The 57,671-nt window shown below is 42.4% G+C and carries 50 protein-coding genes, 6 tRNA genes and 9 pseudogenes (1 of these 65 running past the window's edge); 54 read left to right on the forward strand and 11 right to left on the reverse strand.

From position 1 onward, the window contains the following. The first annotated feature begins 15 nt into the window (after positions 1-15). The 7 genes from JCM16418_RS03235 to JCM16418_RS03265 all read left to right on the forward strand — a co-directional run bounded on the left by JCM16418_RS03235 (position 16) and on the right by JCM16418_RS03265 (position 1,345). Positions 16-91, forward strand: a tRNA-Lys gene (locus JCM16418_RS03235). Between the two features lie 38 nt (positions 92-129). Further along, positions 130-213 (forward strand) — tRNA-Leu (locus JCM16418_RS03240). A gap of 6 nt (positions 214-219) precedes the next feature. Further along, positions 220-294 (forward strand) — tRNA-Gly (locus JCM16418_RS03245). Between the two features lie 14 nt (positions 295-308). Further along, a tRNA-Arg gene (locus JCM16418_RS03250) sits at positions 309-385 on the forward strand. A gap of 17 nt (positions 386-402) precedes the next feature. Further along, positions 403-482 (forward strand) — tRNA-Leu (locus JCM16418_RS03255). Between the two features lie 22 nt (positions 483-504). Continuing rightward, a tRNA-Pro gene (locus JCM16418_RS03260) sits at positions 505-578 on the forward strand. 98 nt (positions 579-676) lie between these two features. Next, positions 677-1,345: a BofC C-terminal domain-containing protein gene (locus tag JCM16418_RS03265; protein WP_036646201.1), complete on the forward strand. Its 669-nt coding sequence runs from the start codon at positions 677-679 to the stop codon at positions 1,343-1,345. A gap of 70 nt (positions 1,346-1,415) precedes the next feature. Here JCM16418_RS03265 and JCM16418_RS03270 read toward each other — a convergent pair. Continuing rightward, positions 1,416-2,482, reverse strand: a pseudogene (locus JCM16418_RS03270) (branched-chain amino acid aminotransferase). A 119-nt stretch (positions 2,483-2,601) separates the two neighbouring features. On the opposite strand from JCM16418_RS03270, the gene JCM16418_RS03275 reads away from it, so the two are divergent. The 8 genes and pseudogenes from JCM16418_RS03275 to yajC all read left to right on the forward strand — a co-directional run bounded on the left by JCM16418_RS03275 (position 2,602) and on the right by yajC (position 10,530). After that, positions 2,602-3,501, forward strand: coding sequence for a LysR family transcriptional regulator (locus tag JCM16418_RS03275; RefSeq protein ID WP_036646204.1), 900 nt, complete (start codon positions 2,602-2,604; stop codon positions 3,499-3,501). A 137-nt stretch (positions 3,502-3,638) separates the two neighbouring features. Next, a complete protein-coding gene (gene ruvC / locus JCM16418_RS03280; protein ID WP_036646207.1) occupies positions 3,639-4,142 on the forward strand; it encodes a crossover junction endodeoxyribonuclease RuvC in 504 nt (167 codons plus the stop codon). Next, positions 4,139-4,753, forward strand: a complete 615-nt coding sequence (gene ruvA / locus JCM16418_RS03285) for a Holliday junction branch migration protein RuvA (RefSeq protein ID WP_036646210.1) — start codon at positions 4,139-4,141, stop codon at positions 4,751-4,753. The genes ruvC and ruvA overlap by 4 nt, the downstream gene beginning before the upstream one ends. A 38-nt stretch (positions 4,754-4,791) precedes the next feature. After that, positions 4,792-5,798 (forward strand): annotated as a pseudogene (gene ruvB / locus JCM16418_RS03290) (Holliday junction branch migration DNA helicase RuvB). Positions 5,799-5,850: 52 nt separating this feature from the next. After that, a complete protein-coding gene (locus JCM16418_RS03295; RefSeq protein ID WP_036646213.1) occupies positions 5,851-7,935 on the forward strand; it encodes a SpoIID/LytB domain-containing protein in 2,085 nt (694 codons plus the stop codon). A 7-nt stretch (positions 7,936-7,942) separates the two neighbouring features. Next, positions 7,943-8,970 (forward strand): annotated as a pseudogene (gene queA, locus JCM16418_RS03300) (tRNA preQ1(34) S-adenosylmethionine ribosyltransferase-isomerase QueA). Positions 8,971-9,007: 37 nt separating this feature from the next. Beyond that, complete coding sequence (gene tgt, locus JCM16418_RS03305; protein WP_036646216.1) at positions 9,008-10,147, forward strand: tRNA guanosine(34) transglycosylase Tgt; 1,140 nt, start codon at positions 9,008-9,010, stop codon at positions 10,145-10,147. A 62-nt stretch (positions 10,148-10,209) separates the two neighbouring features. After that, positions 10,210-10,530 (forward strand): preprotein translocase subunit YajC, encoded by a 321-nt coding sequence (gene yajC, locus JCM16418_RS03310; protein ID WP_036646888.1) that lies wholly within the window; start codon positions 10,210-10,212, stop codon positions 10,528-10,530. A 59-nt stretch (positions 10,531-10,589) separates the two neighbouring features. Here yajC and JCM16418_RS03315 read toward each other — a convergent pair whose 3' ends face one another. Beyond that, entirely contained in the window at positions 10,590-11,411 is an 822-nt protein-coding gene (locus JCM16418_RS03315; protein WP_036646889.1) for a phosphatase PAP2 family protein, read from the reverse strand. Between the two features lie 87 nt (positions 11,412-11,498). Next, complete coding sequence (locus tag JCM16418_RS03320) at positions 11,499-11,891, reverse strand: TIGR04086 family membrane protein (protein WP_036646219.1); 393 nt, start codon at positions 11,889-11,891, stop codon at positions 11,499-11,501. Positions 11,892-12,061: 170 nt separating this feature from the next. On the opposite strand from JCM16418_RS03320, the gene JCM16418_RS03325 reads away from it, so the two are divergent. Next, positions 12,062-12,874, forward strand: coding sequence for a DUF421 domain-containing protein (locus JCM16418_RS03325; protein WP_036646220.1), 813 nt, complete (start codon positions 12,062-12,064; stop codon positions 12,872-12,874). Here the strand turns inward: JCM16418_RS03325 and spoVB are convergent, their stop codons facing one another. After that, a complete protein-coding gene (gene spoVB, locus JCM16418_RS03330) occupies positions 12,875-14,449 on the reverse strand; it encodes a stage V sporulation protein B (protein ID WP_036646890.1) in 1,575 nt (524 codons plus the stop codon). Between the two features lie 227 nt (positions 14,450-14,676). On the opposite strand from spoVB, the gene JCM16418_RS03335 reads away from it, so the two are divergent. The 11 genes and pseudogenes from JCM16418_RS03335 to JCM16418_RS03390 all read left to right on the forward strand — a co-directional run bounded on the left by JCM16418_RS03335 (position 14,677) and on the right by JCM16418_RS03390 (position 28,024). Then, the gene (locus tag JCM16418_RS03335) at positions 14,677-14,931 is read left to right on the forward strand and encodes a post-transcriptional regulator (protein WP_036646223.1); all 255 of its coding nucleotides are present in this window, start codon (positions 14,677-14,679) and stop codon (positions 14,929-14,931) included. A gap of 157 nt (positions 14,932-15,088) precedes the next feature. Further along, a pseudogene (secD, locus tag JCM16418_RS24150) lies at positions 15,089-16,359 on the forward strand (protein translocase subunit SecD). Beyond that, on the forward strand, positions 16,349-17,254 hold the full coding sequence (gene secF / locus JCM16418_RS24155; RefSeq protein ID WP_036646225.1) for a protein translocase subunit SecF: 906 nt from the start codon (positions 16,349-16,351) through the stop codon (positions 17,252-17,254). Before secD ends, secF begins: the two are co-directional and overlap by 11 nt. A gap of 193 nt (positions 17,255-17,447) precedes the next feature. Next, positions 17,448-18,404, forward strand: coding sequence for a cation diffusion facilitator family transporter (locus JCM16418_RS03350; RefSeq protein ID WP_036646226.1), 957 nt, complete (start codon positions 17,448-17,450; stop codon positions 18,402-18,404). 54 nt (positions 18,405-18,458) lie between these two features. After that, a pseudogene (gene recJ, locus JCM16418_RS03355) lies at positions 18,459-20,869 on the forward strand (single-stranded-DNA-specific exonuclease RecJ). A gap of 139 nt (positions 20,870-21,008) precedes the next feature. After that, positions 21,009-21,527, forward strand: coding sequence for an adenine phosphoribosyltransferase (locus JCM16418_RS03365; protein WP_036646231.1), 519 nt, complete (start codon positions 21,009-21,011; stop codon positions 21,525-21,527). 268 nt (positions 21,528-21,795) lie between these two features. Then, entirely contained in the window at positions 21,796-23,085 is a 1,290-nt protein-coding gene (locus JCM16418_RS03370) for an ABC transporter substrate-binding protein (protein WP_036646233.1), read from the forward strand. 22 nt (positions 23,086-23,107) lie between these two features. Then, a complete protein-coding gene (locus JCM16418_RS03375) occupies positions 23,108-23,989 on the forward strand; it encodes a carbohydrate ABC transporter permease (protein WP_036646236.1) in 882 nt (293 codons plus the stop codon). Continuing rightward, complete coding sequence (locus tag JCM16418_RS03380; RefSeq protein ID WP_036646240.1) at positions 23,989-24,834, forward strand: carbohydrate ABC transporter permease; 846 nt, start codon at positions 23,989-23,991, stop codon at positions 24,832-24,834. The genes JCM16418_RS03375 and JCM16418_RS03380 overlap by 1 nt, the downstream gene beginning before the upstream one ends. Before the next feature lie 56 nt (positions 24,835-24,890). Then, the gene (locus JCM16418_RS03385) at positions 24,891-26,429 is read left to right on the forward strand and encodes a DUF4127 family protein (protein ID WP_036646242.1); all 1,539 of its coding nucleotides are present in this window, start codon (positions 24,891-24,893) and stop codon (positions 26,427-26,429) included. Positions 26,430-26,440: 11 nt separating this feature from the next. After that, a complete protein-coding gene (locus JCM16418_RS03390; RefSeq protein ID WP_036646245.1) occupies positions 26,441-28,024 on the forward strand; it encodes an FAD-dependent oxidoreductase in 1,584 nt (527 codons plus the stop codon). 67 nt (positions 28,025-28,091) lie between these two features. On the opposite strand, the gene uraA is transcribed toward JCM16418_RS03390, so the two are convergent. Continuing rightward, positions 28,092-29,402 (reverse strand): uracil permease, encoded by a 1,311-nt coding sequence (gene uraA / locus JCM16418_RS03395; protein ID WP_036646247.1) that lies wholly within the window; start codon positions 29,400-29,402, stop codon positions 28,092-28,094. 277 nt (positions 29,403-29,679) lie between these two features. Between uraA and JCM16418_RS03400 the strand changes: the two are divergent. The 10 genes and pseudogenes from JCM16418_RS03400 to JCM16418_RS03440 all read left to right on the forward strand — a co-directional run bounded on the left by JCM16418_RS03400 (position 29,680) and on the right by JCM16418_RS03440 (position 40,819). After that, positions 29,680-31,856: pseudogene (locus JCM16418_RS03400) on the forward strand (RelA/SpoT family protein). A gap of 88 nt (positions 31,857-31,944) precedes the next feature. After that, positions 31,945-32,394 (forward strand): D-aminoacyl-tRNA deacylase, encoded by a 450-nt coding sequence (gene dtd, locus JCM16418_RS03405; RefSeq protein ID WP_036646249.1) that lies wholly within the window; start codon positions 31,945-31,947, stop codon positions 32,392-32,394. A gap of 67 nt (positions 32,395-32,461) precedes the next feature. After that, positions 32,462-32,626 (forward strand): hypothetical protein, encoded by a 165-nt coding sequence (locus JCM16418_RS24860; protein ID WP_156327205.1) that lies wholly within the window; start codon positions 32,462-32,464, stop codon positions 32,624-32,626. 167 nt (positions 32,627-32,793) lie between these two features. Further along, positions 32,794-33,300: a type 1 glutamine amidotransferase domain-containing protein gene (locus JCM16418_RS03410; protein WP_036646251.1), complete on the forward strand. Its 507-nt coding sequence runs from the start codon at positions 32,794-32,796 to the stop codon at positions 33,298-33,300. 67 nt (positions 33,301-33,367) lie between these two features. Continuing rightward, positions 33,368-33,805: a hypothetical protein gene (locus tag JCM16418_RS03415; protein WP_036646253.1), complete on the forward strand. Its 438-nt coding sequence runs from the start codon at positions 33,368-33,370 to the stop codon at positions 33,803-33,805. A 663-nt stretch (positions 33,806-34,468) separates the two neighbouring features. After that, entirely contained in the window at positions 34,469-35,713 is a 1,245-nt protein-coding gene (hisS, locus tag JCM16418_RS03420) for a histidine--tRNA ligase (protein ID WP_036646255.1), read from the forward strand. 57 nt (positions 35,714-35,770) lie between these two features. Then, positions 35,771-37,564 carry an aspartate--tRNA ligase gene (gene aspS, locus JCM16418_RS03425; RefSeq protein ID WP_036646256.1) on the forward strand — a complete coding sequence of 598 codons (1,794 nt, stop codon included), beginning with the start codon at positions 35,771-35,773 and terminating at the stop codon, positions 37,562-37,564. Positions 37,565-37,580: 16 nt separating this feature from the next. Beyond that, positions 37,581-38,335: pseudogene (locus JCM16418_RS03430) on the forward strand (tRNA threonylcarbamoyladenosine dehydratase). A 123-nt stretch (positions 38,336-38,458) separates the two neighbouring features. Continuing rightward, positions 38,459-39,757 carry an NCS2 family permease gene (locus JCM16418_RS03435; protein ID WP_036646257.1) on the forward strand — a complete coding sequence of 433 codons (1,299 nt, stop codon included), beginning with the start codon at positions 38,459-38,461 and terminating at the stop codon, positions 39,755-39,757. 102 nt (positions 39,758-39,859) lie between these two features. Then, positions 39,860-40,819 (forward strand): 3'-5' exoribonuclease YhaM family protein, encoded by a 960-nt coding sequence (locus tag JCM16418_RS03440; RefSeq protein WP_036646258.1) that lies wholly within the window; start codon positions 39,860-39,862, stop codon positions 40,817-40,819. A gap of 59 nt (positions 40,820-40,878) precedes the next feature. On the opposite strand, the gene JCM16418_RS26235 is transcribed toward JCM16418_RS03440, so the two are convergent. Then, positions 40,879-41,001 (reverse strand): hypothetical protein, encoded by a 123-nt coding sequence (locus JCM16418_RS26235; RefSeq protein WP_256203029.1) that lies wholly within the window; start codon positions 40,999-41,001, stop codon positions 40,879-40,881. Positions 41,002-41,290: 289 nt separating this feature from the next. Here JCM16418_RS26235 and JCM16418_RS03445 point away from each other — a divergent pair. Continuing rightward, positions 41,291-43,458 (forward strand): annotated as a pseudogene (locus JCM16418_RS03445) (HelD family protein). A gap of 84 nt (positions 43,459-43,542) precedes the next feature. Here JCM16418_RS03445 and JCM16418_RS03450 read toward each other — a convergent pair. Continuing rightward, positions 43,543-44,649, reverse strand: coding sequence for a DUF1648 domain-containing protein (locus JCM16418_RS03450; protein WP_036646259.1), 1,107 nt, complete (start codon positions 44,647-44,649; stop codon positions 43,543-43,545). 548 nt (positions 44,650-45,197) lie between these two features. Between JCM16418_RS03450 and JCM16418_RS03455 the strand changes: the two genes are divergently transcribed. Continuing rightward, positions 45,198-45,512, forward strand: coding sequence for a CD3324 family protein (locus JCM16418_RS03455; RefSeq protein WP_036646262.1), 315 nt, complete (start codon positions 45,198-45,200; stop codon positions 45,510-45,512). 193 nt (positions 45,513-45,705) lie between these two features. Further along, positions 45,706-47,012 (forward strand): annotated as a pseudogene (locus JCM16418_RS03460) (replication-associated recombination protein A). Positions 47,013-47,168: 156 nt separating this feature from the next. On the opposite strand, the gene mnmA reads toward JCM16418_RS03460, so the two are convergent. Then, positions 47,169-48,296 (reverse strand): tRNA 2-thiouridine(34) synthase MnmA, encoded by a 1,128-nt coding sequence (mnmA, locus tag JCM16418_RS03465; protein ID WP_036646264.1) that lies wholly within the window; start codon positions 48,294-48,296, stop codon positions 47,169-47,171. 253 nt (positions 48,297-48,549) lie between these two features. On the opposite strand from mnmA, the gene cymR reads away from it, so the two are divergent. Then, a complete protein-coding gene (gene cymR / locus JCM16418_RS03470) occupies positions 48,550-48,969 on the forward strand; it encodes a cysteine metabolism transcriptional regulator CymR (RefSeq protein WP_036646267.1) in 420 nt (139 codons plus the stop codon). Between the two features lie 94 nt (positions 48,970-49,063). On the opposite strand, the gene JCM16418_RS03475 is transcribed toward cymR, so the two are convergent. Next, positions 49,064-50,278 carry a tyrosine-type recombinase/integrase gene (locus JCM16418_RS03475; protein ID WP_036646269.1) on the reverse strand — a complete coding sequence of 405 codons (1,215 nt, stop codon included), beginning with the start codon at positions 50,276-50,278 and terminating at the stop codon, positions 49,064-49,066. Between the two features lie 104 nt (positions 50,279-50,382). Here JCM16418_RS03475 and JCM16418_RS03480 point away from each other — a divergent pair, with 104 nt between their 5' ends. Beyond that, entirely contained in the window at positions 50,383-50,721 is a 339-nt protein-coding gene (locus tag JCM16418_RS03480; protein ID WP_036646270.1) for a LytTR family transcriptional regulator DNA-binding domain-containing protein, read from the forward strand. 163 nt (positions 50,722-50,884) lie between these two features. Here the strand turns inward: JCM16418_RS03480 and JCM16418_RS03485 are convergent, their stop codons facing one another. Then, positions 50,885-51,109 carry a helix-turn-helix domain-containing protein gene (locus JCM16418_RS03485; protein WP_036646272.1) on the reverse strand — a complete coding sequence of 75 codons (225 nt, stop codon included), beginning with the start codon at positions 51,107-51,109 and terminating at the stop codon, positions 50,885-50,887. A 215-nt stretch (positions 51,110-51,324) separates the two neighbouring features. Then, entirely contained in the window at positions 51,325-52,290 is a 966-nt protein-coding gene (locus tag JCM16418_RS23505) for a helix-turn-helix domain-containing protein (RefSeq protein WP_052020025.1), read from the reverse strand. Between the two features lie 157 nt (positions 52,291-52,447). Between JCM16418_RS23505 and JCM16418_RS03495 the strand changes: the two genes are divergently transcribed. The 12 genes from JCM16418_RS03495 to JCM16418_RS03550 form a co-directional block, all read left to right on the forward strand. After that, positions 52,448-52,663 (forward strand): helix-turn-helix domain-containing protein, encoded by a 216-nt coding sequence (locus JCM16418_RS03495; RefSeq protein WP_036646893.1) that lies wholly within the window; start codon positions 52,448-52,450, stop codon positions 52,661-52,663. A 45-nt stretch (positions 52,664-52,708) separates the two neighbouring features. Further along, on the forward strand, positions 52,709-53,128 hold the full coding sequence (locus JCM16418_RS03500; protein ID WP_242403702.1) for a hypothetical protein: 420 nt from the start codon (positions 52,709-52,711) through the stop codon (positions 53,126-53,128). Between the two features lie 53 nt (positions 53,129-53,181). After that, positions 53,182-53,511, forward strand: coding sequence for a hypothetical protein (locus JCM16418_RS03505; RefSeq protein ID WP_052020026.1), 330 nt, complete (start codon positions 53,182-53,184; stop codon positions 53,509-53,511). Beyond that, complete coding sequence (locus JCM16418_RS03510) at positions 53,512-53,760, forward strand: hypothetical protein (protein WP_036646275.1); 249 nt, start codon at positions 53,512-53,514, stop codon at positions 53,758-53,760. It begins immediately after the preceding gene. A gap of 107 nt (positions 53,761-53,867) precedes the next feature. Then, the gene (locus JCM16418_RS03515; RefSeq protein WP_306304743.1) at positions 53,868-54,122 is read left to right on the forward strand and encodes a helix-turn-helix domain-containing protein; all 255 of its coding nucleotides are present in this window, start codon (positions 53,868-53,870) and stop codon (positions 54,120-54,122) included. 5 nt (positions 54,123-54,127) lie between these two features. Continuing rightward, a complete protein-coding gene (locus JCM16418_RS03520) occupies positions 54,128-54,409 on the forward strand; it encodes a hypothetical protein (RefSeq protein WP_036646278.1) in 282 nt (93 codons plus the stop codon). Continuing rightward, positions 54,406-54,708: a hypothetical protein gene (locus JCM16418_RS03525; protein ID WP_036646280.1), complete on the forward strand. Its 303-nt coding sequence runs from the start codon at positions 54,406-54,408 to the stop codon at positions 54,706-54,708. Before JCM16418_RS03520 ends, JCM16418_RS03525 begins: the two co-directional genes overlap by 4 nt. 33 nt (positions 54,709-54,741) lie before the next feature. Next, a complete protein-coding gene (locus tag JCM16418_RS03530; RefSeq protein ID WP_052020027.1) occupies positions 54,742-55,659 on the forward strand; it encodes a hypothetical protein in 918 nt (305 codons plus the stop codon). Further along, a complete protein-coding gene (locus tag JCM16418_RS03535) occupies positions 55,637-55,981 on the forward strand; it encodes a replicative helicase loader/inhibitor (RefSeq protein ID WP_036646283.1) in 345 nt (114 codons plus the stop codon). The genes JCM16418_RS03530 and JCM16418_RS03535 overlap by 23 nt, the downstream gene beginning before the upstream one ends. Further along, entirely contained in the window at positions 55,950-57,350 is a 1,401-nt protein-coding gene (gene dnaB, locus JCM16418_RS03540; RefSeq protein WP_036646287.1) for a replicative DNA helicase, read from the forward strand. The genes JCM16418_RS03535 and dnaB overlap by 32 nt, the downstream gene beginning before the upstream one ends. 14 nt (positions 57,351-57,364) lie before the next feature. Beyond that, positions 57,365-57,559 (forward strand): hypothetical protein, encoded by a 195-nt coding sequence (locus JCM16418_RS03545; protein WP_036646291.1) that lies wholly within the window; start codon positions 57,365-57,367, stop codon positions 57,557-57,559. A 54-nt stretch (positions 57,560-57,613) separates the two neighbouring features. Beyond that, positions 57,614-57,671, forward strand: the 5' end (the start) of a protein-coding gene (locus tag JCM16418_RS03550) for a hypothetical protein (RefSeq protein ID WP_036646296.1). It continues 338 nt past the right edge of the window; only the first 58 of its 396 coding nucleotides appear in the window; the start codon lies at positions 57,614-57,616; its stop codon lies beyond the right edge, outside the window.

Below are 57,671 nucleotides of genomic sequence, written 5' to 3' on the forward strand. Positions count from 1 at the left end.
TTTTTATCAAATTAAGAGCCATTAGCTCAGTTGGTAGAGCACCTGACTTTTAATCAGGGTGTCGTAGGTTCGAATCCTACATGGCTCACCATTTTACTCCTTGTTTTATAAGGAACTGCCTTCAAATGTGCGCGTGTGGCGGAATTGGCAGACGCACTAGACTTAGGATCTAGCGTCTATGACGTGGGGGTTCAAGTCCCTCCACGCGCACCACTATTTGCGGACGTGGCTCAGCGGTAGAGCATCGCCTTGCCAAGGCGAGGGTCGCGGGTTCGATTCCCGTCGTCCGCTCCATTACAAATGTATATGCGCCCTTAGCTCAGCTGGATAGAGCGTTTGACTACGAATCAAAAGGCCAGGAGTTCGAATCTCTTAGGGCGCGCCATTTTATATTTTATCTAAGCCGGTGTGGCGGAATTGGCAGACGCGCGCGACTCAAAATCGTGAGGGAAACCGTGGGGGTTCAAGTCCCTCCATCGGCACTTTATTATTACAGTATTTTATCGGGACGTAGCTCAGCTTGGTAGAGCACCTGGTTTGGGTCCAGGGGGTCGCATGTTCGAATCGTGTCGTCCCGATTCTAAAGAAACCATCGAATTATTTCGGTGGTTTTTTTGCTGTATAAATTTGTAATCCCGAGGTCACAATAAAGAAAAAGAGGGAACGAAGGATTACCGTGAAAGCTGCTCAATTCAAGAAAAAGCTGCAAAAACAATTAAGACGTTGGAAGCGTCGTTCTTTAACACTTGGCATAGGTTTATTAGCTATTGTAATGATATGGATGGGTATTTATTTGCCGGGTAAGGTACAATCGTTGCTCAGTAAAGAGGATCCTCTTGCTATGGAGACGCTGCAATATATGCAGGATAATCGTACTCTAAACACAGATAGAGATAACTCTAAGCTATGGAATCAGCTTAATAGCTCTACTAAGAAGCATGAAGTGATGATCCGGAAGATGTATGTTTGTGGCTTGGAAGAGCAACACTTGGGGCTACTCCGATCAGATGAAATATATGCTTTAATAAACGAACATCCCTCTTGGAACGGACATATGGATACAAAGGAAAAAGTATGGTTTGACGAAAGTATTTCTGATTTATCACCTACATGTAAGCAGCAAGCGTATATGAGTCTTGATAAAGAAGGTAATCTTTCTTTATTTGATGGGCCACCTAAAGATGAAAAAGTAATTAAAACCTTTTTTCAACTTGATATTAATTCTATGGAATCAACGCTACCCGATGGAGCACTAAAGCATCTCTATAATGGGATTCGTATTCAGGATATGGACGAGTACAATAGCGTACTATCCACATTCAGTGATTATGCGCGCGAAGGGTAACGTGTGGTTTATCATAAAAGACACCTAAGTTCATTTGAACTTAGGTGTCTTTGCTTTGAAATGATTGATATTAGAAGGAAATGGTCCAGTTGAATTCGTCAGGGAGACGTCCAGTCTGAATACCAGTTAGGCTATCATATAAACGCTGTGAGATCTCACCGATGTTGCCTTGATTAATATGGATCTCCTGATCATTCCAGTGAAGCTCACCGACAGGAGAAATAACTGCAGCAGTACCTGTACCAAATGCTTCGTCTAGTTGTCCGCTAATGGACGCTTGGAGTACTTCCTCCATCGAAATTTTACGTTCTTCTACAGGAACACCCCAGCTTTGAAGCAGTGCAATGACAGAGCGTCGTGTTACGCCCTCAAGGATACTTCCATTGATAGCAGGGGTAATCACCTGTCCATTAATTTTGAAAAAGATATTCATGCTACCGACTTCTTCAATATATTTCTTCTCAATGGCATCAAGCATAAAACTTGAGAGAAACCTTCTTTTTTAGCATCATTTTGAGCTTTGATGCTGGCAGCATAGTTACCGGCAGCTTTTGCGAAACCGATACCGCCTTGAACGGCGCGAGTATAAGAGCTTTCAACATTAATTTTAACAGGCTGCAGACCCTCTGAATAATAGGCACCTACTGGCGATAAGATGATAAGCAGCTGATAGGTGTAGGATGAGCGAACGCCCAGACAAGGCTCTGTCGCGATGATAAAAGGGCGGATATATAGTGATGTTCCTGGAGCTTGTGGAATCCAGCTACGATCCGTGTCCACTAGTTTTTGAATAGCTTTAATCACAAAAGGTCCAGAAACTTCAGGAATTCCGAGACGATCGTTAGAAATGTTCAGACGCTGCATGTTTTGATCAGGACGGAACAACAGCACTTTTCCGGATTCATGAGGGAAGGCTTTCATTCCTTCAAACACAGCTTGACCGTAATGAAATACCATGGCGGCAGGATCTAAAGAGATAGGCGCATATGGGACAATACGAGGATCATGCCATCCTTGGCCATCGGTATAATCCATGACAAACATATGATCTGTAAAATATTGACCAAAGCCTAGATGTTGTTCATCTGGCTTTTCTTTGGGTTGTGAAGTTAGTTGTACTGCGATTTCCTCATTCATGTGTACCGTTCTCCCATCGTTTAAGTAGATTATATTTATCATAAGGAACAAAAAACGATTGGTCAATTCAATGTTATCAATTAAAATAATAGTCATTACCAATAATTGGAGGAGTATTGATGGAATTTCGCTTGCTTGAATATTTTATGGCGGTGTGCGAAGAGCTTCATTTTACGAAGGCAGCCACAAAGTTAGGTATTAGTCAGCCAACCCTTAGTCAACAGATCCAATTGCTTGAAGGCCGCATGGGCACCATGTTATTTCGTCGAGTTGGGAAAAAAAACTATTTAACTGAAGCAGGCCAGACGTTAAAGGAGCATACCCTTCGAATATTCCATGAATTGGAACAAGCGCAAACTGAAATCAATGAACTCAAAGGAATGCAACGTGGCAAGCTCCGAATTGGATGCTCGGGAAATCATTTACTGACAAGGACACTGTTATCTTTTCATATGAAAGTTCCTGGAGTCTCATTGTCTATTCTTGAATTGACGACAGAGGAGACTAAGCAGGGGCTACTGGCTAATAAATTAGATTTAGGCATTGTATTCTTACCACTGAATGATGATCAGATTATTAGCAAGGAGCTATATACAGAGGAGCTCAGCCTTGCGGTAGGTCTGGAACATCCCCTTGCGGGGAATTTAGCAATTAGACTTCAACAGCTAGACACAACATCATTAATTCTGTTCCCAGAGAAATTTCTAGTGCGGCAGATGATTGATACATATAGTTTGGAAGCCGGTTTAATGATGCAACCAATTATTGAGTTATCGACGATGGATTCGATAATGGAGTTAGTCCGTTTAGGGGTAGGAGCTACGATTCTTCCTAAATCATATTTGATCCATCTGAATGATCCCCAAATTCATGTCATTCCAATTGTTGACCCTGCGCCGAGAAAAGAGGTTGGAATTGTGTATCGTAAAGAAAAGTTTATAAATACGGCTCTTGAAGCCTTTATACGTGAATTAATTCTGACCTATAAACCGCTGTCAGATGAAGTGGGCAATGAATAAATCTGAAACTTTAATGTTATCTGAGCTTCTCTATGACTAGTAGTCTTTTAGGGCAGTCATAGACTTGTCTGGAAGTTTTACATATAATGAAGAGAACGAATACATATGTTCGCTTATGGATAAGGGAGAGATTAGTTTTGCGGATTTTAGGAATTGACCCGGGTATCGCCATTGTCGGCTTTGGATTTGTGGATAAGGTCGGAAGTAAGATCACTCCGGTCCAATACGGATGTATTCAGACAGAGGCTCATACGCCGGATGAAGAACGACTGCTACATGTATATGAAGCGCTGGTGCAACTCATTGATCAATATAAACCGGAGGCTGTTGCTTTCGAGAAACTATTTTTTAATAGAAATGTTACAACTGCGATGTCGGTAAGTCAGGCCAGAGGAGTGCTTATTCTTGCAGCGATACAGAAAGGTCTACCTGTAGCTGAATACACTCCAATGCAGGTTAAACAAGCGATCGTGGGATATGGCAAGGCGGAGAAGAAGCAGGTGCAAGAAATGGTACGCATGTATTTGCGATTACAACAAATTCCTAAGCCGGATGATGTCGCGGATGCCCTTGCGGTAGCCATTTGCCATGCTCATTCCTATACGCTAAATTCCAAAATAAATGAGGTACTGAGAACATGATTGATTTTTTAAGAGGAACAGTTGCTCATCTGGAAAATGAATATGTAGTGCTGGATGTACAGGGGGTGGGTTACCGTGTATTTTGCCCCAATCCGTTTGCTATCGCCAAGACAGAAGGTTCTGTGACAGTTTACATTCACCATCATGTACGTGAAGATGCTATCCTATTGTTTGGATTTGCTACTCGTGAGGAACAGAAGTTATTTCGCAAGCTAATTGATGTGTCAGGCATTGGACCTAAGGTTGCTCTAGGCGTTCTTGCTGGAGGTACTCCGGATCAAGTCGTGAGTGCAATCTATCAAGAGAATCTTACTTTTCTGACTAAACTGCCGGGGATCGGAAAGAAGACAGCGCAACGTATGGTTCTCGACTTGAAGGACAAGCTTGATGGCCTAGGTAACGTTACGATTGCTTCTGGATTGTTTGCAGTACCAGAACCTGTTCAGGGGGATGGTTCAGCTTGGTCTGAAGCTCGTGAAGGTTTGCAGGCACTTGGTTATACGGACGCGGAGCTAGACCACGTATGGCAGAAAATTAAAGAAGACACAGCATTCGGGGAAACGGTAGACGTTCTTATGAAACGGGCTCTGAAACAGCTCTATGCGGGTTGAGTTAGAGTGCAGAAGCTGTTAGGGAAGGAGCGATAGGAATGGAAGACCGGATTATATCAGCAAACTTGATGATGGAAGAACAGGCGGTGGAGCTAAGCTTCGTCCTCGCTATCTGGCGGAATACATTGGACAGAATCAAGCCAAGGAAAACTTGAAAATTTATATAGAAGCTGCGAAAATGCGCAATGAAGCTTTGGACCATGTACTTTTGTACGGACCCCCAGGGCTCGGTAAAACGACGCTAGCTAACATTATAGCCAATGAACTTGGTGTTAATCTAAGAACGACTTCTGGACCGGCTATAGAGCGTCCGGGAGATCTAGCGGCCCTACTGACTAATTTACAGGAAGGCGATGTGCTCTTTATTGATGAGATCCACCGACTTCATCGCACAGTAGAGGAAGTGTTGTATCCTGCAATGGAGGATTTTGCACTCGATATTATGATTGGAAAAGGTCCAAGTGCCCGTTCTGTGCGTCTGGACCTGCCTCCATTTACATTAATTGGTGCTACAACCCGTGCAGGTCTACTGTCTGCGCCACTTCGTGACCGTTTCGGTGTAGTTAGTCGATTAGAGTTCTATACAGTAGATGAGCTGAGCTATATAGTGTCTCGTGCTGCTGATATATTTGGCATCGAGATGATTGGTAATGCCGCAGATGAAATTGCACTGCGTTCACGGGGGACTCCACGGATCGCCAATAGGCTTCTTAAACGGGTTCGTGACTATGCACAGGTTAAGGGTGATGGCATGATTACGCAAGAAATTGCCGAAAACTCACTTAAGCTATTGCAGGTCGATCCTAGAGGACTTGATGCTATCGATTATAAAATGCTTCATTCTATGATTTCTAGTTTCCGCGGTGGCCCAGTGGGGCTGGATACGATTGCAGCGACGATAGGTGAAGAAAGTCAGACCATCGAAGATGTCTATGAACCTTACCTTCTGCAAATTGGATTTCTCCAGCGTACGCCTCGTGGACGAATGGTAACGGCTGCTGCGTATCAGCACCTAGGATTACCCTTTCCAACTGATCGTTCTTAAATCGTAGATTGGAATGGAATAAACGCCAACAGCATAAGGGGGAGAATAATGAATGATCAACTTAGGGGAAACGAGAGCCAAAGCGCTAGCATGGTGTGGTAAAGGGATTTTGGCAGCTGTACTTGCCGCAGGGATATGGCCGACAAGTGCTGGAGCTGTAGGAACGACTGCAGATACGATCCGAGTTGGTATGTTTATGGATCTGGGGAGTACCTATAAATCTACGACTGCTTCTGTAACACTGTCATCGGGACAGGCGTGGGGAGCAGGATTTAGCACAGGTGCATTGGTTTCATTTTCACCAAATGAACAAGTTAAATTCAGTGTGGATGGATACCGAGTGAAGGTGCTTGAAACCACAGATCTTAAAGCAGCGAATGATGCTTATAAGAAACTGACAGCAACCAGTGATAAACCTTTCTTGTTTAGTGTAAGCAGCGCAGGTAAGCTTACATATCAACTGTACGCAGGTAACTATGCGACGGAACAAGCGGCAAAAGATGCTGCATCCCGTACAGCCAAGACAGCTTCAGCCCAGCTAAATGGACAAACTCCCGTCGTTAAAGGGAGCAAGCATCTGTCGGCTGGAATATATGCGTCACAGGCTCAGGCGGAGGCAGCTATGGCAAATATAACAGCTACAGGTATAGATGCTATGGTGGCCATTCAGCAAACAACGGATGGCAGCTCACAGTATGCAGTTTGGGTTGGTGAAGCAGCAAACGACGCAGATCTTGCAACTGTACAGAATAGCATGAATAAACAGATGCCTCAGGTGACACTGTCTGCTGTCGATAGCAGCTTGTCGGCAATCATTTTGCGGCAGGATGTAAGTTTAGGTCAAACGGTTAGACATCTTCAGGTAAGCGGTAGTAATGCCAAGTGCCTAATATCAGCCGATTCAAGTGGAATTAAGGTCACAGAGAGATCTAATCGAACATACCGCGGTAGCATCGAAATCAGCTCGCTTAATGGACAGTTGGCTTTGGTTAACGAGGTTCCGGTAGAACAATATTTATACGCAGTGGTTGGTGGAGAAGTACCTTCATCTTGGCCAATAGAGTCTCTTAAAGCACAGGCGGTTTCAGCACGTAGTTATGCTACCTTTACGAACAATAAATTTAAAATTGCCGATGTGGTGGATACAACGTTAAGTCAAGTTTATAATGGTATTTCCGCTGAGGCAGCAAGTATAATAGAGGCTGTTAACGCAACAAAAGGCGAAGTTCTGATGAAAGACGGTAAGGTGGTTGAAGCCGTATTCTCATCGAATGCTGGGGGATACACTGCGGACACCACGGAAGTATGGAACAGTGGCGGAGATGCTTTTGCAGCAGTACCAAGTGCGGAAGACAATGCATCGCAGAAGGGTCTGAAATCGTGGTACCACGTTCTTCTTAGCAATGGTATTACAGGCTATGTAAGAGAGGATAATGTCAAGGCAACAAGCACTACGGCAGCAGGACTGACTAAACTTACTGCGACAGCTAAGGATACGAATATCCGACCGATTCCTCAAATCCAGTCTAATGTGAACGCTGTGGCTAAGCTGAATCCTGGTGATACGGCGATTGTGCTTGAGAAAGTAGACGAGTCCAGCAGTTATGCATGGCTGCGTGGACCCTATACTTCTGCCGAATTGGTTAAAAGCTTGAAAGGGAAGACCTCTACACCAGCACCAACGTCCATTACTACGCTCGAAGTGACCAAACGGGGACCTTCAGGTCGTGTTCTTCAAATTAAGGCTAATGGGCAAATTTTAGATGTGAAATATCCGGATATGTTCCGTTCAGCTATGAATGGACTTCCTAGCACTTTGTTTGATATTGTACCGACGGGAAGCTATACTGTACAAGGCGCGGATGGAAGTACCGCTAAGGTTAACGGATCAACAACAGTGTCTGTCATTTCGGCATCAGGGGTCTCTTCCGCAACAGGTGCTGGAACTGTTGTTATGAATGGAGATAAGAATGCAAGAGTGGTAGACAACGCTCAAGGCTTTATGTTTACTGGCTATGGTAACGGCCACGGACTTGGACTCTCGCAATGGGGAGCGAAAGGTATGGCAGATGCAGGGTATGGTTACCAAGATATTTTGAAACACTATTATCAAAATGTGACTATTGTTAAGGACTGAATACAACATGAATGTAGAATTATATGATTTTGAATTACCAGAGGAATTAATTGCTCAGACTCCACTTCAAGACCGCACCTCTTCACGTCTACTGACACTGAATAAAGAGAGCGGTGCTATGGCTCACCATACGTTCAAAGATATTGTGAACGAGCTTCATGCAGGTGATACTTTAGTGTTGAATGATACACGTGTTATTCCAGCACGGTTGTTTGGTTTGAAAGAAGATACTGGTGCAAAGGCTGAGGTTCTCCTCCTTAAAAATTTGGGAGAGGACCGCTGGGAAGCGCTCGTAAAACCAGGCAAGAAGCTAAAGGTGGGCAGCGTCATTCACTTCGGAGACGAACTTAAAGCAGTCATTGAAGAAGAAAGTGATATGGGTGGAAGAGTGCTCTCCTTCACATATGAAGGCATTTTTCAAGAAATTCTAGATCGCCTGGGGCAGATGCCGCTTCCTCCTTATATTAAGGAGAAGCTGATGATAAAGAACGTTACCAGACGGTATATTCTCGTCATGAAGGCTCTGCTGCGGCACCGACAGCAGGTTTACATTTCACGGAAGAATTGCTCGATGAAATTCGTGCCAAAGGCGTAACGGTAACCTTTATTACGTTACATGTGGGTTTAGGAACGTTTCGTCCGATGTCTGTAGATCGAGTAGAAGATCATGTGATGCATGCTGAATATTACTCGATATCGCAAGAGACAGTAGAGGTATTGAATAATGCGCGAGATAAAGGAGGACGCATTATTGCAGTCGGTACGACTTCCTGTCGTACATTAGAGACTGTAGGTAATCGTTTCCCTGAGGGACCACTTGAAGCTTGTAACGGATGGACGGATATATTCATGTACCCTGGATATTCGTTTAAGGTTGTTAATGCTTTGATTACGAATTTTCATCTCCCTAAATCTACGCTGGTCATGCTCGTCAGCGCTTTAGCTGGACGTGAACATATTTTAGAAGCATATCAAGAAGCGATTGATATGGAATATCGATTTTTTAGTTTTGGAGACGCAATGTTTATCTACTAAGCCCGGATGATCGGCTCATAAGAGGAAGGTATATGAAATGGCAGCAGCAGTATGGTACGAACATATTAAGACTTGTAAGCAGTCCGGCGCACGTTTAGGACGTGTGCACACGCCCCACGGAATTATTGAGACACCTACCTTTATGCCTGTAGGTACTTTGGCTACGGTTAAGACCATGAGTCCGGAAGAGCTTAAGGCAATGGATGCTCAAATTATTCTAAGTAACACCTATCACCTTTTCCTGCGTCCGGGTCACGATATTATTCGTGAAGCGGGTGGACTTCACAAATTTATGAACTGGGATCGTCCGATTCTTACAGACAGTGGCGGTTTTCAAGTATTCAGCTTGAGTGATATGCGAAAGATTACAGAGGAAGGTGTTCATTTCCGTTCTCACCTTAATGGAGATAAGCTATTCATTTCGCCAGAAGTAGCTATGGAAATTCAGAATGCACTGGGCTCAGATATTATGATGGCATTCGATGAATGTCCACCCTATCCAGCGGAATATGATTATGTTAAAAAATCATTGGAACGTACGACTCGCTGGGCAGAACGTTGCCTTAATAGCCATGCTCGTTCGCATGATCAAGGACTGTTTGCTATCGTTCAAGGTGGTATGTATGAAGATTTGCGTAAGCAGAGTGCGCGTGATTTGACTTCCATGGATTTCCCGGGGTATGCTATTGGTGGACTCAGCGTGGGAGAGTCTAAGCAGATCATGTATGACGTGTTGGATTACACTGTTCCCTTACTCCCTCAGGACAAACCTCGTTATTTGATGGGGGTAGGATCACCAGATGCTTTATTAGAAGGATCGATTCGGGGAGTGGACATGTTTGATTGCGTTCTACCTACACGGATTGCTCGCAACGGAACAACGATGACAAGCCAGGGACGACTGGTAGTACGCAATGCCAAATTTGCTAGAGATTTTGGCCCTCTTGATCCAGAGTGTGACTGCTATACTTGTCAGAACTATTCAAGAGCCTATCTACGGCATTTAATTAAAGCCGATGAGACATTCGGTCTAAGGCTGACGACTTACCACAATCTGCACTTCCTTCTGAACTTAATGAAGCAGGTGCGTCAAAGTATCATGGATGACAGACTGCTTGATTTTCGCGATGAGTTTTTTGAGAAGTACGGGCTTTATGAGAATAAAAGTGGTTTTTAATGAAATGTAAGTGGCAACAATGGGAATGTTCATGAAAGGGGGGAAAGAATATGGTAAATAGTATGTTGGAAGCAGCAGCTCCAACCGCTAGTGCTGGATCAGGTCTAACGGGCATGATTTTGCCACTAGTCTTAATGTTCGCGATTTTCTATTTCCTGTTAATCCGTCCACAGCAGAAGAAATCGAAGACTCGTAATTCCATGCTTAGTGCACTTAAAAAAGGGGACAAGGTAGTCACCATTGGTGGGTTGCACGGAACAATCTTGGAAATTTCAGACGATATTGTAATTCTGCGAGTGAATGATGTAACGAAACTTACGTTTGACCGAGGTTCAATCAGTCATGCGGTTAATTCTTCCGAGGTAGAAACAAAGGAAGCATAAGAAGAGGATATACACAAAAAGGCTTCTCCATTCGTCTGATGATGAATGGAGGAGCCTTTTTATGAATACATTTTTTGATTTTTGTTGAGACGGTAGGGTTGGTTATTCTTAAGCGATAGTTTCGCAAAATAAATACCTAAGTTAGAAGCAAGTAAGCCTAGCATCGTACCTGCTACCATATCAGTTAACCAGTGAATGCCAAGATAGAATATGCTGAAAATAATAACAGTGGCACTAATTGCCGTCATTACAGCAAATCTACGATTGCCCGAACGTATACCGAGTACAAGCATGGTCACGGAAATGGAAGTATGCAAACTTGGAAAACAGTTGTTCAGACCAGATAGTGGACGATAGGCCTCCTCAAATCTCGGGAATACATCGAGCATAAGAAATGATACTCCGGCAGGTGGATACGACCATACTTCATTAACAGGAAAAAAGAGATAAAATGGAATAGCGACAGAGTAGTTAATGATGATTGCAAAGCAGGTCGCGATCACAAACACTTTGTTCTGGTCGGAAATATACACACCGATTGAAGCAATTAAGAGCGATTGAAAGATAATGACATAGAAAAAAACAGAGATCGGGGTAATATAGCTGCTATGGAAAAAATTCTGGAGATTTTGGACAAAATCTCCCTCTAACCCATAGACCCAAGGGGTAAAGTCAGTATTAAAATGTAGGCGTTCCTCGATCTTTAATTCATATTTGTTAAACAATAAAATGCATACCATAATACAGAAAAGTAACAAAAATTTACGCGAGGTTAGCAGCTCTCTTATGAATAAGTAGGCCGCTCTGAATGGATTACGCAACGTACCCAGCCATATTAATAAGAATACAGCTATAGTTGAGGCAATGGATACTACCTGCATGTTTTGGTATAGCAAAGCGAAAAAAGCCCCCTCTTAAAAAATAATCACGTGAAAACAGTGTACCATATTTTAAGAGAAGAAATGCTACTAATTATTTCTACTATTGACACCAATCATGCCACCAATTGAACCCGAAGCAAAGGCAAGAGATGCGAGAATTAAATCACCAGTCTTTATGGAACTATCCAGTGCAAGAAATCCGATCATGATGACAAGGAATCCGTATATAAGCCCCGTCATTCCGCCTTGATACCACCCTCTTTTGCCGGAACGTTTACCAGACACTAAACCGCCAGCAAACGCGGAGAGGGCATGGACTACATAGGTGTAGTGTGAAAGACTTTGTTCCCGCATGCCACTCATCCACAAGATCAGTGAAAGTAATAGTGCGCCCATCATCATCCAGACAAAGGCGTAATACAATCCCGATAGAGTCGGATTAGTAATCCGATAAGAGAACAAGCGCCGAACTATATGCATAAAAGTACCCCTTCCATGACCATAAGTTATTGTAAATCTATGAGCAGGCTTGCCCCATTAGTACAAGTAATTTTCCAATAATTAATTACCGGAGTTCTGTATGTGTGAAATAATGTAAGGCCAAAATATCACCATGGATTCAATGATTGCTGGAGGGAGCAGGTGGATACATGGCATCTGATATTTGGAGTTATATTTTCCGTACGATTCTAATGTATTTCGTGATCTATTTAACGTTGCGCATTATGGGAAAAAGAGAAATCGGAAAGCTGTCGATATTTGATTTGGTTATCTCCATTATGATTGCAGAAATCGCGGTGTTTGTACTCGAAGATATACATCGCCCTATATATGAGGGAATCATTCCAATGGCCACGCTGGTCTTGATTCAGTTGCTTATAGCTTTTGTCAGTTTGAAGAATCGCGGCCTTCGTTTGTTATTTGAAGGGAAGCCAAGTATTCTGGTGTCCGGTGGCAAATTACATCGCGAAGAAATGAAGAAGCAGCGATACAATTTAGATGATCTATTACTACAACTACGAGGACAAAAGATTGAAAATGTATCGGATGTCGAGTTTGCCATTCTGGAAACCTCGGGTCAATTAACGGTTATTCCTAAAAAATCGTCATCCAATCATCCGAATTCTTCTTTACGACAAGAAGTGATAAGGAAAAAAAGTTTCCAGAACACACCATTAGAACCATCGTCTTCATCAGAAGATCAAAGCATTCCGATTTTTGGTCAATCCCGTAGATCTAGAAAAAGAAGAAAGATACTGATTCCAGCGGGACAGTTCAGTTATGGTGTATTGCCAGTTCCACTAATTATGGATGGAAAAGTGCAGGATGATAATTTGCATCGACTTAACAAAACGAGATTTTGGCTGAAAAATCAAATTGAACAAAAAGGAGTCCGAGATTTCAAAGATGTATTTCTGTGTTCGATTGACCATAAAGGACAAATTTATGTCGATCGGAAATAATTAAGCGGGTCGAAACCATTTTCCAATCCATGGAACCCTTCCTAAATCCCTTAGTGAAACCAGTTTAGAAGAGAAAATGATGATGATAAAGACGAGCATCCCGATGATTATCGAAACAGTGAACTGCATCCAAGTAACATGTTGGTAGGGAAGATGTAGATAGCTGTACCTAGTGCTACCAGCCATAATAATCATTGCAGCGGTAAGTTTTAAGAAATCTAGAAGTTTAAATCTGTAAGCAAGTAGACGGCTTACGCTATAACCATGCAGTAAGGTGACTACGATGCTGTTAATAATGATGGCAATAATCGCACCATAGATACCGTATTGTGGCTGGGAAGCTAAATATAATATTAATATTAATTTGATCCCTGCGCCTACTAAGGTGTTGACTAAAGCTCTGCCTGGTCTATCGAGTGCTTGTAGGGTAGCTTGAAGTGGTGCTTGGACATACAGGAATAGCCCAAATGGAGCCATTAATCGCAGCATGTCGGAAATGTCTGAATTATTATAAAGTAACAAACATAATGGTTCTGCAAGCACATACATCATGACTGCAAACGGCGCTCCACTCACTAGGGACAATCGAATAGTCTGATTCAGTCTCTTATGAATTGTTACTACATCTCGTCTGGCTGCTGCTTCGGATAGCGATGGAATTAATGAAACAGCAAGTGAAGAGGTCAAAGCACCTGGCAGCAGTAAAATGGGGATAATCATACCCTGTAGCGCCCCATATTGTGCGGTTGCTGCTGAGGTGGCGAATCCCGCAAGAGCCAGACTTTGGGCGATAATAATGGACTCAAGTAAGTAAGAAAAGGAACCAATGAGCTTACCCCCTGTAACAGGAACCGTAATCCGCAATAGAAGTGCAAACATCCTTTTTCCAGTGATTGAACTGTTGTCGGCGGTTTTATGTTGATCTCCTATGCTAAATGTAACCTTAGGTTCACGGTAATATTGCCACAGCAATACCATTAATCCGATAAATTCACCCGCCATAACTCCGAGCATTGCTCCAGCAGCTGCGAATGCGATTCCTTTCGGTAGCAACAGATAGGAGAACCACAGGATACAGACAATTCGGACTAGACTTTCAATGATGGACGAAGTTGCGGATGGGATCATGTTCTGCTTGCCTTGAAAGTACCCCCTATATACAGATGAAACAGCAACAATGACGAGCATGGGACTCATCGCGATGAAAGTATAGTACACTCGCTGATCTGGAAGGAAAACGCGTGTTACCCATGGAGCAAACCACAGGCATAGCCCCATAAATAAGGTGCCTAGACCTAAGGTTAGAGCTAGACTAATTTTTAAAACTAAATGCGAATGCTTAGGCCGTCCTTCCGTCTCAGCCTCAGATACTAACTTGGCTACAGCGAGGGGAATACCGCCAGTAATCAATGTCATGATAACCAGAAAGAAGGGGTAGCCTAATTGAAATATACCTACTCCTTCAGCACCGATGATACGGGGAAGAGCAATTCGTGGAATAAAACCTAAAATACGGTTGATTATTCCAGCTGCAAGCAAAATCATCGTCCCCTGAATAAACGTTTGTTTGTGTATCTTCTTCAAATGTTCCCTCCCTCTTCCTGGGTCGAGGCTATACTGTTATGATGTGTGTCAGACCTTTTGTATATGAATATGCTGGACCTGTCCATTCTCATGCCATTGTCTTTGTAGATGAGAACATTCCGTCAAAAAGAAGGAAAGATAAGGGTGGAGGTCGAATGTTGAATCAGGCCACAGGTTAATACATAAGAAAGCAGAAGGCAATTGAGGAGGCGAAGCGGATGGAGTCAGAGAATTTAAATGCAGCAGAGCTTGAAGGAGCCATCGAATCCATGTGCCAGAGCAAAGCAGAAGAATTTAGACTTGTAGGTTATGAGCATGTAACGAGTAAAGATATATGGGAATGTGTTAGTAGTAAATATGAGAAAAGTGGGGTTCCTCCGCTGCATCAGTTGGTAAACGACATCTTATCTTTAAAAGTGTTAAGTTTCATGAATTATATGACGATATCTGCATATAAGGGATCCATTTTCTAAATAGGAAAAGGATCTTTTTTATGGTGATGTCTTCATATGTGTCATATGAACCTAACAAACGTCAAAATATATAGTCGACAAGAATTGATAAATTGACTGCATTTTGACGCATAGCTATAATAGGAATATTGAGAACGAAAGGGGAACTAGGAACGGCATGAAAAGAATTACTACTTTTATCATCGTCGTGCTTGTAGCGATAGGGGTCATGGCCTGGTCAAGCCCATCATTGTTGAACAATGTTAGGTTAGGTCTAGATCTTAAAGGAGGCTTCGAGATATTATATGAAGCGCAGCCTTTGGAGAAAGGTCAGAGTGTAACTCGCCAATCTCTCATTCGTACAGCTGAAAGTCTGGAGAAGCGTGCTAATGCACTTGGAACCAGTGAGCCTGAGGTAACAACTGAAGGCACAAATCGGATTCGGCTTAAAATTGCTGGTGTTACGAATGAAACTGAAGTAAGAAAGAAAATGAAAGAACCTGCTTCTTTGACTTTCCGAAGTGCGGATGGCTGTAAGGCACCAACAGAAAAAAGCACAGCGAAAGATGTTTATTGTAAGATTGAGATGGTAGGTAGTGACTTCGTTGAAAACGGAGCAAGTGTGAGTTATGACTCACTAAACCAGCCTCAAATTAACATTAAAGTTAAGGACAAGAAAGAATTTGCTGCGTTAACCAAGCGTTTGCTTAACAAGAATCTTGCAATCTTCCTAGATGAAACGATGCTGTCAGCTCCAGAAGTAAGAGGCGAACTGACAGATGGAAATGCTTCAATTACAGGTAATTATACTAAAGTTGAAGCTAATCAACTTCGAGATACGATTAACTTGGGCGCATTACCGTTGAAACTTACTGAGAAGTATTCCCAAAGTGTAGGAGCTACATTGGGTAAACAGTCTCTTGAGAAAACGATTGAAGCGGGTATCATAGCTCTATTGTCATTCTTATATTTATGATTGGTATGTATCGTCTACCAGGCGTTATTGCTAGCTTTGGACTTATTGCACATACTTGGCTGTTAATATTAGTATTTGTATGGGCCGATTTCACCTTAACCTTGCCGGGTATTGCTGCATTTATCTTGGGTATCGGTATGGCGGTGGATGCTAACATTATTACAAACGAACGGATCAGGGAAGAAATGCGCAATGGTAGAAGTGTGCTCTCTTCAGTTAAGGCAGGAAATAAATCCTCCATGCGTACGATTCTGGATTCCAACATTACGACAATTATTGTCGGAGGTGTAATGTTTGCATTCGGTACGGGGTCCGTTAAAGGTTTCGCATTAGTACTCATTGTTGAAATTGTACTTAGTATCCTAACGAACGTTTATTTCACCCACTTCTTGCTTAATCTTCTGGTCAAGGCTGGACTGCTTAAGAAGCCGAAGCAGTTCGGGGTAAAGGAGAGTGAAATTAATGCACTTTAATAAAGAATATGATTTCGTAAAGCTGAGTAAATACACATTTATTTTCTCAATCGCGCTGACGATTGCGGGCATTATCATGCTCTCCATCTTCGGATTGAATTATGGTGTTGACTTCCAAGCTGGTTCCAATGTAGATATTAAGTTATCTAAAAATTTAACTAAGGCTGAAGTTCAGCCTATCGTCGATCAAATGGGTCTAAGTAAAGAAGCAACGATCGCCCCAGGAGATAAACGAATGAATATTCGTTTTACTAAAGTACTTACTCCTGAGACAGATGATCAACTAAAAACAGGTATTCAAAAGCTGGACAAGACGGCTTCCTTTGAAGTGAATACAGTCGATACGGAAATGGCTAAGGAACTTGGACGGAATGCTATTTATGCCGTGCTGATTTCTTGTATTGGTATTATTATTTATGTAAGTATCCGTTTTGAGTGGCGCTTCGCTGTGGCAGCTATTATCGCTCTGTTGCATGATGCGTTTATGGTTGTGGCAGTATTCTCAATCTTCCGGCTAGAAGTGAGCTTAACCTTTATCATCGCTGTACTGACTATTATCGGTTATTCCATTAACGATACGATCGTTGTCTTTGACCGAATCCGAGAAAATCTACGCTTTGGTAAACAGAAGACGAAGGTTGATCTAGCTGCTTTGATGAATAAGAGTGTCAACCAAATGCTTATGCGCTCTATATATACAGCTTTAACTGTATTTATTGCAGCATTCTTCATGTTTATCTTAGGTGGAGAATCAATCAAAATGTTCTCACTTGCAATGGTTGTCGGTTTGCTATTCGGAGCTTATTCTTCCATCTTTATTGCAAGCCCACTTTGGTTAATTTTCAAAAACAAACAAAAGACCAATTCGAAGGTAGCCAAGCCTTCCAAAGCTTAACTATGAAGTTGCTTAAGGAAAGCCGCGTCTATGCGACGCGGCTTTCTGAATGATTAGGGGAACGTGTGCATTTCACTCAACACTTGCATATGCTCATTTATTTTGAATTAACGGACAAGGAAAGCATACCTGTGAAGGGATTGTCCATTTTCAGATGAAATCGGCATTTGGGATTGCCGGAGGGGAGGCTATCATGGGCACACAACTTTCAAGAGCATCCGATACGGTCACTTGGACGGGAATTGTCGGTGATCTGATGCTCGCTGTTTTCAAAGGCGTTGTTGGATATTTCTCAGGTAGTAAAGCACTTCTAGGAGATGCATTATATTCTCTTTCAGATGCAGCTAGAGCACTTGCACAACGAATTTCATGGCGATCGGGTACCAAGTCTCGAAACTTGCAAAAATATGAGGTTCCTTCGGGTAGAACAGAGCCGATGCTAGCTGTTTTATTCGCAGTACTTGTCCTGATGGGTGGACTACAAATTGCCGTGGCTGCGATTCGCGAACTATCTACAGGGAATCTGCGTGTACCAGAACAGTTTTCACTTATTGCGATATTTGTGTCTTTAGCAGTGAAAGAAGCCATTTTCCAGTTCCAATTTCGTCAGTCCAGAAAATCGGGTGATGGGAAGCATAACACCTATGCAGAGAATCATCGTTTTGGGCTCTATTCTTCACTTACAGTGCTCGTGGGAATATTTTTGACAATGGCAGGCGATACCTTCCAGTGGTCAGCACTTCTGTATATGGGTCCTGTTTCTGCTCTAATTGTGGCGGGATTCGTACTCTTTAAAGGCTATCAATTGATTGTTAATTCTGTATATGGAACCTTGGTTCAGGAAACGGAAGAAGAGGACGCTATTAGTTTTATTGAAACCGTACAGCGTGTACATGGTGTTATTACGGTGAATGATTTAAGGGCGCAGGAACAGGGCCACTATGTTACGATTGATCTTAAAATCAGCGTGAATCCCCGGATCACGGTTCTAGAGGCTCATGATATTGCTGAACGGGCTAGGAAGCTGTTAATGCATCGGTTTGTGCACGTCAGTGATGTTCAGATTCAAGTCGTTCCCTATGATCCCGGTTATCCGTATAAATCGAATCATGAGCTTACGGATAATGAGTTGCCGACGATTATTCAATAACATTCACATGTGAATGTTGTAAGGAACTTGGCAGGGAAAGAAAGGTGAATACGATTGCTTCAATCAAAATATGTATGGCAGCCTCCTGCCAGTGATGCTCATTGTGCTGAGCATCTGGCGGAGGCATTGTCCGTTTCTCCCATGCTTGGCGCGCTCCTTGTCAACAGAGGTGTGGTAACACCTTCAGAAGGAAAGGCTTTTCTGCATGGCGGTCTTGAGGATTTATATGATCCCTTTTTGCTACTAGGCATGAAAGAGGCCGTTTTACGGATTCAACAAGCGGTTGAGAGCGGAGAACACATTTTAATATATGGGGATTATGATGCTGATGGTGTTTCGAGTACATCGCTAATGATCCAATTTATGCGCTATATGGGTGCTTCCTATGATATTTATATCCCACACCGTTCGAACGAAGGGTATGGTCTTCACAATCACGCGCTAGACTGGGCACACCAGCAGGGCGTGAGCCTAGTGATTACGGTGGATACGGGTATAAGTGCGGTGGAGCAGATTGCACATGCGAACTCACTAGGTATGGAGGTCATCGTTACCGACCATCATGAGCCGCCAGCTATACTTCCAGAAGCGTATGCTATTATTAATCCGAAGCAACCTGGCTGCCCATATCCTTTTAAAGGACTCGCTGGTGTAGGGGTGGCTTATAAGCTTACTCAGGCTATGCTGGGAGAACCGCCGATAGAATGGACAGAAATTGTAGCGATTGGAACCATCGCAGATTTAATGCCACTCACGGATGAGAACCGAATTCTGGTGCGCAAGGGTCTGGAGTGTATGCAAAGTTCTTCCTTCGTGGGTATTCGTTCGCTAATGGAAGTTAGCGGTATAACGATGTCAAAGGTGACTTCAACGAATGTCGCTTTTGGTATGGCTCCGAGGATTAATGCCAGTGGTAGATTGGATCATGCTGGTTCGGCGGTTGCATTGCTGACGACTGATGATCCGGACGAGGCTCAGCGGCTTTCTCATGCTCTTGATGATTTAAATAAGAAGCGTCAACAAGTTGTGGAACATATCGTGGAAGATGCTTTGACGCAGCTACAGGATAAAATGAAAGGCCGGGACGTTCCTCATGTTATCGTACTGGCTGGGATCGGATGGAACGTTGGCGTTGTTGGTATAGTGGCTTCCAAAATACTAGAACGTTATTATCGGCCGGTTATTATTCTGGGGATCGACGAAGCGACTGGAATGTGCAAGGGTTCTGCACGTTCTATTCCGGGACTCGATATCTATGAGGCACTTAACTCCTGTAGCCATGCGATGGATCACTTTGGTGGTCATCCTGCTGCGGCAGGTATGAGTCTACATCGGGATAACCTAGTTGCCTTTGAGAATGGTCTGAATGAACATGCAGCACAGGTGCTGAGTGCGCAGGATTTTGTTCCAGAGACTCCTTCCGATGGTGAATGGAGTTTTGCAGATGTACCACTCTCTACGATTGATGAAATGAGTATGTTGGCTCCGTTCGGTATGTCGAATCCGGTTCCAAAATTCATATTTCGCAATGTGAAATTACTGGAGACCCGTAAGATGGGGCGGGAAGGCAATCATTTGAAGTTAGTATTACAGCAAGGTAGTTATAAGCTAGAAGCCGTAGCTTTTGGCAGAGGTGATGTCGCTGATATGCTCACTGAAGGTGATATGCTTGACGTGTTAGGTGAATTATCTGTTAATGAATGGAATGGTTCACGTAAACCTCAGCTTATGCTCCAAGATTTATCAGTTCCAAAGCCACAAGTTCTGGATCTAAGGGGAGCGCGAGAGCCTTGGCAAGAAGCAGAGCGTCTGTACCAGGTGCTTGTGCCTCACATGGGTTTTAGTGCTTCTCAAATGGCCGTAGTTTTCCATCCCGATGCGGCTCCTGAATTACCTATAACTCATCTGAATGATTCAACCCTATGGTATATGATCATAATATGAATATTCAGGCTTGGAATGATTCTGCCGAAAGACATGGACGTGATCGTGTAAACACTTTGTTTATGCTCAATGTGCCTCAATCGACGGCTCAACTCAAGGAACTGCTTAGCTCTTTTAAACAGTTAGCAAATTTGATACTTATTCATCCAGGTAGACAAACCGTGGAAAGGTTGTCCATACCTACACGTGATTTGTTCAAGCAGCTATATGTTATGCTTGCTCGGATTGCTGCCGAGCCTGTACAGGAGAGTGAAGCACTACTGCGTTTAAGCCAGCAGTCTTCCTCAACGGTTCGGATGTTATCGAAGATGATGAATGTGTTTGAGGAGCTTAATTTCATTGAGCGGGGAAACGGACAGATTCGGTTCATTCCGCAGCCAGCGAAGCGAGATTTGGATACATCACGTCATTTCCGTGATCTAGGTCAGCTTGCTGAGCTGGAACAGCAAATGATTCATACCGACACTTCTCAGTTGACGAATTGGATAATGACCCGTTTACAAGGAGTACCAACTGCTTAACTTAGGATTTTCTTGCAAAGTAAGTTGTACTTCGTAAAACTTAGATTATGCTTACGAAGTAAGTTTTTACTTCGTAAAACTTTTAGATTATGCTTACGAAGCTAGTTTTACTTCGTAAAACTTTTAGGAGGAGATTTTTTTGGATTTTAAAGATTCTATTCGAGTGATTCCGGATTTTCCACAGCCAGGAATCAGTTTCAAAGATATTACAACGCTATTGCAAAATGGACCTGCTTATAAAAAGGCCATTGATGAGATGAAGGAACTGGTATCCTCTCTAAAAATTGATGTTATTGCTGGTCCTGAAGCACGGGGATTCGTTATAGGTGCACCACTGGCTTATGCACTTGGCGTGGGTTTTGTGCCTATTCGTAAAAGTGGCAAGCTTCCGTATGAAACGATTGAGGTTGGATACGATCTGGAGTATGGTAAAGATACGCTTGCGATGCATACTGATGCTATCAAGAAAGGTCAGAATGTACTGATTGCAGATGATCTTCTTGCTACAGGTGGAACCATTTCAACTTCGGTTAACTTGGTAAACCAATTGGGCGGTAATGTTGTAGGAGCAGCCTTTTTGATCGAATTGACTGCCCTCAATGGACGCGCTAAATTGCCTGGTATTGAAGTATTCACAATGCTAACGTACGAAGACTAATAACACCGGAAGTATTTTCCCGGGAAATAAACTTAATATCATGGTTAACGTAAGGCATCCTTCTGGATGCCTTTTTTTGTCTTTTAATACAGGAATAGCAGCGATGAATATGCTAATAAAAGAAAAATAAATTCACCCAAATACTAAATATTGAAAAAAATCTTTTTTATTATGAAATAATTTGTTATAATTTTCCTTGTAAGCGTTTTAAAAATTTATTTTTTTATTTTATTCATCATCAAGTTATCTAATTTAGGGAGGTTTTAAGATGAGAAGGAACAGAAGAGGTTTTGTACTGACTTTGCTAACGATCGTACTGCTAACTATGAGTCTAAGTGCTTGTACAAGTAAGAAGACAGAAAATGCAGACACAGGAAGTGTTGCAAAAGGGGAACCTGTTAAGCTTGAATTCTGGACCATTTCACTTCAACCGACCTTTACGGATTATTTTAACAAAATGATTGCTGATTATGAGAAAGCTCATACTGGAGTCACCATCGACTGGAAGGACTATCCTTATGATGCGGTAACGAATAAGCTTCTGACGAGTATTGCCAGCGGTAGTAGCCCTGACGTTGTCAATTTAAATACGGAATTCGCGAGCCAAATGGGTACAAAGGGCGCTGTACTTGATCTCAACGAATATTTAACTGACGAGCAAAAGCAGTCCTATTTCGAAGGTATCTTTAATTCATCCGTTATCGGTGGTAAGGCGGTTGCGATGCCCTGGTATACAAGTACTTCTGTCTTGTTTATGAATACCAAGATTGTGAAGGAAGCTGGGCTAGATCCGGCCAATCCACCTACAACGATGGAGGAATTAGCTGATTGGTCACGTCAAATCAAACAAAAGACTGGAAAGATGGGCTATTCACAGCAGCTGAATCCTAATTTGTTTACGGTTGAGGGGATCCCTATGCTCTCTGAGGACAAGAAAACGGCAACGTTTAATACGCCGGAGGCTGTTGCTATGATCGAGACGATCAAGAAAAATATGGCCGATGGAGTCATCGTCAAGGAAGATGTACCTTTCACGAAACAAATTCAGTACTATTCTGGTGAACAAGTTGCTTTTGAGCTAGCGGGCACAACATTTATCAATTTCATCAAAACATCTGCACCCGATATATACAAAAATACGATCGCTGTTCCATTGCCAACCACACAAGCAGATAAGCGATTATCAAATTCGATGAATCTGGTCATTCCTGCTAAATCGAAGCATCCAAAAGAAGCTGTTGAATTTGCAGCCTTTGTAACCAATGTAGATAATCAAACTTCGTTCTCTAAAGTAGCAAATACACTACCTTCGACAAAAGAGTCTATTAAAGATCCATTCTTTACGGAAACGGATAAATCTCTAGAAGCGGAAGCTAAACTAACATCAGCTAATAGTTTGGATAAAGCAGTAGAATTTAATCAAGGTGTGCCTAACGCTGGTGACATTAACTCCATTATCGGTCGTGGGCTACAGAAAATAGTTTTGAATGGAGCCGATGTGAAGGAAACACTTCATTCGATGGAGCAAGAAGTCAATAAAGTATTGCAGTCAAAATAGATTGGGCAGGTGGTGATGTAGGATGAAGAATGGGATGCGATCAGAATCATTTGCAGCATGGGCCTTTATGGCCCCCGGATTGTTGATTGTCGCTATTTTTGTATTTTGGCCAATTATTTATGGCATACCACTATCATTTACGGATTATTCCGTTATTTCTGAAACGCATTTTATAGGAGTCGACAATTTTGTAAAAGCATTCAATGATTCAAATTTCATCATTTCATTATGGAATTCATTACTGTATATCATTGTTGTACCTGTAATTCAGATTTTAGCGATTCTGATGGCAATCCTGGTGAACGGTAAAATACCAGGTGTGAAAATATTCCGCACTGCTTATTATCTTCCTGTCGTTACTTCTATGGTTGCAGTTGCTTTAATCTGGAGTTGGTTACTCAGTAATAATGGTGTAATCAATTTTATGTTAATGAAAATAGGACTTATCAACGAACAGGTATCTTGGTTATCCACAAGCAGCACAGCACTATTCGTATTAATGTTCATTACAATGTGGAAGGGCCTCGGATATTACATGATGCTTTATCTAGCAGGACTTCAAAATATTCCTTCTGATTTATATGAAGCAGCTCGTGTTGACGGTGCAGGTCGTATGCGGGTCATTTGGAACATTACACTTCCATTGCTGAGACCGCACATTATGTTCTGTACCCTTATCTCCCTTATGGGCGCCATCCGAATTTTTGATGAGGTTTACATTTTGACTAAAGGTGGCCCAGGAACATCGACACTGACGTCTAGCGTCTACATTTTCCAAAAAGGTATTGAACAGTTTAATTTCGGATATGCGTCTGCACTAGGATTAATTGTAAGCGTTATTATTGGCGCGCTTAGCATATTCGTGTTCCGATTTAATGCGAAAGGCGGTGTCAATCCTTACTAATGATAGCGACCAATCGAATGAAACCACTCAAGACAGGTATCCGTCTCTTTGTCACTTATATATTGCTGATAGCCCTTGCTCTCTTCATGATGGGGCCATTTCTGTGGCTGCTAAGTGTATCGTTAATGCCAGGGAAAAATGTATTCACGAATCCCCCAGCCATACTTCCTACGTTTATCGATTTTGATAATTACGTGAAGGTTTGGCAGTTCATGAATTTTCCTAGATATATCTACAACACGGTTGTCATTACCGTACTTGGTGTGGTGACCAATGTTTTCTTGTCAGCGATGACAGCTTATCCGCTTGCAACCTTTCGTTTCAAGGGTAGGAATCTTGTATTCACTTTACTGGTGGCGACTATGATTATTCCGTCCTCGACAGCAATCATTGTTCATTATTTAACGATACAGGCATTTCATCTGACGAATTCTTTTCTAGGTGTGGTACTACCCTCAGCGGTATCCGTATTTAATATCTTTTTAATGCGGCAGACCTACATCGGTATACCGTCAGATGTGCGTGATTCTGGAAAAATGGATGGAGCCTCCGAGTTCCGCATCTGGTGGCAGTTGATTTTACCATTAGTGAAGCCGGCGATCGCGGTTATTGCATTACTCGATATGATGGGCTTCTGGAATAACTTCCTGTGGCCCATCGTAGTGTTAGATGATCCAACTAAATATCCACTAGCTGCGGCACTTACGTATTTAAATGGTCAATTTTCATACAACTTCGGATGGATTGCCGCAGGGACTATGATTTCGGTGCTACCTATTATCATCGTGTTCCTTTTTACCCAGCGATATTATATGGAAGGGATTGCTGGCGCGGTGAAGGGTTAAAGACTCTCTACAGTTTATTTAAACATGGAATGATTTGTGAAAGGATGCTACCACATATGGATAAAGCTCTAAAAATTGTCTTCGTACCTCTTGACGAGCGGCCGTGTAACTATGAATTCCCTTATTTGTTGGCACAGGGAACAGAGCATCAGTTGGTACGTCCTCCGATGGAGATGATGGGGTTTAAGAAACTTCCGGGACATACGGAATCGCTTTGGTCGTGGACGGAGGAACAGAGTGCGGACGCAGACGGTGCTATTTTATCGATAGATACGCTATTGTATGGAGGTATTATTCCTTCAAGACTTCATGCCTTGAAGCCGGAAGAGATAGCAATGCGGATACAAAGGCTACGTGGTTTGAAAGAACATAATCCTAAGTTGAAAGTCTTTGCTTTTCAGCTTATTATGCGATGTCCGCAATACTCGATTGCAGATGAAGAACCGGACTATTACGCAGATTGGGGTAGAGAAATATTTAGACAAGGTTTTATTAGTCACCGAAAAGAGCTGGCAATAGCGACTAGCGATGAGCTAAAAGAACTGGAACATGTAGAGAGTCAACTTCCAGTGGAAATTATGGCTGATTATATGAATCGCCGCGCTGTCAATATTGAAGCGATCCGTATGGTTCTTGATATGATTAGCGATGGTATTATCGATTTCATGATTATTCCGCAGGATGATTCAGCTCCATATGGTCATACGGCGAAAGATCAGCAGAAAGTGCGAGCTTTGATTTCAAATCTGAATTTAGAATTGAAAACGTATATGTATCCGGGAGCTGATGAAGTCGGATGCACGTTATTGGCGCGTATGGTTAATGAAAACAGTGGCAAAGTTCCTATGGTTTATCCACGCCTTGCTGCTGTTCAAGGGGGATTTGTCATCCCCCTTTTTGAGGATCGATTTTTCTACGAAAGTTTAAAGTATCAAATTATCGCTGCAGGTGGCCTAATTGCATCCAGCGCTGAAGAAGCAGATATGATATTGCTGATCAATACGCCGGGCGAAACGATGATGGAGGCTGTATCCCAGCAACATTCTTTGTATAGCTATGATATTTATCGGAATATTATTGAGCTGGTAGAATACGGAAATTATATGTTGAGGCATTACCGTAAACCTGTTGCAATAGCAGATGTGGGATATGCCAACGGTGGAGATCTGAAGCTGGTTAAGATGCTACGTCAGAAGGAGATGCTGTTTGAATTGGCAGGATATGCAGGCTGGAATACGAGCTCTAATACACTGGGTACGGTTATCTGCCAATCTATGCTGTATCTATATTATGGTCGTACACAGGCACATTTGGACTTTCTTTCGCTTCGCTATGCGGAAGACGTTTGCTACTGCGCCGTAGTGCGTGAAACGTTAAACAGTGGAGAAGTAGCAAGCATGGGACTCAATAAATTTCAGTTGGATGGTCAACGAGGGCAAGTTTCGCATCTCGTCTGGAGGCGACTGGAAGAGACACTGGATTGTATCATTAATACCAAACAAGGCCGAGTCGAAATTACAGATTGTTATATGCCGTGGAACCGGACTTTTGAAGTAGGACTCAGCACTCGTTTCCTTACGGATAAAGATAAATAGGGGGCCAGGTTATGACACAGGAATTTCTAGCAGATATAATCGTGATTGGTGGCGGATTAGGAGGTACTGCAGCTGCTTTAGCTGCAGCGAAGGCAGGGATGAAAGTCATTCTCACTGAAGAAACGGATTGGATCGGTGGGCAGTTAACATCACAGGCCGTTCCTCCAGATGAACATCGCTGGATTGAACGATTTGGTTGTACCGCAACATATCGTGAATTTCGCGAACGTGTTCGTAATTACTATAGACAGAATTATCCGCTTATAGAGAAGGCCAAAAATGATCCGCTTCTCAATCCAGGAACAGGTTGGGTTAGCCGATTAACTCATGAACCTAAAATTGCTTTACGTGTGTTAGAGGATATGCTTGCCGCCTATATCAACACGCGGCGCATTAATGTATTGTATTGGACTAAGCCGATTTCAGCAGAAACATCTGGAGACCATATTGTTTCAGTGACTGTTAAACAGCAGCAGACGGGAGTCGAAATAACCCTTAGGGGTTCCTATTTTCTCGATGCAACGGAATGTGGAGATTTGCTTCCACTCACGGGTACGGAGTATGTAAGTGGAGCAGAATCTAAGGAAGAAACGTCTGAACCACATGCCTTAGAAGTTGCTGACCCACTCGATATGCAATCAATCACTCATGTAGCTGCCGTGGATTATATAGCGGGTGAGGATTTTACAATAGCTCGTCCCGCTGATTATGATACTTGGCTCAGGTTTGTCCCATCATTCTCGAAGTTTCCCATTCTGAGTTGGTTTGCTTCGGATGCAGCGGATACAACGAAACTTAGAGAGTTCACGATGTTCCCTAATGATCAAGGAATCGTCTCTTTATGGGATTACAGGCGGATTGTAAACCCCGCTCTGTGGAGCGTGCCATTAAACGAAGGAGAAGTGACTCTCCTGAATTGGTCCATGAATGATTATTATCTGGGGACTCTAATAGGTGTTTCAGAACCGGAACGAGCTAAGCATGCAGAAAAAGCCCGTCAGCTAACCTTATCTCTAGTATACTGGCTACAAACGGAAGCCCCGAGATTGGATGGTGGGTGTGGTTATCCGGGCGTTCGCCTGCGTGGAGATGTGTTGGGAACGGAGGATGGGCTCGCTAAATCTCCCTATATTCGGGAATCTAGACGAATACGTGCGCGTTATACCATTACGGAGCTTGATGTTAGTCGTGAACTCAGAGGAATTCAAGGGATCAAGCGTTATCCAGACAGTGTGGGAATTGGCAGCTATCATTTAGATCTGCATCCTACCACCGTTACTCAGCGAACTTTCTACATTCCAAATTATCCATATGAAATTCCTTTGGCTTCATTAATTCCAGTCCGAATCACGAATTTACTTCCTGCTTGTAAAAATATAGGGATGACTCAGATTGCTAATGGTTGTTATCGACTGCATCCGACGGAATGGAATATAGGTGAATCTTCCGGTTATTTAGCCGCGTATGCGGTCAAAAATGGTATTTTACCAAGGGATGTACAGTCTACACCAGAGCACTTAAAGCGCTATCAGAAGCTGCTTATGAAGCAGGGGGTGGAGCTGCATTGGCCTGAGGAGGGAATGGAAGGGATATAGTTAAATCATATAAAAAAGGACTTCACCTCATTTAGGAGAAGTCCTTTTATTCTTATGCATGCATAAATCAATCTGGTGTTTTTTCAACCAATTCTTGGTCATCTTTATCATTGGAAAGCCCCAGAACTTCTATCAGTTTAAAGAACAAGCTGAGGACCATACCAACTATAGTAGCCAGTGCCATACCTTTAAGCTGTACCCCCCACACCGTAAGCTGCGCGCCACTGATACCTACAATCAGTACTAATGAAGCCAACAGCATATTCGTTGGTTTGGAGAAATCCACTTTTCTCTCAACGAAGATACGTAGCCCGGAGGTAGCAATAACTCCAAACAATAGCAAGGAAACACCACCCATTACTTCAACAGGAATGTTCATAATAACCGATGAGAAGGTACCAGAGAACGAGAGTATAATTGCAAGGATGGCTGCCCCGCCGATCACGAATACCGAATATACTTTTGTAAGTGCCATAACTCCGATATTCTCACCATACGTTGTATTTGGAGTCGAGCCAACAAATCCTGACAAAATGGTAGAAATACCGTTACCCATTAATGAGCGATGAAGACCCGGGTCTTTAGATAAATTACGCCCAACAATGTTGCCGGTTACTAATAAATGTCCGATATGTTCTACGATCACCACAAGCGAAACAGGAATAATAGTTAATATGGCTGTCCAATTCCAAGCAGGTGTTGTTAACGTAGGAACAGAAAAGAAATGAGCTTTAGCAATTGCATCCGTATTAACCATTCCTAGTGCATATGCTAGTACATAACCCGACACGATACCGATCAGAATATGTATAATCTTAGGAAAGCCACGGAATAACACAGCACCAATTAATGTAATACCGAGTGTTGTCATGGAGAGAATGACACTGTTCGGGTTGATAGTCCAATCGGCGGGTGCACCTGCTGGAGCAACCAATCCTGCCATACCTGCAGCCGTTGGCGCTAACTCAAGTCCGATCGTAGCGACGATGGCGCCCATAGCTGCTGGTGGGAAAACGACATCAATCCATCGGGTTCCGGCATACTGTACGATAAGGGCAACAATAACGAATATAACTCCCGTTACAATAAATGCTCCGAGTGCTAGCGGATAGTTTTGCTGAGGATTATCTCCTAATACGACCAAGACTGGAGAAATGAAAGCAAAGCTGGAGCCTAGATATGCGGGGATTTTACCTTTACACATTAAAATGTAGAGCAGAGTACCAATACCGTTCATCAATAGAATCATACCTGGATCTACATGAAATAGGTTAGGTACAAGGACGGTGCTTCCGAACATGGCAAAAAGATGCTGCAAACTTAGCAGGAATCCTGGGCCAAATGGAAGTTTTTGATCAACTTGAATTTCTCGTTGCAACAGGCTCACTCCAATACGTAATTTATTCGTTCCGCAAAAAATGTCTTATCTAGATTAGCTACATTTCAACCATTTGACAATAAGAAATTTAATAATATGCCTTTGTGAGGATGAATTTGGTAAGGATGTACCTATCAGAGTCTAGCCAAGGGCAAGAAATGTTGACGTAATGCCGCTCAAGCGTCATAATGATAGAAAATCATTCGTGAGGGAACCTGCACAGTTGTAAGAATGAGCGGGTTCTATTTTATTATAGAAAGGACACGGAAATACTAGCATGGGCATAGAGCGATTACTTGAAAAGGCCGGAGCTATTTAAAAGAACCTGACTTAAACCGGGTCCGGGAAGCCTACGATTTTGCAGAGCAAGCCCATCATGGTCAGCTACGCAAATCAGGAGAACCTTATATTCTGCACCCGTTAGCGGTTGCAGATATTGTCGTGAACATGATGATGGATGCGACATCCATTGTCGCGGCGCTGCTGCATGACGTCGTAGAGGATACGACAGTCTCTCTACAGGAAATTCGCACGAATTTCGGTAACACCTGCGCCATGCTGGTGGATGGTCTGACTAAGCTTGAGCGCATTCAGTTCCGTTCCAAGGAAGAACAGCAGAACGAAAATTATCGTAAAATGTTTATAGCCATGGCACAGGATATCCGGGTCATTGTTATTAAATTAGCAGACCGTCTGCATAATATGCGTACACTAAAATATCAGTCAGAAGAAAGTCAACGCAGAATAGCTTACGAAACACTTGAAATCTTTTGCCCCATCGCGGATCGTCTAGGTATTTCTGCCATCAAAGGCGAAATGGAAGACCTCTCGCTTCGATACTTAAATCCACAGCAATATTACCGTATTGCTAATTTAATTCATAAAAAACGTGCTGAACGTGAGCAATTTGTCGATACCGTCATTTCTCGTATTCATGAAAAGTTGGATGAGATGGGAATTGAAGGCGATCTATCTGGTCGTCCTAAGCATATTTATAGTGTTTTTAATAAAATGACGACCAAGAATAAGCAGTTCAATGAAATCTATGATCTGCTCGCAATCCGCATTATTGTAGACAATATCAAAGATTGCTATGCTACGCTTGGAATTATCCATACGCTATGGAAACCGATGCCAGGGCGGTTTAAAGATTATATTGCCATGCCGAAGGCGAACATGTATCAGTCGCTGCATACAACCGTTGTTGGACCGAATGGAGAACCAACAGAAGTGCAGATCCGTACATGGGAAATGCATCGTACGGCTGAGTATGGTATTGCTGCGCACTGGGCCTATAAAGAAGGAACAACGGCGACCGGAAATTTTGAGAATAAAATGACGTTTTTCCGCGAAATTCTTGAACTACAACATGAGGCGAAAGATGCATCCGAATTTGTCGAATCACTCAAAATGGACTTCTTCTCTGACCTCGTATTCGTGTTTACACCGAAGGGCGAGGTTATTGAACTGCCTTCTGGTTCGGTTCCACTCGATTTTGCTTACCGTATTCATACGGAAGTCGGCAATCGTACGATTGGTGCTAAGGTAAACGGACGGATCGTCCCACTGGATCACCGTTTGAAGACAGGGGATATCATTGAGATTCTGACTTCGAAGCATTCCTATGGACCAAGTCAGGATTGGCTGAAAATTGCTCAGTCTTCACATGCCAAGAGTAAGATTAAGCAGTGGTTTAAGAAAGAGAAGCGGGAAGAGAATGTAGAGAAGGGCCGCGATATGGTTGAGCGCGAGCTGAAGAACCGCAATCTTGAGCCTTCTGAATGGATGTCAGACGATAAGTTACTTGAGGTAGCTAAGAAATTCTCGTTTAATGATCTTGAAGATATGCTCTCAGGAATCGGATTCGGCGGGATTACGGCCGCTCAAATTTGTACTCGTTTGACGGAGAAACTGCGTAAAGAGCAGGAGGAAGCTAGTCTTCTTGAACTTACGCATGAGAAGAAAGAAATCAAGGTTCCAACTGAAAAAAGAAGTCGTCCAACGAATGGTGTCAGCGTTAAGGGAATTGATAACTTGCTGGTTCGTTTCGCACGTTGTTGCAATCCAGTACCCGGAGATGAAATCGTAGGTTATGTTACTCGTGGGCGCGGCGTGTCCGTGCACCGTACGGATTGCCCTAATTTACCAGCATCGGATGATAATGAAGAAGCAGCTCGGATCATTGAGGTCGATTGGGAAAGTGAGATTGAAGCTAAGTATAGCGTCGATATCGAAATTACCGGTCATGATCGGAACGGTCTTTTAAACGAAGTACTCCAGGCTGTATCAGAGATTAAGACGAATATTTCAGCGGTTACAGGCCGTTCGGATAAGAATAAAATGGCATTGATTCACATGACGATCCTCATTCGCAATACGGACCATCTCCATTCCGTCGTAGAACGAATTAAACGTGTGAAAGATGTTTACACGGTTCATCGGATCATTCAGTAGGGGTAACGGTAACATTGCTAAATAAAACATGGCTGCGTAAGCAGCCTTTTTCATGTCAACTTATTAGAAAAAGGGGTTGAATTCATCGATGAGAATCATTATTCAGCGCTGTAAGGAAGCACAGGTTACGGTAGAGGGTGAAATTGTAGGTCAAATTAGCCAGGGGCTAATGCTGTTGGTTGGTGTAACTCATACGGATACAGAGCAGGATGCACGGTATTTAGCTGATAAAATTGCAGGACTAAGGATTTTTGAAGATGAGCAGGGTAAAATGAATTTCAATGTGCTCGAGATGGGTGGAGCCATTTTATCCGTATCTCAGTTCACACTTTATGGGGATTGCCGTAAGGGAAGACGACCGAATTTCATGGCGGCAGCAAAGCCTGATATGGCTAAGGAAATATATGAATTCTTCAACCGTGAACTAGAGAGTAAGGGGCTTGAAGTAGCTACAGGTCAGTTTGGTGAGATGATGGATGTAACGTTTACTAATTGGGGACCCGTTACGTTGGTGCTCGACAGTCAAGGTACGGCATAGAAACAACTCCCGGTGGTTATGCTGACTCTTAGAAGCTTAAGTTCACACCGAAGGAGCGCTGCTACACATGCATCAATCTCCTAAGTCCTCAACGCTGCTCTCCCAGCCGCTGCACCCGGCTGAGAGTGTGAAGGAAGCCATTCATGCTGAGCAGTCTATTAGGGAAGTGCCGTTCCCTTTGTGGAACGGATATATCAAGGGACAGGGCAAATTACATTTGCCTAGGGCATGATGATGAATAGGACGAGATCCCTAAGCGGATATCGTCCTATTTGCTTTGTAATTTAATGCACTCTGACATTCCCATTTAATTGTAATATCTGAATGGGTGTTATAAAGATGATACCCAAGGGTAATAACAAAACATGGATAACCCAACACGAGAGGAGAATGAATTCCATGAGTAAAGTTGCTTTTTTACTAGCTAATGCATTTGAAGATTCAGAAATGAAGGTTCCTTATGATGAAGTGAAGAAAGCAGGACATCAAGCGGAAATCATCGGACTCAAGCAAGGTGAAACATTGGAAGGTAAGAACAAAACGGCTTCATACACAGCCGAAAAGGCTATTTCAGAAGTCAGCGCAAGCGACTACGATGCAGTCGTTATTCCAGGAGGTTCTTCTCCAGAGAGTTTGCGACTTGACCCTAACATATTGAAATTTATCACAGAATTTAACGGTGCAGGCAAGCCGATCGCGGCTATTTGTCACGGTCCACAGATTTTGGCTAGCGCTGACCTTCTGAAAGGCCGGACGATTACTTCATACCCTCCGCTACAGGATGATATGGTAAATGCCGGTGCTAAGTTTAAGGATGCAGAGGTTGTTGTAGAAGGCAACTTCATTACTTCACGGACTCCTAAAGATGAGCCAGCCTTTGTGCGGGAACTACTGAAAGTACTTTAAACTTCGGGGAGAGCCGGAAGCGGGTTGTTGATTGATTATTTTAAAGTATAATGGGGAGGTAATGAACATGACGAAGCAAATTCAGGCTTATTTCAACACCGAAGATGAGGCAGAGAGCGCAAAAACGAAACTACTTTCTTTTAAAACCGAAAATCTAGAAGTGGGAAGCCTTGGTGCACCGCTTGGCCGGACGAACCGTGTTTTATTACCGATTGCACCTGTTAATATGGCAGGAAACATGAATATGGGCGGTGCAGTAGGCTCTATGGGTGTTCCGGGAGCTGCTTATGGAGAACCAGGTGTACCTATTGTGGAAGATTTAGATCATAAGCCTGATGACCGTGATCTGGAGCCTCGAAATGACTCTGTCATTGATGCTAGTGATTCGGATCCTGATTTAAGTCATCTGAACTATGTATTATCGGCTAAAGTAGAAGAAGATGAATACGATGATATTGTGCAGAAGTTACGTTCGAATGGTGCACATGTCGAGGTCTTTGACTAATAATAGCATAGTTAGTTGAAATAAAAACAAGCCTCTAAATTGCCTGAGTTGGCAAATTTAGAGGCTTGTTTTGCTAATTATCATCAATTTTTTATTTGAAATAAAGCGCTTTCTAGATTGTAATCTGATTGTAACATAAGCTTCATCTTCCCTTAATATAGCCTGGTTATAATAACAACATGACCCCCTTTTAATATATTACCTTTGGACCTACAATATCGATTGTAGGTTTTTCTTTGTCCAGATAAAGTGACACTCTTGACTTTAGCGCACTAGATCATTACAATCTAATAATAGTTATAAATGATTCGATGACGAGACCAAGTAATCTGGCCCCACAATTGCAGAGAGGAATCCCTTAGGCTGAAAGGATTCTATTGATGACCGGATGAATGACTTCTTTGAGAACAGATGGCGAACAAGCCGAGGAATATTTAATTCTTCGCTGATAGTAGCTATACTGCGCTGAACGGGCGTTAAACGTGCTGAGCGGATATACTTGCTTACGGATAGAGAATGTTACCGTTAATGAGTACTATTCCGGAATGTGGGTGGTACCACGGGTATTGTGAATAACAATCTCTCGTCTGTGCTTTTTTAGGCAGGGCGGGGGATTTTTTTGTATATTTGTAAAGATAAGATGATGGAATTGGGGGTATAACCATGGGCTTTCAGAAACCGACAGGTACGCAGGATTTTCTGCCGGGCACTGTTGAAAAATGGCAATTTGTAGAGGCGAAAGCAAGAGACTTGTGCAGACGCTATAATTATCGGGAAATTCGCACGCCGATGTTCGAGCAGACCGAGTTATTCAAACGTGGTGTTGGCGAAACGACCGATATTGTAGAGAAAGAAATGTATACGTTCAAAGACAAAGGTGATCGTAGTATGACCCTTCGTCCGGAAGGAACTGCAGGTGTAGTGCGTTCTTACGTTGAGAACAAGCTATATGGTGAGCCTGATGTGAGTAAGCTGTATTATATCGGACCGATGTTCCGTTACGAACGTCCACAAGCGGGTCGTTACAGACAATTTCATCAGTACGGAATTGAAGCTTTCGGTGCTACGGACCCAGCTATTGATGCTGAGGTTGTATCGCTTGGATATCAGTTCTGTAAGGAACTGGGACTTCAAGGCGTAACGGTTGAGATTAACTCCGTGGGTAATCCTGCTGTAAGAGCGGAATACCGTGAGAAACTGCTCGCATTTTTAACTCCAATGAAGGACAACCTTTGCAAAGATTGTCAGTCCCGTATTGAGCGTAACCCGATGCGAGTACTCGATTGTAAAGTAGATCAAGACAAGTTCACGGATGCTCCTTCGATCTTGGAGAGTCTGGATGAGGAATGTAGCGTTCATTTTGAACAAGTTAAAGATTATTTGACCTTAATGGAAGTTGATTATGTGATCAATCCTCGTCTTGTACGCGGTCTAGATTACTACACGCATACAGCGTTTGAATATAAAGCGCAAGGTATTGGCGCCATTGATACGATTGGTGGAGGAGGCCGATACAACGGTCTCGTAGGTGATATTGGTGGACCAGATCAGCCCGGAATTGGCTTTGGCCTCGGACTAGAGCGGATCTTATTAATTCTAGAAAACCAAGAGATTGATCTAAATGCGGTTAAACCGCTGGATGTTTACTTGGTGGGACTTGGCGAAGCCGCTAATCGTGAAATTACGAAGCAGCTAAACTTGTTACGTCAACATGGATTTGCAGCAGAACGTGATTATTTGGGACGTAAAATGAAAGCACAGATGAAATCGGCTGACCGACTACATGCGCGTTACACTGCGATTTTGGGAGACGATGAGCTCGTACGTGGAGAAATTGCGCTGAAGTCGATGGAAACCGGTGAACAACGTACGGTTAAATTAAGTGAGCTTCATCTTTGTCTGGAATAAAACATTTGTTAACCAGCCTTTCTGAGGCTCAATTATAGAAAAGGGGTAGAAGAAATCATGTTAAGGACCCATGAATGTGGAAAAATCACGAACGCACAAATAGGAGAAAAGGTAACACTAAACGGTTGGGTGCAAACTCGTCGTGACCTAGGTGGCGTATTGTTTATTGACCTTCGCGACCGCAGCGGTATTGTACAAGTCGTATTTAACCCTGCTTATTCTGGCGAAGCACTTACAACTGCCGACAAAGTTCGCAGTGAATATGTACTATCCGTTACAGGTACAGTCGTAAAGCGTGATGCAGAGACGATTAACAAGAACCTGCCAACAGGTGAATTAGAAGTTCAAATTACCGATATCGAAGTGTTAAACGGCTCTAAGACACCTCCATTTTTCATTGAAGATGGTGTAGAAGTAGACGAATCACTACGACTTAAATACCGTTATCTAGACCTTCGTCGTCCAGAAATGCAGAAGACATTGCTCCTTAGATCGAAAGCATCTAAAATCTTCCGCGATTTCTTAGATGGAGAAGAATTTATTGAAGTTGAAACTCCAATATTAACGAAGAGCTCACCAGAAGGCGCGCGTGACTATCTCGTACCAAGCCGTGTTCATTCAGGTGAATTCTTCGCACTTCCTCAATCACCACAAATTTATAAACAACTATTGATGGTGGGCGGTATTGAGCGTTACTACCAGATCGCACGTTGTTTCCGTGATGAAGACTTACGTGCAGACCGTCAGCCTGAATTTACGCAAGTCGATATTGAGACTTCATTCTTAGATCGTGATACGCTGCTTAATATGATGGAAAGACTGATGGTTCGTCTGTTTAGAGAAACGGTTGGTTTTGAGCTTCCTACGCCATTCCAACGTATTACTCATGCAGAGGCAATGAGTAAGTATGGTTCGGATAAGCCAGACCTTCGATTTGGTCTTGAACTTGTAGAACTGAATGATATCGTTGCGAATAGTGGTGTGAAAGTATTTGCTTCCGTTATTGAAAAGGGCGGCGAAGTGAAATGTTTGAATGCCAAAGGCTGCGGTACTTGGAGTCGTAAGGATATCGATGATCTTGGAGTCTTTGCGGGTCGTTACGGAGCTAAGGGACTCGCTTGGATTCAAGTTAAAGAAGGCGAGTTCAAGGGGCCGATCGTCAAGTTCTTTACAGAAGAAGAAATTGCAGCTGTTAAAGAACGCACTGGCGCTGAAGAAGGAGACCTGTTGCTATTCTCTGCTGATAACAAAAAAGTCGTTGCAGATGTGCTAGGTGCGCTGCGTCTCAAAATTGGTCGCCAGCTTGGTCTAATTGACGATAATGTCTTCAAATTTGCTTGGGTAACGGATTTCCCGCTTCTAAGCTATGATGAGGATGCTAAACGTTATGTCGCAGAACATCATCCGTTCACTCGTCCAAATGATGAGGATCTTGAATTGTTCGACACAGATCCACTTAAAGTTCGGGCTCAAGCCTATGATATCGTATTGAACGGCTATGAAGTTGGTGGCGGCTCGATGCGTATTTACAAACGTGATATTCAGGAGAAAATGTTTAATGCACTTGGGCTTTCCCCAGAGGACGCATATGACAAATTCGGCTACCTTCTGGATGCCTTTGAATATGGTACACCTCCACACGGTGGTATTGCATTTGGACTTGACCGCCTAGTTATGTTGCTATCCAAGCGCACGAATCTGCGTGAGACGATTGCATTCCCTAAAACGGCTAGTGCAACGGATCTCTTGATGGACGCTCCATCCCCAGTTGAGAATGTTCAATTGGAGCAGCTTCACATCAAGCTTGCGAAGAAGCCAGGTGAAGATAAGAAAGAGAAAGAGAACGCATAATAAGGAGGCATTCTAAGTGCTCCATCAATTTTCCCGCACGGAGCTTGCTATTGGTCCTGAGGCTTACAAGTAATGAAAAATAGTACGGTTGCAGTACTGGGCATTGGCGGTGTAGGCTCTATGGCTGTTGAGGCTCTCGCTCGTACAGGAATTGGCCGTATTATCTTAATTGATAAAGACGTGGTAGATGTGACGAATATCAATCGCCAGATTCATGCGCTTACGACCACAGTTGGCCAGAAGAAGGCTGATCTGATGGTTGAACGTGTGAAACTGATCAATCCAGATTGTGAAGCTATCGCGCTCAACATGTTCTATACGGATGAGACCTATGAGGAGTTGTTCCAATATGATCTCGACTATGTCATTGATGCTTCGGATACAATTTCGTTTAAGATCCATTTGATTAAAGAGTGTCTTAATCGGAAGATTCCACTGATTTCAAGCATGGGTGCAGCTAATAAAATGGATCCAACTAAATTTCAGGTAGCTGATATCTCAAAGACGAGCGTAGATCCGATTGCTCGAGTCATTCGTACGAAACTCCGTAAGGATGGTATTAAAAAAGGCGTGAAGGTGGTATTCTCCACCGAACTTCCAATGAAGCCACGTGAAGATGTAACAGAGCAAATCGTACCGGACAATGCGCCAGCTATTCGTAAAGCGAAGCAGCCTCCGGCAAGTAACGCTTTTGTTCCTCCGATACCAGGACTCATTATGGTTAGTGTCGTCGTAAAAGAATTGCTGGAGTCAGCAGACATTCAGTTATAACAGCATATATGATCTAACAGGCGTGACGCGGGAGTAATTATTCCGCGCTCACGCCCTTTTTATGACAAATAAAACAAGATCAATATGGTACAATGGGATATACGTTATGTAGGGGGATATGAAGTGAAATCAGGTTTTTGGCATAAAAGTCTCGGAATCAGACCCGAGGATAATTGGAAGAAAGAATGGATCGCAGGTGCGGTTTCGTATTTCTCCGTGGTTTATATTGTCATGGTAAATGCCACGATTCTGCACGATGCCGGTATGCCGCTAAAGGCGGGAATGGTAGCTACGCTGCTCACTTCCCTCGTTGGTTGTTTGCTAATGGCTTTTGGAGGTAAGTCTCCAATCGTTGTCGTTCCAGGTATGGGTATTAATGCTTTCTTCACGTATACGCTTGTTCATTCGATGAAGCTTACCTGGCAAGAGGCGTTAACCGTGGTGGCTATTACAGGTTTGCTATTTGCGATTGTCGCATTCACCTCGTTATACAAAATAATCAGTGAGGCCATTCCGCAAAATCTCCAGCATGGTATCACAGTCGGGATCGGATTGTTTCTGACTTTTATTGGCCTGCAGAAGAGTGGGATCGTAATCGCGCATCAAACGACATTTGTTACGATTGGTCATTTCAGTGACCCTGCAGTTATCGTGGCATGTGTAACACTGCTACTAGCCCTAGTACTGTTTATACGTGGTGTGCAGGGTGGCCTATTGATCAGTATTCTGGTTGGAACGGGACTTGCTTATATCCTTGGGGCTGCACAGCCTGTAGAGCAGATGCAATCTGGTCAGACCTTTAAAGAATACGGACAGGTTTTTGCACATCTGTCTTGGTCTGGGCTAGGTAATCTGGTGTTCTGGATCGCGGTGTTTTTATTACTGCTTATTGTGGTATTTGAAAATATAGGGTTGATTGCATCACAAACGAGTATGATTGGACGTCCAGAGAATTTCAAAGGTAGTCTTCGTGCATTGTCGATTACTAATATTTTTGCAGGTATATTTGGTAGCAGTCCCGTAGTAGCGGCTGCGGAGACGACAGCGGGCATTGCAGCAGGCGGACGTACAGGACTTTCTTCTCTGGTTTCGGCCATTCTATTCGGGGCTACATTTTTCTTTATTCCATTACTTACGTATATTCCAGATAGTGCTATTGCGCCGATTCTGATTGTTATTGGCGGTCTGATGGTGCAAAATATAAAAGAGATGGATTTTGAAGATTTAACCGAAGCATTCCCGGCATTTCTAATTATGGTCATGATTCCTTTCACGTATAGTATCGTAGATGGAATGGCGTTCGGTTTCATAACGTACCCAGTCGTGAAACTGGCTAAAGGTAAAGGTAAGGATGTCTCGCCAGTTTTGTACGGCATCGCGATTCTTTTCGTGGCCAATTTCGTTCTACATGCTTTCCTGTAGGGCGTAAACGGGCTTCTTTCGTTCAAGTGGAAAACGGCCGCTTCTGTGAAAGGAGCGGCCCTCTTAGTTTTTAAAAGGAATATGTAATTCAGGAGGATCAATATGACACTCATTCAATCTTTTACCGAAGGTCAGGAAATCGTTGGATTCTATATGCTAAAGTCGGCGATTTTTAAACAGACCAATGCGACACCACCTAAACAATATTTTGATATGATTTTGTCTGATACAAGTGGGGAGATTACGTCTAAGTTCTGGGAAGCTACTACGGCGGATAAGGAAACATTCTTCGCACCAATGTTAGTTAAAGTACGTGGTCTCGTGCAAATGTACCGAGATAAACCTCAGTTCAAAATTAACCAAATACGTCCTGCTACGGATGAGGATGGTTATAATATCGCTGATTTTGTGCGTTCGGCTCCTGTTCAACCCGTGGATTTGCTCTATACGATTAAACAGGCCGTGGTTAGTATTGATGATGATGAATTACAGCTTATTGTGAATCATTGTATTGAAAAAGTGGGCGACAAGCTCATGCATTATCCAGCGGCCAAATCAATGCATCATGCCTTCTATGCAGGGCTTTCCTATCATATGGTACGGATGCTCGAATTAGCAGAGTTTATCTGTGTTCAGCGCCCATTCTTGAACCGAAATTTATTAATTGCTGGTATCGTATTGCATGATATTGCAAAGACGGAAGAAATGAATGCTGAACTTGGCATCGTGTCCGATTACAGCTTCTTAGGCAAAATGATTGGACATATTTCACTGGCATCCAATTGGATTACAGAGGCCGCTGTTCTAAATGGCATGGATGTTAACTCTGAGAAAATCGTATTATTACAGCATCTCATTCTCTCTCATCATAATTTGGGTGAGTGGGGTAGTCCTGTACAACCGCAGATTCCAGAAGCAGTTGCGCTTCATCTGATCGATACTTTGGATGCTAAATTGCAGGCCGCAGAAGATGCAGTCGGAACAATGCTGGCAAGTGAACAGTGGAGTCCACCAGTTCGTTCGTTGGAGAACAAAGCTTTTTATAAGGCAAGTAAAGAGTAGACGGAATATTTATTATTATTATGTCGAGAAAGACCAGCAGATCATGCTGGTCTTTTTCTCTAAGGAGCAAACGAAACGTATTTAATAATATATCTGACCACGAAAAATGCGGCGACAAAGAACGAGGCTGCGCCGAGCATACTGTATATTAATAGTTTGTCAGCTAGACCCAGTTTCTTCATAAGAGTCAACTCCTTATAAATGGATAGGATTATTATACAATAAATTACAATATTTGGGTCATTAAAATAAAAAAGACTTACCTTTATATCAAGTGTTAATGGCACATGGGGGGATTGAGTTGGTAATGGTGAATAAGCATCTGTTGTGATATACTGGGTATCCTTTGCCAAAACAATGGTATCGCTTACGAAGTAAGTTTTACTTCGCAAAACTTAAGTATCGCTTACGGAGTAAGTATCGCTTACGAAGTGAGTTTTGCTCCGCAAAACTTTTAGGAGGTAACTGAAATTGGACAATGATTTTCAAAGTGCCTATCAAGAGGAAGAACGTAGGCTAAATGACACGATTACCGAGATTGATCGGCAGCTAAGTAGGCTGCGAGAAATTGACGTATACACGGGGCATGATTTTACGGAACAAGTTTTAGAAGCAAGTCGAGAAGAGAAACGTCAGGCACTTGCAAAAAGCTTTACTGAGCCTTACTTTGGACGTTTAGATTTTCAGGAACGAAGCAAAGCAGAACGTAGTCCTCTCTATATCGGTAAAATCGGTGTAGATCATGCAGAGGTGGGCGACCAGCCAATGGTCATTGATTGGCGGGCCCCAGTAGCAAGTCTATTCTACTCGTTTACAGGTGGAGACGATGCTGCTGAATACGAAGCTCCTGAAGGAATTATTGAAGGCTTAGTTTACCTGAAGCGAAACGTAGTCATCCGTAAACAAATTTTGGAGCGGGTGTCGGATACGTATAATCGCGAAAGTGATCAGCCTGCGGTTTCGGATGAATTTCTCGTATATCGTTTGGGAGAGAACAAAGATAACAAGCTTCGGGATATTGTGTCGACGATTCAGGCCGAACAAGATAAAATTATCCGCGCTGCCAAGAATACGGCACTCATTATTCAAGGGGTAGCGGGAAGTGGTAAAACCACTGTGGCGCTTCATCGACTTGCATATCTTTTGTATCAATATAAGGAGCAGGTTACTGCTGAAAAAATGATTATTTTTGCACCCAACCATATGTTTCTTGATTATATATCGGATGTACTTCCTGAACTTGGTGTCGGGGACATCCAACAAAGCACGTTTGCGGACTGGGCACTGAATGTGCTTGAGCTAGAACTTGCACTCGGCGATACAACGGATAAATTAAATTATTGGTTTGAAGCAGAGGGCGGAACCCCTGAACTGAGCGACGATACATCTGATAGGTTCAAAGGCTCGGTCAAGTTTATGCAGTTGATTCAGCAGATTGTGACATCAATGGAATCTACATCTGTGCCTTCGGGAGATTTTATTCCATGGGAGGGAGCATTATTGCCAGAGGCTTCCATTCTTCAATGGTTTAATGAAGAGTATAAGCCATATCCACTAGCGAAACGCAAAGAACGAGTCATGGCAAGGATTCACCGCTGGGTAGAGATGGAACTGAAGAAATCTCCATCTACTGCTACGCTCAAGGATCGGAAAAAGAAAGCAGCAACTCGTGAAAAAGCCTATGCTGGCAAATGGCCGAAATACGAACCGCTGACTCTATATAAACAAATTTTTCAGGCGGTGAAAGCCCCCTAGATTGGTCTAATGAATTAACTGAAACCATACCAACGGGTGTATTAAAAACAACTAAGGCGCAATTAAAGAAGGGAATTATCCGCGAGGAAGACCTTCCTGCCCTCTTATATATTCACTACTTACTCAATGATATATCCAGTGAACAGCGGTTCGATCATATTGTTATTGATGAAGCACAGGATTTTTCACCGTTTCAGGTATCGGTGCTCGATCTATTTGTTCGTGGACATTCTTTCACCATTTTAGGTGATTTGTCTCAAGGGATTCATGCGTATAAAGGTGTGCATGCTTGGGAGGAAATGAGCTCACTCTTTACTCCCGAACATACGGCATACTTTGCCTTAACGCGAAGCTATCGCTCGACGATGGAAATCATCGAATTTGCCAATGGTATCCTGCAAAAAGGAGTACAGAGTGAACTGCTAGCAGTACCCGTATTCCGCAGTGGGAACCCGGTTCGCATGATTGCGTATGGAGAGGGTGAAGATGCCCGCATGCGGGATCTAATGGAGGGAATGCGGAGACTTACGGGTGGAGAATACAGAACTGTAGCTATTCTTACAAGAACACTTCATGATGCCAAAATAATCTTTGAGCAGCTACAGCCGTCTATGCCTGATTTACATCTGATTGATGGTGGCAAAAAGGCCTATGAAGGTGGGCTCTCCGTTCTTCCGGTCTATCTTTCTAAAGGATTAGAGTTTGACGCGGTTATTGTGGCCGATGCAGATCTGGGACACTACGGGGACAAGGCTTGGGACGCCAGGCTGATGTATGTCGGTTGTACGCGTGCGCTGCATGAACTGTGGATTATGCACCATGAGCCGGTACCGGAATATCTCTTGCATTCGCAACAGGATATCGTAGTTAGTGGTTGGAAGTAGTTTTAGTCAAGGGATTGCCCCGGAGGAGGGGCAATCCCTTTTTTTGGCTACCAGCGGTATAAAGATAGGATACGCCGGTGAGTATTAATTTCTAAGCCTTTTTACCCACACCACAACTAACAGTACAATAATTCCGAGCCCAATCAGCCAGCTTACGGGGTGACCGAAATTTAATCCCCAGCCGACTCCGACCCTTTTCTCGACGATTAGGTTTGGATCCTGGCGATTGAAATAAATCATACCTAATAGCCATTTATCATCATCATGGACAGGTCTGTCATTGGAGAAATCGGCAGATTGCTCCAAGCGGCTTCCGCCCTGACCAGCCCAGAATGTTAAGGTGAAGGCGTATAGGATGATAAGGGCTATTATGATTAGGATAATGGGGATAGCGAAATTGATGTTAAGATGAGATATCATGTTTAGCTGCACGACGGATAACAGGATAACTATTAAGAAGCTTGCTGTAATCATAAAATATGACCAAGCACGGCGGAAAGTTACGTCTTGTCTGATGGAACGGTTCGGATTAGTGGGTTGAATCTGCTGCTTCACTCTGCGAATACTCCAATTCTCAAATATGAACAAAAGTGTTATGAACACTTGAATTATCGTAGGCATAAATACAGAACTATAAGATTTAGCTGCAAAGCGGTCTACGTTCCAACTGCTGTTGAAATGAATCGGGATCTGATCAGGAATTAGATCGTAGTTGCGTAGCACAGTTACAATACTAACAACAATAATGAAAGCATGAATGAGGAACCAAGTACTAGACAAGCCAATGTTTCTTTTCCGAAATTCTGTGTCCATTGCTATGATCGATGGTTCCGGAGCAATAGGCAGATTAAGTAGTAAGCTTCTCATTTTGAAATGATAGCTAATGTTTATGAATAGAGAGAGCACGACCATGGCGAGTGAATAAGTGACAATGATCCAGCTTTGTTGCTTGGAAAGTTCATCACCGTATATTAGGCAGATAATACAAACAATGAATAGAATGGTATGCAAGGTAGCACTAGCTCTAGCATATGACTTCCGCATACGGCGCAGAGGCTCACTGTGGAATTGTACAGCGCTGACGGTGACCCCAAAACTAATCGTCTCTCTTGTTAAATAAGGCATGCTTACCATGAGTACAATGGTAGGTACAAATACAAAGATCATTACTATAACAGGCATTATCGTCATATCATTCGCCTCCTCTTATACATAAGTGTGTATTCGAAAACTCTATAACCCCTATAATTATTGGCAATTCATCACTATGCCTTTTGCTTATAATTATCCTAAAAACTTAGGATAGGTGCTAGACTTGAATATAAATTTAATTATAATTGATTTTAGTGACGATAAGGGTTAAATTAACAAGTTATCCAGATTTTTTTGCTGTGCTGTGCTACTCATCTCACAACTAAATTATGGCGAGTACATCAAGCTTGGTAAAGAATATGTATACCTGTTCTTTCACTTGTTGTTGCACTCAGAATATGAGTTAATAAGATTGTCGGACGGCCGACGATTCTTATCGAAAGGAGGCTGATGCAATTTTGATCACACAATACGAGGTGGTCTCCGCATAAGCGGAGCTCAGACGTAAAGGGAGGCCTAGAGAGGCCTCCCTAATCATCGTTTAACAATAGATTGTTAATATTCGAAAGGAGGGGACAACAGCATGTTCAAAGTAAAAAGCTGGTTCGTAATCAATCATGAACATCTGTGTAAGGAGGACATTTATCGTGAATTACAAAAATGGGAGGGAAGTTCTTCCCCCTAGTTTGCTGAAGGAACTTCAGAAATATATTGAGGGTGAATTGATTTATATCCCGAAGAAGAGTAATGAACGCGTCGGGTGGGGTGTAAATAGCGGAACAAGGCAAATGATCGAAACGAGGAATGAAGAGATCTTTACTCTTCACTGTCAAGGACATACGATTGAATACCTGAAACAGGCTTTTCACTTGTCTCAGGATAGTATACGTAAGGTCATTTTTAAAAAACGAGCTGAACGCTGTGCGGATGAAGCAGATCAGAAATTTCCGGCTCGTCAATAAGCTTGTTAAATTAAACCCCTGAGCAGTATATGGAGATTTCCATACTAGGCTGCTGTAGGGGTTTTTATTTTGTCAAACAGCAGTAATCATAGGAACGAATGATCTCACCGGTTTGGTGTGTTATGATAGAAGGACAGCTTAATCATTAGCAGAGTGAGTGTGAAATATTTTTACTTCAAGGAAGTGAATAGGGATGGATTTATTTTCGTTCCAGCAGGAATCAAATCCGGGTATGCGTCTTCTCGCGGATCGGATGCGTCCTACTAAACTGGATGAATATATAGGACAAGAACATATTATAGGTCCGGGTAAGCTATTGCGGCGTGCAATTGAGGCGGATCAAGTAACATCGATTCTACTTTACGGTCCTCCGGGATGCGGTAAGACGACGTTAGCACATATTATTTCACAGCAAACACAGGCGGAGTTTGTGCGATTAAATGCGGTCGAAGCATCGGTCAAAGAAGTACGTGAAGTGATTGATCGGGCACAAACCAATAAATCAATGTATGGCACGAAGACTATTTTATTTTTAGATGAGGTGCATCGCTTTAACAGTTCACGCCAGGATGCGTTGCTTCCGGCAGTTGAGAAGGGCACCATTATCTTCATTGGTGCGACGACGGAGAATCCATTCCACTATGTGAATGGAGCCTTAATGAGCCGTTCCACGTTGTTCCAATTGGAATCTTTGACGAAGGAACATTCCATGATTGCGATGAAGCGAGCCTTAACGGATTCGGAAAAGGGTCTTGGATTTATGAAGTTGATGGCTGATGAAGAGGCACTTCAGCATATCGCAACGATGGCTAATGGCGATATTAGACGCGCGCTGAACGCGCTTGAACTTGCAGCAATGACGACCCCGCCTGCAGACGATGGCACGGTTCACATAACGCTTGAGGTGGCAGAGGAATCGATCCGCCGACCAATTGTACGAGCGGACGAGTCGACTCAGTATGATGTATTATCGGCTTTCCATAAAAGCATTCGCGGTTCAAGTGATGCAGCACTTTTTTGGTTTCTCTATGCAGTTGAGAAGCTAGGAATGGACCCATGGTCTTCCTCCGTCGTCTGATTGCAGCGAGCAGTGAAGACATCGGCCTAGCCAACCCACAAGCGATGGTACAGGCAGTAAGTGCGCTGGATGCCTACCGTAATAACGGCTGGCCGGAGGCAAAGCTAAACATTGCACAAGCGATCCTATTCGCCGTGGAAAGTCCTAAGTCGAATGCCGTGTATACGGCAATTTCACGGGCTATGACTGCGATGGAAGACATTAAATCGGCAGAGGTACCCCTACATCTACGCGATACACATTATAAAGGGGCCGTGAAGTTGGGGCATGAAGGATATAAATATCCGCATGATTTCCCTGGACATTATGTGAAACAAAATTACCTTCCGAAGGAGATTTCGCGTAGAGTATTCTATCAAGCAACGGAGCAGGGTAACGAGTCTAAGATACAATTGAACCAGCAGCGGCGACGTGAACAATAGATATATGCAGAATAAGTCGAGAAATGTGAATAACGAATTTATATCCAATTTAAAGTATTCATGCAGGATTACATGGGAAACAAAGCGAATGATAGAGCACATGCCAAAAAAGCTATCGCGTTCTTAAGAACGCGATAGCTCATGGCAGTGCTTTTTTTATTGTGACACAAAGGGTGTATAAGGAATCTTCTCGACCTGATCAATGGTGCCTCCACCAAGGCAAACATCACCTTGAAAGAAAACAACCGCTTGTCCAGGTGTAATAGCTTTCTGTTTGACGGCGAAATCAACATGCACATCTCCGTTATCAAGCCACTGAAGCGTCACTTGTTGATCTGGCTGACGGTAGCGAAACTTCGCTGTACATGTAAAGGGCTCCTTGGGCACGGCTCCTTCACCTGCAATCCAGTTCACTCCCGTAGCGACTAGACCTGTGGAGTATAGGCTCGGGTGTTGATCTCCTTGCACAACATACAAAATGTTGTCTTTTAAATTCTTATCCGCTACGAACCATGGTTCACCTGAACCAGAACCGCCAATACCTAGACCTTGACGTTGTCCGAGTGTGTAGTACATCAACCCATCATGACGACCTTTCACTTCACCTGTAGCAATATCAACCATATCTCCGGATTGGGCAGGCAAATATTGGCTTAAGAACTCTTTGAAATTACGTTCACCGATAAAACAGACTCCCGTACTATCTTTCTTCTTAGCCGTATATAGCCCAGCTTCTTCCGCAATGCGGCGAACCTCAGGCTTAGGTAAATGACCAATTGGAAACATCGCTTTGGATAATTGTTGCTGATTTAGGGCATTCAAGAAATAGGTTTGGTCTTTGTTTCCATCAATACCGCGAAGAAGAGTAAACTTGCCGTCTTCTTCAACGACACGGGCGTAGTGGCCTGTCGCTACATATTCCGCACCTAGATCCATTGCTTTATTCAGAAATTCACCAAACTTGATTTCACGATTACACATGACATCTGGATTTGGGGTACGGCCTGACTTATATTCATCCAAGAAATAGGAAAATACTTTATCAAAATATTCCTTCTCAAAGTTTACCGTGTAATAAGGAATATCAATTTGTTCACACACGCGGCGTACATCTTCCGCATCATCTTCCGCTGTACAGTTGCCGAATTCATCGGTATCATCCCAGTTTTTCATGAAGATACCGATCACATCATAGCCTTGCTGTTTAAGCAATAGTGCAGTTACAGAGGAGTCTACTCCTCCAGACATGCCGACAACGACACGTTTATTTTGTTGTTCTGACAACTTTCATCACCATTTCTATATGAAATTGTGCCCATGATCGTATTTTACCATAATCGCTAGCCGTGAACATTCAGTTACAAACGGACAATTTGTCCACTGTGGAAGAACATACCCTGTGGTTTTTTTACCAAAAGGGGGCCGGATATGTTAACATAAGCAAAGGGTAGAGATCGGAATACATAGATATGGATCCGATGAGTAACCGATAATACATCATACTAGGAAACACTATAAATTGAAAGAGGTGCCACCTTTGAAGATATCAACAAAAGGACGTTACGGCTTAACAATCATGATGGAGCTTGCGGCTAGATATGGGGAAGGACCAACATCGCTAAAGAGCATTGCTGAGAAAAATCAGCTTTCTGAACATTACTTGGAGCAGCTTATCGCGCCTTTGCGAAATGCAGGTTTGGTTAAAAGTATCCGCGGTGCATACGGTGGATATATTTTGTCACGTGAAGCGGCAGAAATTACAGCAGGGGATGTGATTCGCGTATTGGAAGGACCGATCTCACCAGTGGATTTCACTGAAGAGGATGACCCTGCTAAGCGCAACCTATGGATGCGAATTCGAGACAGTATTGCAAACGTAATGGATTCTACGACACTTGCAGATTTAATCAATTATCGTGAGCAAGGCAATGTCGATAATTATATGTTCTACATCTAGTTATAAATTGCTTTCAATTTTTAAAAATGCTTATGTATCAAGGGAAAAGGGCTCCTAAAGGGAGCCCTTAAACTACAAAAAATCACATAAAAAATCACATTCTCTGCAAAAAATCAAGATTTAGAATATCTTTGTAATAATTCTTGATTTTTTGATCTGCATTCTCTTGCATCTGCTCAGTGACGTGTGAATAGATGTTTAACGTGGTTTTCTCATCATCGTGTCCTACCCTAGCCATGATCGTTTTAAGATCAACACCAGCCTCTGCAAGCATGCTCACATAGGTATGGCGGAAGATATGTGGAGTGGCTTTTTTCTTTATTGATGTGTGCTTTAATATTCTTGCCATTCTGTGCCTTATGGATGCTGAATTAAAGGGATATCCATCATCATTGCCAAATATAAAACCTTTATCATGATAATCCTCGAATAAATTCTTTTGAATTTTCTTCTTTTCCGATTGTCGTATTAAATGTTCTTTAATCATTTGCATGACAAACTCATCTATTGAATTAGTTCTTACCGATCCTTTGGTCTTCGGCGGAGTTAACTCATATTTCCTCATGTTGTCACTATCCATTGTTTTGGTGATTCTTATTCTATTTAATTCAAAGTTCAGATCCGTTTTTTTAAGTGAACACAGTTCACCTGATCTCATACCTGAAAACGCGAGTAAATAAAATATTTCTTGCTCCTGGTCTTCTCCATGCTCAATGACCGCTTTGAAAAATTCTTCTAATTCTTGTTTATTAAGATATTTCTCCTCGATAACCGCATTTTCTATTTCCTCCACGGTCTGAAGCTTCTTGGGCATGACTACATCAATTGTAGGGTTGTCTAACCTATATTTATTTTTAATTGCATACTTAAAGATCATGTTAGCTGTGACATGTACGCCACTGATTGTGTTAGAAGAATATTTATGATCATCTAAATCATTTAATGCAGCTTGATAACTGCGATGTGTGATAGTACCTATTTTAGCTTTATTGAAGTAGTGGTTAAGGCTTTTTATTTGGACTTCTCTTTGACGGATCGTTCTTCTTTTAACCTTACCCTTAGAATATGTTTCAAGCCATTCCTGTGCCACTTCAGCAAAGGTAAGAGCCTTCACCTTCTTAGTATTGTTACCGTGCTTCAATAGCTCATCCAGCGCCATCTTGCAACGCTCTTCTGCCTTTTTCTGAGTGTCTGCGCGCCTTGGTATCTGAGTGCGCTTCCCGGTAACAGGATCGGGAGGACCCTCGATAGTACATATCCACTTATATCCTTGCTTATTGTTAGCAGGTATCTTCTTAAAACTCGCCATGCTGTTCACCTTCTTATGTGAATTCCATATTTTACAACGAGATTTTTTTTTCGCTCTGCAACTACGATAAGACAATGTACATCATGATTTGCAGAGGAGAACAAATGAAAATAATTGGTGTTAAGGTTACAGGAAGAACCGGAGTTGAAAGCGATTTCGGAATTTTATCATTATTTGAAATCAACTATATCAGTGTATTTAGACCCAAAAAATCGGCAGAATTGATACCAGTCTACCATACCACCACGGGTTCATATGCTCCACTTTTAACTTTAAAGGACATTTCATCAGCATTAAAGCAATTCGGATTTGAGTATTTTGATAAATCGACTATCGTTAATAAAAATCGAGTAAAACAAATTAGACGGTCAAAAGGCGAGTTAAAAGTGACGTTTGTCGATAATTCTGAAATACCAATAGCATTGAGAAGCCGTTACAGATAAGGAAACCACGCATTTCAACCCCCCTATGTTGCACAAAACAATCGACACTATATGACAAAAAATTCAAAGATGCACATATATAATAAAGGTAACGAATGATGTAAGGTTGAACTTCAAGAAATCTTGAAGTTCTTGCCGGATCGGGAGGGGAATCCTCCGCGTCTCAGTCAACTTTAGTCTTACGCCAGGTATATAACAATTCGCAACTTGTTAGTTTTAAGGCTTTACTAACGGTCACAGCAGTCGCATAACCCATCGTTGTGCGATTCTTAGCGTAATCGGATAACTGGCTCTCTGGAATCCCTGTAATGATGTGCACCATTCTCTGAGTGATCCCAGTTTCTTTGTAAAGTTGCTGGAGACGACAACGATCCGGCTCGTACCGCATCGCGCTGCTCCCTTGCTATTTAGTTATTAGGGGTAATTACATCTTAACATTTACGAACATGTGTTCGTATGTTAAGATTGTTAAAAATTCACATCGATGAATTGGAAGGTGAAGCTATGAAGGTTGATACTGAGAAATTCAAACGCTGTTGCTTGGAACTGGAGAATTTAGGTCTTTCGAGTAAACAAATAAACGACTCCATGGAAGAAATAGAATTAGTCTTCATCGGAGAAGATGATTTTTGCAGCTCGCTTGAGTTTTTTCTGAACTTCAGGATCGGTAAGATCAAGCCCTAGATCACTTTCAAGGCTTTCAAAAAAGTGGATTTTTTGAGCAGTTTCATTCTTAATGTCATTTTGAAATGCTTGATCTATAACATTCAAATTCTTTTCATTTGATTTCTTGTATTTGTCATCATTATCGAAACTATTTAAATACATATTCAAGAATAAATTGTTCTTTCCGGTACGTTTTGAAATCATTGCTTTCTTTATCAATTCATTTACGAGTTCGTTTTCTTCTTGAGATAGCTCACTATTAAAGTAATTATTATTAAAGGTATCTAGAAACTCTAGTTCTAACTCTTCTTGAAGTTTTTTCTTTTCGGCTTGTAAAAGTTCTAGTTCCTTTTCAGCACTAAATTTACTATCAATTATCTTGTTTATTTCCTGGAACCTATCTGTGTAATGTATATTGCTACTGTTAATTACATCGATATCTTCAAAATTTATGCTTTTCATAATTTTCTGTATTGTTTCTTCAGAATTACTTGTAAAGTCATTCAGGTTTATTTCTACGTTAACTTTCTTCGCAGCATTTACCATATCATCTAAAACTTCTATTAATAATTCATTAGTTCCTTCGCCCTGAAGAAATCTATAAGCAATGTGTAGTGCTATAATTAGCCCCTTATATTTTTCCAATCGTAATAAATATTCTTGATTAAGGGAGTCTTTTATATCCACATAACCAAGTTTAGAAAGAAACTCTAAATATGGGTTTCCCTCTAGGTGTTTCGCCAGTGTCACAAGAGTTTCCGGTGTTGCTCTTTGTGTTCCTGATTCTATTCTTGCGATAGTTCCATTACTAATTCCACTTTTTTGTGCTAATTGGCGTTGGCTAGTATAACCACTTTTTTCACGCAATTTAGCGAAATATAATCCGAATTCTTTCAACTCCATAATATCAACTCCTCATTAAACTATTCTACCAAACTGTTGCATGGACGAAACATAAAAAAATGTGTAGTACACTACAAATTTTATGTTGCGTGTAGTACACGACGTGTGATATTATAAATGTGTAGTCGACGAAACGATTTGAATGGAGGTGTAACAGATGAATAGCGATTTCGGAAAGAAATTTAAAAGGCTAAGGGAAACGTCAGGCTTTGAAAGTCAAAGGTCACTCTCAGTTTCTTCTGGGGTCAGTAATGCAACTATTGCAAGGATTGAAAACGGGGAGCGTATTCCTTTTCCTACTACATTAAAAAAATTATCAAAGTGTTTGAAAGTTACTTACGAAGAATTAATGACTGCTGCTGGCTATTTATAAAATGAATATATCTCTCTAACAAAATGATATTAGAGGTGAAACTTATTGGAAGCAAAATCCGAAAATTTAATATTTAAAGTTGAGGTAGACATTGGTCATTTACATTCAATTATTAATACTGTTATTGACCAAATCATAGAAAGACGTCTTCAAGCAGATGAATATTCATATAACGAAGGCATGCCAGAATCCACAGAAACTCAATATAGTATTTTATTAAAAAAATCTATTGATGAATCGAGATTATCGTTAAGTAAAATTTGCGAAATGCTCCGTTCTTTTGGATTGAAAACTGACAAAGGTCAACTTAGCAGACTTCAAAATGGAAAGATGATTCCAGCTGGGGATAAGATCAATGATGCATTAGCAGATGTCCTTAATATTGATCCAATTGAATTAAAAGCAGCAGCGTATCGCGAAAAAATACCAGCAGAAGTTTTGAAGCGAATTAACAACACTGCATAACTGTAAATCTAGTATCTATGTATTTAAAAAATAGAAGAATGGAGGAATTGAATATGAGTACCGGAGTTCCGATGATGACGGTTCAAATGGACTTTCTTAAATTACAAGAAGCTATCAATGCGGCAGTCGATCAAGCCTTAGAGCGGCACAGTGTTAAATCTAACCTGCCGCCTCTCCTGACAAAGACACAACTTCAAGATTTACTTGGAATCAAGGCTACTAAAGCCGCTGAATTGTTGAGTAGAGAAGATTTTCCAGTTACCCGTGAATTTGGTCATCCTAGAGTGCCAACTCATTTACTAATGATTTGGATTGATGAACACACGGACTGGGTTCGGGAAAATGCTAAGGACTTATTGAAAGGGAAACGAGGTGTTGCTTAAATGAGATTTCGTTGGAAAAGCGAGACATCACGGACAGCATGTATATCGGCAACGGTAACTCGTGTAATGCTTCGAGATTTAGAAGTAGAAGTTGCACTCGACAAGTCACTTCCTCACTATGCTGTAAATCCAGAAGTGGTTTCAAAATTGGAACATAAGCACTTATTAAAAGATTCCATACACCAATTAAAAACAATAGAAGAAAGCCGCCAAAGCGGTACGAGCTGTAGGCGGCAAATGAGGGGTTAGTGTAAGGGAATGGTGGTTTAGGGAGTGGGGAGCTCTTACTTATATAATACGGCTTTTGACATGACTTTCCCATTCCTCAGCGGCATATTTTGGGGGTGAAATTAAAAATGATCATGAAATTTGGAGCAATCATGCAAGCTTGCCGAGAACGAGCAGGACTTAGCCAAGAACAAATGGCTGAGCGCCTGCACCGGACACAGAGTTGCATTAGTAAAATCGAAAAAGACAAGAAAGTGCCGGACATGTCTACCTTCTTATTATGGGTAGAAGCAACGGGAGCCAAGGATGTTGCTGTAGCTTTTCTGTGCGGCATGGATGGAATTAGTATCATGCAAAATGTAATGCAATTCGTAGGAGGTTGATCCATTTGGAAAGAGTCGATTTAGAAGCACTAGCACGCTTTGTTGCGAGGAATGCAAAACATAATCTCAAACTGATCAAACGCAACCCGTTGATATGCAGTCCTGAAGAATTAAACAAGAACATTACATTCCTTAAATTGATGATCCGCTTGAACAAATTCGATATGAAGGCACAAAAAAACGCTCGGCTGGCAGGCCGAACGCTTCGGTTCAAAACATTATTAAATATTCTACCTTCTATTTTATCAATTAAACATTTGAAGAGCAAGGGGAGGATTTTGGGATGAGTACCTTATCCGCGCTTGACCGTTATTGGTCCAGCATGTTGTATCTGTTCTCACATCATAACAAGCTTTCTCGTTATATGAATTCTGATTATATTGATATACCAGCAGGCACAGTGAATATTCCTAAACTAAAGCAGGTTGCGAAGCCGTGGTCTAATTCAGAAAAGTTCATGCTTAACTTAGCCCTACATTTGTTCAATGAACGAAATAAAGTGAATTTGTCTGATATGGACCATCTTGATGCTAACAATTCAAAGCTGGCGTTTAACGCAATGCAGATTCGATTTCAACGGGGTTAGAACACTTTGTCCTGTGGGGAGGCGATAACAGGCATGGCAAGTAATCATCTATTCCCTGTATCTTCTGGATTATTCGAACACAAGGAGCGCTTAGGTGCTGCTATATGGGAATTCCTTTGGTGTATTGATTCCGTAACCAAGGAAGAGGTTGACGAGTCAGGAGAGCGCTGGGGAATCGTTCTGGGAGGGGCTCCAGTAAAGCATGAACGCATAGCAAAAGAACTTATGAGCAGTGAGCGAACTGTACAACGGAACATGGCTTTATTGAAAAGTCAGGGGTATATATCAACGCTTCGTATTCCATATGGTGAAATCATTAAAGTTCGGAACAACAAGAAAAATTTTGAAGCAAAGAGAAGTGCCATAAATGTCATATCCAAGCCTAGAGAAGCGCCAAATATGGCAGGTCTTAACGACAAAAATGGCATATCTCCCGATAGTGATACGCCAAATATGGCGCAGAGATACGACAATAATGGCACATGTAATAAAGACTTTAAAGAACTTATTACTACTATTCCTATTACTGAGTTTGACGAAGAAATTATTGAAGAACCAGCGTTGGATGGAATGATCAGTATTTTAAACGCTTATTGCAAGTTGCACGGTAAGTTCGATTTTCATGTTAAACCAAAAGAGCGCGAAGCCATGGGTAAGATGGTCTCCGGGGGGATGCCGGTACCCTTTACCATCCGAACTATGGAGCTCCTCCTTGAGGAAAAGCGCAATCGAGAACTCGAGAGATTTAAAATGCCAACTAGCTTTTTATACTACGTTGATGCGATTGAAGAAGCTTGGTTAAACTCCCAAACTATCAGCACTTCAATGAATGGAGTCGCCCCGAGATTGCAGGACAAGCAAGTTAGGAAAAATAAACAGCAAAAGGAAATAGATGATCTCCAGCGATTTATTGAGGAGGAAGAACAACGTGAAAAAATCGGAAGTCGCTAAGCTCTACAAAGAGATCAAGGAGGAGTATGCGAACTTTGATGCAAGCATTGAAGCTGTGGAAAAGGGTTTTAAGATGCTGAAGGACATTCCTTACGAAATTGCGACGATAAACGTTAAGCAGCATTTCTTGACAAACATCTTCCCTCCAAAGTTTCCACAGATTAGGGGACGATTCGATGAACAACTGGATAGGCAACACATGAAGGAGTTAACACAAGTTCAATTGGACAAGCAGGCTCAGTGGGAGAAGGAAGCTTGCCCCCCACCCGAGGGCATGAAGGAGGCGCTCTATGCAAAGCTTTATAGAGCTGAACGACATTGAAATACCGAACAGTGCAGAAGCAGAAATAGCAGTTCTTGGTGCTTTGTTTCTTGAGAACTCAGGAGAAGCGATGGAGACGGCATCTGTCCTGTCACCGGACTCATTTTATAATCATACAAATCAAATTATCTTCGAAGCAGCTATTGAACTTGCTAGTGCAAGTGAACCTATTGACATAGTGACACTATCCACTCGTCTACAACTAAAAAAGCAACTGGAGAATATTGGCGGAGTTCAGTATCTCTCTATATTAGCTAAAGCAGTACCCTCTGCGGCGGACGTACAGCACTATGTGAACATTGTTAGAGATAAACATATACGCAGGCAGGTAATTCAATCAGGAATAAAACAGATTCTAGATGCCTCAGAGAACCTTGAAGCATCTAATGTAATTTCCAAAATGCAAGTTGCAGCAAGTAATCTTTCGGATCAGGCAGCGCCAAAGCAAGAGTTCAAACGGGTCCGAGATTTAGCAATGAACGAATATGAGGATTTAGAGGAACGTTCCATGAATCCAGATAACGGAGGTATAACAGGTATCCCAAGTGGATTTACTGATCTTGATGCAATGACAGCTGGCTTTCAGGAGAGTGATTTAATTATCGTCGCGGCTAGGCCATCCGTAGGTAAAACAGCATTTGCTTTAAACATTGCTCAGAACGTGGCGAAAAATACAAACGAAACAGTTGCTATTTTCAGTCTGGAAATGTCAGCAGAGCAGCTTGTAAAACGGATGATTAGCGCCGAAGGAAACATCGAAGCAAGCAAAATGAGAACGGCCAACTTGAAAACAGATGATTGGGAAAAGGCTTCCCATGCTATCGGAATTCTCGGTTCCTCAAATATTGTAATCTATGACCCTTCGTATATCACGGCTCAAGAAATTTTGAATCAGTGCCGCAGGCTTAAAAAACAAGAGGGACTAGGCATGATCGTGATTGATTACCTTCAGTTGATCGCAGGAAGTGGAAAGCGCGGAGAGAATCGGCAGCAGGAAGTATCTGAAATATCTCGGACGCTTAAGCGGATGGCACGTGAGCTAGAAGTTCCGGTTATTGCCCTATCACAGCTCAGTCGAGGTGTGGAGAGTCGCCAGGATAAACGCCCAATGATGAGCGACCTCAGGGAATCTGGATCAATTGAGCAGGATGCGGACATCGTAGCTTTCCTTTACCGCGATGATTATTACAACGCAGATAGCGAAAAGAAAAATCTTATCGAAATCATTATATCCAAACAACGGAATGGTCCTGTTGGAATGGTAGAGCTAGTATTCATGAAGAACTTCAATAAGTTCGTGAATTACGAGCGAGGTTATGCAACAGAAGTATCCCCACCGAAGGATGCAGAAAAACGCCAGTGGGCATAGGAGGTCAGATGACCATGGAATTGACTCAGAGCAAATGGTGCGTGTTTGAATTTTTGAAAGATCAGACATTAGCAACCGGACATATCCCTTCACGTGATGAAGTCGAAACAAAATTTGCGGGCTTGGATCTGGAAGAACTTGAAGGTGGCATTAAAGAATTTCAATTGCGTGTTGGTAATTGGGGAAATGCAAAATCGTCCCTAAACTGAGAAAGTTTGTCCTTATATTTATTATGCGAAATCATTTAGGGAGGCAGTTTATAAATGGGACAATTAAAACCAATCAGCAAAGCAGACAAAAGAATGTCCGATTTTTCAATAA

It is taken from the genome of Paenibacillus pini JCM 16418 (assembly GCF_000576305.1).
Lineage (GTDB): Bacteria > Bacillota > Bacilli > Paenibacillales > Paenibacillaceae > Paenibacillus_AQ > Paenibacillus_AQ pini.

Coding starts and splice junctions, on each gene's coding strand:
- JCM16418_RS26235 (WP_256203029.1), bottom strand. CDS start 41,001: ATGAAGAAACTGGGTCTAGCTGACAAACTATTAATATACAGTATGCTC.
- JCM16418_RS03510 (WP_036646275.1), top strand. CDS start 53,512: ATGAGATTTCGTTGGAAAAGCGAGACATCACGGACAGCATGTATATCG.
- JCM16418_RS03415 (WP_036646253.1), top strand. CDS start 33,368: ATGACGAAGCAAATTCAGGCTTATTTCAACACCGAAGATGAGGCAGAG.
- JCM16418_RS03335 (WP_036646223.1), top strand. CDS start 14,677: ATGGAGTCAGAGAATTTAAATGCAGCAGAGCTTGAAGGAGCCATCGAA.
- JCM16418_RS03505 (WP_052020026.1), top strand. CDS start 53,182: ATGAGTACCGGAGTTCCGATGATGACGGTTCAAATGGACTTTCTTAAA.
- dtd (WP_036646249.1), top strand. CDS start 31,945: ATGAGAATCATTATTCAGCGCTGTAAGGAAGCACAGGTTACGGTAGAG.
- JCM16418_RS03390 (WP_036646245.1), top strand. CDS start 26,441: ATGACACAGGAATTTCTAGCAGATATAATCGTGATTGGTGGCGGATTA.
- aspS (WP_036646256.1), top strand. CDS start 35,771: ATGTTAAGGACCCATGAATGTGGAAAAATCACGAACGCACAAATAGGA.
- JCM16418_RS03275 (WP_036646204.1), top strand. CDS start 2,602: ATGGAATTTCGCTTGCTTGAATATTTTATGGCGGTGTGCGAAGAGCTT.
- secF (WP_036646225.1), top strand. CDS start 16,349: ATGCACTTTAATAAAGAATATGATTTCGTAAAGCTGAGTAAATACACA.
- JCM16418_RS03495 (WP_036646893.1), top strand. CDS start 52,448: ATGAATAGCGATTTCGGAAAGAAATTTAAAAGGCTAAGGGAAACGTCA.
- JCM16418_RS03410 (WP_036646251.1), top strand. CDS start 32,794: ATGAGTAAAGTTGCTTTTTTACTAGCTAATGCATTTGAAGATTCAGAA.
- JCM16418_RS03525 (WP_036646280.1), top strand. CDS start 54,406: ATGAGTACCTTATCCGCGCTTGACCGTTATTGGTCCAGCATGTTGTAT.
- JCM16418_RS24860 (WP_156327205.1), top strand. CDS start 32,462: ATGCATCAATCTCCTAAGTCCTCAACGCTGCTCTCCCAGCCGCTGCAC.
- hisS (WP_036646255.1), top strand. CDS start 34,469: ATGGGCTTTCAGAAACCGACAGGTACGCAGGATTTTCTGCCGGGCACT.
- JCM16418_RS03375 (WP_036646236.1), top strand. CDS start 23,108: ATGAAGAATGGGATGCGATCAGAATCATTTGCAGCATGGGCCTTTATG.
- JCM16418_RS03530 (WP_052020027.1), top strand. CDS start 54,742: ATGGCAAGTAATCATCTATTCCCTGTATCTTCTGGATTATTCGAACAC.
- tgt (WP_036646216.1), top strand. CDS start 9,008: ATGGCAGCAGCAGTATGGTACGAACATATTAAGACTTGTAAGCAGTCC.
- JCM16418_RS03320 (WP_036646219.1), bottom strand. CDS start 11,891: ATGCATATAGTTCGGCGCTTGTTCTCTTATCGGATTACTAATCCGACT.
- JCM16418_RS03295 (WP_036646213.1), top strand. CDS start 5,851: ATGATCAACTTAGGGGAAACGAGAGCCAAAGCGCTAGCATGGTGTGGT.
- JCM16418_RS03480 (WP_036646270.1), top strand. CDS start 50,383: ATGAAAATAATTGGTGTTAAGGTTACAGGAAGAACCGGAGTTGAAAGC.
- JCM16418_RS03385 (WP_036646242.1), top strand. CDS start 24,891: ATGGATAAAGCTCTAAAAATTGTCTTCGTACCTCTTGACGAGCGGCCG.
- JCM16418_RS03350 (WP_036646226.1), top strand. CDS start 17,448: ATGGGCACACAACTTTCAAGAGCATCCGATACGGTCACTTGGACGGGA.
- ruvA (WP_036646210.1), top strand. CDS start 4,139: ATGATTGATTTTTTAAGAGGAACAGTTGCTCATCTGGAAAATGAATAT.
- yajC (WP_036646888.1), top strand. CDS start 10,210: ATGTTGGAAGCAGCAGCTCCAACCGCTAGTGCTGGATCAGGTCTAACG.
- JCM16418_RS03370 (WP_036646233.1), top strand. CDS start 21,796: ATGAGAAGGAACAGAAGAGGTTTTGTACTGACTTTGCTAACGATCGTA.
- JCM16418_RS03485 (WP_036646272.1), bottom strand. CDS start 51,109: ATGCGGTACGAGCCGGATCGTTGTCGTCTCCAGCAACTTTACAAAGAA.
- JCM16418_RS03475 (WP_036646269.1), bottom strand. CDS start 50,278: ATGGCGAGTTTTAAGAAGATACCTGCTAACAATAAGCAAGGATATAAG.
- JCM16418_RS03380 (WP_036646240.1), top strand. CDS start 23,989: ATGATAGCGACCAATCGAATGAAACCACTCAAGACAGGTATCCGTCTC.
- JCM16418_RS03515 (WP_306304743.1), top strand. CDS start 53,868: ATGATCATGAAATTTGGAGCAATCATGCAAGCTTGCCGAGAACGAGCA.
- dnaB (WP_036646287.1), top strand. CDS start 55,950: ATGCAAAGCTTTATAGAGCTGAACGACATTGAAATACCGAACAGTGCA.
- JCM16418_RS03440 (WP_036646258.1), top strand. CDS start 39,860: ATGACACTCATTCAATCTTTTACCGAAGGTCAGGAAATCGTTGGATTC.
- JCM16418_RS03315 (WP_036646889.1), bottom strand. CDS start 11,411: ATGCAGGTAGTATCCATTGCCTCAACTATAGCTGTATTCTTATTAATA.
- JCM16418_RS03545 (WP_036646291.1), top strand. CDS start 57,365: ATGGAATTGACTCAGAGCAAATGGTGCGTGTTTGAATTTTTGAAAGAT.
- JCM16418_RS03450 (WP_036646259.1), bottom strand. CDS start 44,649: ATGACGATAATGCCTGTTATAGTAATGATCTTTGTATTTGTACCTACC.
- JCM16418_RS03325 (WP_036646220.1), top strand. CDS start 12,062: ATGGCATCTGATATTTGGAGTTATATTTTCCGTACGATTCTAATGTAT.
- JCM16418_RS23505 (WP_052020025.1), bottom strand. CDS start 52,290: ATGGAGTTGAAAGAATTCGGATTATATTTCGCTAAATTGCGTGAAAAA.